The sequence below is a fragment of the Neisseria sp. P0017.S009 genome (genome assembly GCF_051957375.1).
GTDB classification, from domain to species: domain Bacteria; phylum Pseudomonadota; class Gammaproteobacteria; order Burkholderiales; family Neisseriaceae; genus Neisseria; species Neisseria perflava.
In genome coordinates this window covers 1-56,484 of sequence record NZ_JBQCWL010000002.1, presented here as the reverse complement: position 1 = coordinate 56,484, position 56,484 = coordinate 1, and the positions used below count along the sequence as shown (strand labels likewise).

Below are 56,484 nucleotides of genomic sequence, written 5' to 3'. Positions count from 1 at the left end.
GCGGTCGGTTTTGGCATCTGCCAATACTTTGACCGTACCTTTGGCTTTGCCCATTGCCAATGCGCGACCGTTTGCGCCGAAACCTGAAGTACCTTTTTTGTACTCCACGCCTTCGGCTTTGAGTTGCTCTTCGGTTTTACCCACCCAAGCGATTTCAGGGTCGGTGTAAATCACGAACGGTACGTTGTTGAAGTCGATATGCGGTTTTTGACCGGCAATGCGCTCTGCAACGGCAACACCTTCGTCACTGGCTTTGTGTGCCAACATCGGGCCGCGAACCACGTCGCCGATTGCCCATACGTTAGGCAGATTGGTACGGCATTCGCCATCTACTTTGATAAAGCCGCGTTCGTCTTTTTCCAAGCCTACGGCTTCGGCGTTCAGGCCTTTGGTGTTTGGAATACGGCCGATGGCAACAATCAGTTTGTCGAATACTTCGGTTTTGGCTTCGCCGGCAGCAGTTTCGTAAGCAACGGAAACGCCTTTGCCTTCAGATTTGATGTCGCCGATTTTCACGCCCAATTCGATGCTCAGACCTTGCTCTTTGGTGAAGTATTTGAAGGCTTCCTTGGCGATTTGTTGGTCGGCGGCAGCCAGGAAGGTCGGCGCGGCTTCAAGAATGGTAACTTCTGCACCCACGCGGTTCCATACGGAACCCATTTCCAAACCAATCACACCGGAACCGATCACGCCGAGTTTGGCAGGTACTTCGGTCAGATTCAATGCGCCTTCGTTGTCTAATACGTTCACGTTGTCTATAGCAACTTGTGGCAGCGGACGCGGTACGGAACCGGTCGCTACGATGACGTGTTTGGCTTCGATAACGGTTTTCTCGCCTTTGTTATCGACTTCGATTTGATAAGCATCGCCATTTTTACCAGCAAAAGAAGCAGTACCGAACAGGCTGGTTACTTTGTTTTTTTGGAACAGGAATTTCACGCCGCCGGTCAGCTTGGTTACGATGGCATCTTTGCGCTCAATCATTTTGGCTGCGTCGAATTTTACGTCGCCGACAGTGATACCGTGTTCTGCAAAATCGTGTTGCGCAGCGTGGAAATGTTCGCTGGATTGCAACAGGGCTTTAGAAGGGATACAGCCTACGTTCAAGCAAGTACCGCCCAATGCTGGGGCGTTGCCTGCTTTGTTAACGCCTGCGTCAACGCAAGCGGTTTTGAAACCCAGTTGCGCAGCACGAATGGCGGCAACGTATCCGCCCGGGCCTGCACCAATCACTACTACATCATATTGAGACATCGTGTCATCCTTTGCTTTTGCAGTATCTCAAAATAAAAACGATACTTTTTGTTTCTTTTTTATTTTGAATGACTGCGTTTTGATGGTTTTAAGAAAAGGCCGTCTGAAAGTCTATATCTGCCGATTCATTCGAATCAAATGTTTCAGACGGCCTCAATCGTTCGTTGAGCCTATTGTAGCACGATACTACATTACGCTACATCTAAATAAAAATTCAGACGGCCTTTTCATTAACAAATAAAAGGCCGTCTGAAACGATTACAGATCCAACAACAGGCGTGCTGGGTCTTCCAACGCGTCTTTAATGGCTACCAAGGTCAATACAGCTTCGCGGCCGTCAATGATACGGTGGTCGTAAGACAGAGCCAGATACATCATTGGACGGACAACAACTTGACCGTTTTCAACCACAGCGCGCTCTTTAGTGGCGTGCATACCCAAAATCGCAGATTGAGGCGGGTTGATGATCGGGGTAGACATCATAGAACCGAAAGTACCGCCGTTGGTAATACTGAATGTACCGCCGGTCAGATCTTCGATAGCGATTTTGCCGTCTTTTGCTTTTTTCGCGTAATCAACAATTGCTTGTTCGATGTCGGCAATGCTCATTTGGTCGGCATCGCGCAGGATTGGCACAACCAAACCGCGTGGGCTGCCAATTGCGATACCGATGTCGAAGTAGCCGTGGTAAACGATGTCTTTGCCGTCAACAGAAGCATTCACAACCGGGTATTTTTTCAGGGCGGCAACAGCGGATTTAACGAAGAAGGACATAAAGCCCAATTTCACGCCGTGTTCTTTCTCGAATTTATCTTTGTACTTCGCACGCAAGTCCATGATTGGTTTCATGTTGACTTCGTTGAATGTAGTCAAAATGGCGTTTTCTTGTTGAGAAGCCAAGAGGCGTTCTGCAACACGGGCACGCAGGCGGCTCATTGGTACGCGTTCTTCAGGACGTGCGCCGGCAGGAAGTGCAACGGCAGGGGCTGCGGCTGCGGCAGGTTTGGCAGCGGCATTTTGTACGTCTTCTTTCAATACGCGACCGTCACGGCCGGAACCTTGCAATGCGTTCACGTCAACACCGGTCTCGGCAGCCAGTTTGGCGGCAGCAGGCATAGCGGCGTTGTTTTGTGCAGCAGCAGGAGCGGCGGCTGGGGTAGCTTCGGCAGGCGCGGCGGCTGGGGCTTCAGCAGCGGCAGTAGCAGCTGTATCGATGCGAGCCAAAACTTGGTCGGCAACAACGGTTTCACCGTCTTGAGCTACGATTTCAACCAATACGCCGGCTTGTGGAGAAGGGACTTCCAAAACCACTTTGTCAGTTTCGATATCGATCAGGATTTCGTCACGGGCAACTGCTTCGCCAACTTTTTTCTTCCATTCCAAGAGCGTGCCCTCAGATACGCTTTCAGACAGCATAGGTACTTTTACATCAATAATCATTTTGTGTCTCCAATGGCCCTTTCAGACGGCCTGTTGTGTGTTTTTAATTCTGCATATGGGCATTCCGCCTGAACAATTTCAAACGGAATGCCACTAGGTTTACAACGCCAAAGCGTCTTCAACCAATTGTTTCAATTGAGCAATGTGTTTGCTTGAGTAGCCCACTGCAGGCGATGCACTGCTTGGACGACCGGCATAAGACAGTTTTTGCTCTTCGCTGATAACGTCTTCGATACGGTGGCGGATTTGGTAGAACGCACCTTGGTTTTTCGGCTCTTCTTGCGCCCAAACCACAGATTTTGCGTTCGGGTATTTCGCCAGTTCAGCTTTAACCTCATCGTATGGGAACGGATACAGCTGCTCAACGCGGACGATAGCAACATCATTTTCCAGTTTACGCTCGGTACGGCCGGCTTCCAAGTCATAGTAAACCTGACCGGCACACAATACCACGCGTTTCACGCTGTCGTTGCTTGCACGTTCTGCGGTATCTCCGATAACTGGACGGAAAGTCGAACCTTCGGTGAAGTTTTCCAGCGGGCTCATTGCACCTTTGAAGCGCAACAGGCGTTTGGACATGAAAATCACCAGCGGTTTGCGGTATGAACCCAAGACTTGACGTTGCAAGAGGTGGAACATTTGCGACGCTTCAGACGGCATGATGACTTGCATATTGTTCTCAGAACACAGTTGCAACCAACGTTCTACACGTGCAGAAGAGTGCTCAGGGCCTTGACCGTCGTAACCGTGCGGCAGGATGGTGGTCAGACCGCACAAACGACCCCATTTGGTTTCGCCTGAAGACAGGAATTGGTCGATAGTTACTTGCGCGCCGTTAGCGAAGTCACCGAATTGCGCTTCCCAAATGGTCAGCTTGTCAGGAGCGGAGCAGGCAAAGCCGTACTCGAACGCCATTACGGCTTCTTCGTTCAAGATAGAGTCGATAACCAGGAACTCGCCCAAGCCTTCGCCCATGTTGCGCAGAGGAACATAAGTACCGTCGTCCCATTTTTCGCGTTTTTGATCGTGCAGAACGGCATGACGGTGTGAGAATGTACCGCGGCCGGAGTCCTCACCAGAGATACGCACGCCATGACCTTTGGTCAGCAGGCTTGCGTATGCGAGGGTTTCGGCCATACCCCAGTCGATGGCTTGTTTGCCGGATGCCATGGCTTTACGCGCTTCGATCACACGTTTTGCAGTCGGATGCAGAGCAAAGCCTTCCGGTACAGCGGTGAATTTCTCAGTAAGACGCTCAATGTCGGCGGCAGGCAAACCGGTTTCGATTTTTTCGCGCCAATCTTTGCCTTGGTATTTGCTCCAGTCGATTTGTGTGCGTTGGAAATTGCTCAACGTTGTTTGTTCAACATGTTCGCCTTTGTCCAAAGCATCACGGTAGGCTTGGATGTAACCGTCAGCCTCAGCTTGGGTTACCACGCCTTCGGCAATCAGTTGCTCGGTGTACAAAGCACGCGCACCTGGGTGTTGCGATACTTTTTTGTACATCATCGGTTGGGTCAAGGTCGGATCATCGCCCTCGTTGTGGCCCCATTTACGGTAGCAGACAACATCAACCACGATGTCTTTATGGAATTTTTTGCGGTAATCCAAGGCAGCTTGGATGGCAAAGCAAACGCGTTCAGGATCATCGCCATTCACATGGATAACCGGAGCGGAAACCATTTTCGCGATATCGGTACAGTGTACGGTTGAACGGGTATCGCGGGTATCGGAAGTCGTAAAGCCGATTTGGTTGTTGATCACGATGTGAACAGTACCGCCGGTGGTATAACCGCGTGTTTTAGACAGGTTGAATGTTGCTTGGTTAACACCCAAACCGATAAATGCGGAGTCACCATGAATCAATACCGGCAAGACTTTATCGCGGCCGTTTTCGCCCAAACGTTTTTGTTTGGCGCGTGCAGAACCTTCTACTACTGGATTAACGATTTCCAAGTGTGACGGGTTGAATGCCAAAGAAACGTGCATCGGGCCGTGTGGCGTAGCAATGTCGGAGCTGAAGCCCATGTGGTATTTCACGTCGCCGCTAGGCAATTTGATTTCGGCACGGCCTTCAAATTCGGCAAACAGATCAGCCGGTTTTTTGCCCAAAATGTTAACCAAAACATTCAGACGGCCACGGTGTGCCATACCGATGATGACTTCTTCCACGCCGTCTTTACCGGCGTTTTGAATCAAATAGTTCAAACCGGCAATGGCACTTTCGCCACCTTCGACACCGAAACGTTTTTGACCGACATATTTGGTATGCAGGTAGCGTTCCAGAGTTTCGGCAGCAGTCATTTCTTTCAAGATACGGCGTTTTTGTTCAACGTTGTAGCTTGGTGTAGACAGTACGCTTTCAAAATAATTACGAACCCAACGACGCTCTTCGGTATTTGGAATGTAGATGTACTCTACCGCGATATGGCCGCAGTAGGTTTGTTTGAGGTTACTGATGATTTGGGACAGAGGCAGTTTGCTCTGACCGGAAAAATCGCCCTCGCCCATATTGAACTGAAGTGCCATATCGGCATCTGACAGACCGTGGAATTTAGGATCGAGAGCTTCAATATTTTGAGGAGGAATACGTTTGAGCGGATCAAGTTGGGCTGCACCCACGCCTTGGATACGATAGGCAGAAATCAGTCGCAAAACGCTGACTTGCTTTTTCATCATTGCCTCATCCACACCGCCTGCGACGGCTGCGGCAATTTTCTTTTTAGCCAAAGTGGCAAATGATTCACGAATCGGTGTATGGGCAACATCGACAGCGACTGCGCCCGGCTGTTTACTCAAATCGGTAAAGTACTGTTTCCATTTTTCATCGACAGATTCCGGATTATCCAGAAACTTTTCATACAACTCCTCGATGTATGGCGCATTAGAACCAAACAGATAAGAGAAATTGAGTTTTTCGTCCATCATGGCGTGAGCTCTTTTCTTTAAAATATAAACAAAGGGTAGAATCCCGTGTTCTCCGAACGGAATTCAGGCCGTCTGAAATGACACTTTATTCTACCCTATTTCAAATCAAATTACCTGCTATCAACTTAATTAATTACGACCAACCTCATTGAAAACGGCAATTCGATTTTTTCAAACGACTTTTCAACAATATATTAATGTATTGTTTATTAGCGTTTATCTACCGGAACGTAATCGCGACGTTCTGCACCGGTATAAAGTTGACGTGGGCGACCGATTTTCAGTGCCGGATCGCTAATCATTTCATGCCAATGAGAAATCCAACCTACACTGCGCGACAATGCGAAGATAACGGTAAACATTTCAGTTGGAATGCCCAATGCAGACAAGACGATACCGGAGTAGAAGTCGACGTTTGGATACAGCTTGCGTTCAACAAAGAATGGGTCTTTCAGTGCAATTTGTTCCAATTCCATCGCCAGCTTGAATTTAGGACTGTCTTCCAAGCCCAATTCTTTCAAGACTTCATAACAGGTTTCGCGCATGATGTTGGCTCGTGGGTCCATATTGCGATATACGCGGTGACCGAAGCCCATCAGACGGTATTTGCGTTGTTTCACACCTTCCATGTATGCAGCAACATTAGACACATCGCCGATTTCGTCCAGCATCTTCAACACAGCTTCGTTTGCACCGCCGTGTGAAGCACCCCACAGACAGGCGATACCGGCAGCGATACAGGCAAATGGGTTCGCCCCTGAAGAGCCGGCCAAACGTACAGTCGAAGTAGAGGCGTTTTGCTCGTGGTCAGCATGCAAAATAAAGATGCGGTCGAGCGCGCGAGCCAATACTGGATTAGGTTTGTATTCTTCACATGGTGTTGCGAACATCATGTGCAAGAAGTTTTCAGCATAGGAAAGGTTATTTTTTGGATAATTGAACGGCAGGCCGTTGGAATAACGGTAACACATTGCCGCAATTGTCGGGATTTTGGAGATTAAGCGGTAAATCGCAATTTTGCGGTGCTCAGGATTGGCAATATCCAAGCTGTCTTGGTAGAAAGCAGACAAAGCGCCAACCACGCCAACCATCATCGCCATCGGATGCGCATCGCGACGGAAACCGCGGAAGAACCAAGTCAGCTGTTCATGCAGCATAGTATGGCGACTGACTGTAGCATCAAATTCTTTTTTCTGTTCGGGCGTAGGCAGCTCGCCGTAGATCAACAGGTAGCAAACTTCCAAGTAATCAGATTTTTCGGCCAGCTGCTCGATAGGATAACCACGGTAATACAACAGACCTTCATCGCCATCAATATAAGTGATTTTGGATTCGCAACTTGCGGTTGACACGAATCCGGGGTCGAAGGAAAACAGACCTGTATTTTTAGTCAAAGTACGAATATCAACCACATCATGGCCGATACTTGCTTCCAATACTGGCAGTTCCAAGGTCTCTTGATTTGGGGTGGTGAGCTTGACTGATTTAGACATTCTTAAACTCCTTTGTAAGTTGGGGCTTTCGTTGCCGCCCAAGCGGCACGGTCCTTTTTTTCAGACGGCCTCCGTATAGAAAGAGCTTGTTCGGATTGGCATCGCAAACAAGCTCTATAACACGTCATGCCTGTCTGATTTTTTCAAGCATGGGAATCAGGTGTTTCTTGTCCGTCGCCGAATGTCCGTTAATCAAGGCAAGCAATTCTTGGTCTTGAAATTCAAGGATTTCGGAAAATTCGGACAACTCCTGATCACTCAGGTGCTCGAATTCTTTTTCCATAAACCTACCGAAGATTAAGTCTAATTCCAACAATCCCCGGCGGGTTTGAAAACGGATTTTCCGTTTGGCAATATCGTCAAAAACCATCATTTCTTAAACGGCTCGTTTCAACATAATCTCTTTAATCTTACCGATGGCTCGGGTCGGATTCAAGTGTTTAGGACATACGTCTACGCAGTTCATAATGGTGTGGCAACGGAATAAACGGTATGGGTCGTTCAGATTATCCAAACGCTCATTAGTGATGGTATCACGGCTATCCGCAATGAAACGGTAAGCATTCAGCAAGCCAGACGGACCAACGAATTTATCAGGGTTCCACCAGAATGACGGGCAGGCAGTCGAACAGCAGGCGCACAAAATACATTCGTACAAACCGTCCAACTCTTTACGCTCTTCCTGAGTTTGCAGACGCTCTTTGTCCGCATCGATAGGGTTGTCGTTGACAACGTAAGGTTTAATGGAGTGATATTGTTTGAAGAATTGGGTCATATCCACAATCAGGTCGCGGATAACAGGCAGACCTGGCAGAGGACGGATTTTAACCGGCTGTTTCAGGCTGCGCAGATCAGTCAGACATGCCAAGCCGTTTTTGCCGTTGATGTTCATACCGTCAGAACCGCAAATACCTTCGCGGCAAGAACGGCGGAAAGACAATGTATCGTCTTGTGCTTTCAGGCGCACCAAAGCGTCCAAAAGTTTAACGTCGGTTGGTTCCAATTCCAACTCGTAACGTTGCATATAAGGTTTGGCATCAACGTCCGGGTTGTAACGGTAAATTTCAAAACTCATTTTTTCCATGAGAAGTGTTCCTTTTCTCATAAACTGCCCAATGATTTTGTATTATGGATTCAGGCAGTTCAATGTGGGTATGGTTAGGTTTCAGACGGCCTCCAAGATAAAGGCCGTCTGAAAACTCATCAATAAACGCGTTTGGCCGGTTTGATGTATTCCACGCTCAAAGGCTTGGTATGTACCGGTTTGTAAGACAAAGTATTGGTATCTGAATGATACAGGGTATGTTTCATCCAGTTTTCGTCATCACGCTCAGGATGGTCGTCTGAAGCGTGCGCGCCGCGCGATTCTTTACGTGCTTCGGCGGACACCAAAGTCGCTTTTGCTACTTCAATCAGATTATCCAATTCCAAGGCTTCGATACGCGCGGTATTCCACACTTTGCTCTTATCTTTGATTTCAGTACGTTTCACACGCTCGGCAATCGCCATGATTTCTCGAACGCCTTTGCTCAGAATCTCATCGGTACGGAACACGCCGGCGTGCAACTGAACAGAACGTTGCAGCTCACGACGCAAGGCATCAACGTTTTCACCGCCGGTTTGGTTGTCCAAACGCTCGATACGTTGACGGGTCAATTCGCCGGCATTAGCAGGCAGAGGTTTCCAGTCGCTTTGCTCTTTGATGAATTTAATCATACTGTCGCCGGCAGCTTTACCGAATACCACCAAGTCAAGCAGGGAGTTGGTACCCAAGCGGTTCGCGCCGTGTACGGAAGCACAAGCGCACTCACCTGCTGCATACAGGCCTTTTACAGGCACTTCGTAATCTTCACCTTGCGGAACAACAACTTCGCCGTGGTAGTTGGTCGGAATACCGCCCATCATGTAGTGGGTAGTCGGCACAACAGGAATCGGGTCTTTAATCGGGTCAATACCGGCAAACTGAATGGAAATCTCGCGGATGCCCGGCAGTTTTTCCATAATTTTTTCTGCACCGATATGGTCGATTTTCAGCAATACATGGTCTTTATTTTTACCACAGCCACGACCTTCGTAAATTTCCATCGCCATCGCACGGGAAACCACGTCACGGGAAGCCAAGTCTTTTACGGTTGGAGCATAGCGTTCCATAAAGCGTTCGCCATCGGCATTCAGCAGAATACCGCCCTCACCGCGTACACCCTCGGTAATCAATACACCGGCACCGGCTACACCGGTCGGGTGGAATTGCCAGAATTCCATGTCTTCCAACGGAATACCTGCACGGGCACAAATACCCAAACCATCACCGGTATTCATATAGGCATTGGTAGAAGAAGCATAAATACGGCCGCCGCCACCGGTAGCAAACATCACGGCTTTAGCGTGGAAAATATAAACTTCGCCGGTTTCCATTTCCATGGCGGTTACACCGACGACGTCGCCGTTTTCATCACGAATCAAATCTTGTGCCGTCCATTCCACAAAGAATTGTGTATTGGCACGGACGTTTTGTTGGTACAAAGTATGCAACATCGCATGACCGGTACGGTCGGCAACCGCACATGCACGTTCTACCGCACGTTTACCATGTTCGGCAGTATGACCACCGAAAGGACGTTGGTAGATTTTACCGCTTTCCACACGGTCAAAAGGCATACCCATGTGCTCCAACTCAATTACGGCTTCAGGCGCAGCGCGACACATAAACTCAATCGCATCTTGGTCGCCCAGCCAGTCGGAACCTTTTACGGTATCGTACATGTGCCAATCCCAACGGTCTTCCTGCACATTACCCAATGAAGCAGAAATACCACCTTGAGCCGCTACAGTATGCGAACGGGTTGGGAACACTTTAGACAAAACAGCACAATTCAGGCCGGATTTAGATAATTGGAGGGCTGCGCGTAAACCTGCACCACCACCGCCAACAATCACGGCATCAAACTTGCGAACAGGAAAACCCATATTTACCCCCAAATTACTTTAACTGAATACACCAAGCAGCCTACCAACCAAACGATGGTGGCAACTTGTAAAAACAAACGCAGGCCGAAAGGCTTAATGTAGTCCATCCACAAATCACGGATACCTACCCATGCATGCAGGAATACGGCCAAGAAGCTCACTTGGGTAAATACTTTCACCCAAGTTTGATCAAAAAATGCCTGCCATGCCGAATACTCTTTAGGCAACGTAAACAAAACAAACAAAAGAACCACTGTGTACACCAACATGATAACTGCAGTTGCACGTTGCATTGCCCAATCGCGCAAACCGTAATGCGCACCTGTCAATTTACGTTCTACCATAACAAAGCTCCCAAAACGACGGTCAGAATCAAAGCAGAAGCAAATACAACTTTAGCAGTAGCACGGGCAGTATTTAATTCCAAGCCTTTGTGTACATCCAAAAACAGAAAGCGGATACCGGCGAAAAAGTGGTGCAGATATGCCCACAACAGACCGATAAGGATCAGCTTCACAAACGGATTGGAGATAGCAGAACGATATGCTTCAAACGACGCTTCGCGATCCAGCGTTCCAGAGAAGAAATACAAGAGAACAGGCAGCATCACAAACAAGCCGACGCCGCTGATACGGTGAAGAATAGATACAATCCCCGGTATGGGCAATCGGATATTCGGAATTTCCAAAAATACCGGGCGTGATTTGGCGGACATGGTCAGTTCCTCTAGATTTATTATCAGCTCAAAACCTATAGCTCAGCACTACAATAAGCTACATAAACCATAATTTACCTGTTTTATCTCATTTTGAACAGTGCAATTTATGAATGCTCTAATGATTTTTACCAAAAGACTAATAAAATCAAACAATCATTCTTAGATTTTTTTTTGTGTGGCTAGCCTTTTTTGTTACTTTCCTGCAATTAAGCCATCTCCCCATCAAAGCACTTACGATAACATCATTATTGTTTGAGAATTGTATCTATTGTGAGATAAATTCTCACTCTTGATACCTAATCTTTACAAAGGCATAAGCCATTCTTAACTTATTACCATTGCATTATCATCACTACTCTTACATAGTTATACATTCAAAGACATTTCATCCGCCCAAAATAGACTAAAATACGACGTAACACCAACCATGTTTCCATACCTAAAAAGGAAGCTGCATCATGACACACTCCCCTCATCAAAACACACCCGATCCGGAAGACTACATCCCCTCCTTCCGCCGTCGAAACTTAGACACATCCGGCTTCATGAAAAAACTCGGACGCTTTGCCGGTCGCTTGGGTAAACCTGTCGTCCGCCAGCTTTATGCGCTTTATTATCTCTGGGAATCCGAACATACACCCAAACGTGCAAAAATGATTATTGTCGGTGCACTGGTTTACTTCCTCAGTCCTATTGACAGCATTCCCGACCTTCTGATTCCATTTGGCTTCAGCGATGACATTGCCGTCATTGCGCTGGTTTATTCTCAGATGAAAAACTATCTGACCGAAGATATTCAAGAAAAAGCCCGTCAAGCGGCTGACAAGCTGTTTGGTTCTTAATTGGATAAAGTCCGACTACACATATATAAATACAAAAAGAAGGTCGTCTGAATATTCAGACGGCCTTCTCAGTTTATGACTTTTTATTTCAAAGGCTGCATACCCATAACTTCCATCAGGAAGTTGGTAAACGCAGGATTGCTTGGTTTGGTATCCATGTTTTTCCAACGCTGTTGCCAACCGCGCAAAGCACCTTGGATGTACTGTTTGGATTGCTCGGTAGTAATTTCACCACGTTGGCTGTCAACGGCAGAACGCAGATAAACTTCGTACATACTGTCATCGACAGAGTTGCGTCCCACTTGTTGGATACGGAAGCGGTTCAAATATTGTGCAGCCTGAACTTTGGTCAGACTACCTTGGCTCACTTGGGTACTCAAGCGACGTGCTTCATCATGAATCTTGGAAACATCTGCCCAATGCGAAGGAGCTAAATGATAACCGGTAGCTGAAACTTGTGAATCAGCCTTAGGTTTCTTAACGTTGGTTGGTCGAACTGGCACTTCTTTCAATGTTGGAACATAAATCGATTCACAACCGGCAAGTGCCGCCACAGCAAAGATAGGAAGAATGTATTTTTTCATAATGCGCATTATAAGCATGATTCGTTGAAGAAACCAACTTTTGAATAATGGTATTCAAAGCTCATTAACTGAATTACAACAGATTTCATACGATATCTCAAGCCCATACGCAAAAAAGGCCGTCTGAAAACGGCCTTTTAACAACAATCCTATATTATGCCAAATCGGCAAACAGAGGCGTAGAAAGATAGCGTTCGCCATATGATGGCAACAAGACAACGATCAACTTACCTTCGTTTTCAGGTTTTTTAGCCAGTTGCAATGCGCTCCATACTGCGGCACCTGAAGAAATACCTACCAAAATGCCTTCTTTTTCAGCCATAGCGCGCGCAGTTTCAAACGCTGCCTCGTTAGGTACTTTGGAAATGCTGTCGTAAACAGTCGTATTCAAAACGCTGGGGATAAAGCCTGCACCCAAACCTTGAATCGGATGCGGACCTTTCTCGCCACCGCTCAATACTGGGGAAGCTTCAGGCTCGACAGCCACGATTTGAACTTCGGGTTTGTATTTTTTCAATACTTCGCCCACACCGGTAATCGTACCGCCTGTACCTACACCGGCCACGAAAATATCTACTTTACCGTCTGTATCGCGCCAAATTTCTTCGGCAGTGGTTTTGCGGTGAACTTCAGGATTAGCCTCGTTATCAAATTGGCGCGGCATAAAGTAAGTATCTGGATGTTCGTCCACCAAAGACTGGGCTTTAGCAATAGCGCCCGCCATACCTTCGGCAGCAGGTGTCAAAATTAGCTCTGCACCGAATGCACGCAGCAGCATTTTGCGTTCTTTACTCATGCTTTCAGGCATAGTAATCGCCAATTTATAACCGCGGGCCGCACACACCATGGCCAAACCGATACCGGTATTGCCACTGGTTGCCTCGACGATAACGGTATCTTTATTGATTTTACCGGCTTGCTCGGCCGCTTCAATCATAGATTCGGCAATACGGTCTTTCACGCTGCTGCCTGGATTAAAGAATTCAAGTTTAACGGCGATTTGCGCTTTTAAACCTTCGGTCAGGCGGTTCAGTTTCACCAGAGGTGTGTTGCCGATCAGCTCGGTAATATTATTTGCAATTTTCATTTCCTGCTCCTGATTTAGATGTAATACAGCCTGCATATTAAACTCAGGCCGTCTGAAAAACCAATATCGAAAATTTCTTTCTTTATAACTTTTGGTTCAAGCGCGGTCAATATCCACTGCGCTCAAAAATCAATGTAACGGCAACTACAGCCTGCATCACGACGGCAACCATCCAACCTGCCCACATCTGCCGCATACTGAAAAGAGAGGCAGACTGCTTGCAAACAACCACTCTGTGCAGATAAAACACCAGCATCAGGACGCCCTGCAATGCAAACCAATAAATGGGTTTCAAAGCATAAATTTTCAGCAAGGCCGCCCACGCAAAAACCGCGCCCGCCAGCGGCAAGATGAAATAAACCACGCCTACCAAGAAAACAAAAGCCAAAGTCATGACGACATTGGAAACCGCAAATAAGGTCAAACCGGCATATTCGCCTGCCGACCAAAACTTTTTGTCTTCCGTTTTACTGCAGTCATCAATAAAGAAGAAAATACTGGCGATTGTCAGATAAAAATGAGGGATGAACAAAGGGCCTGTATGCGTAAAGCCCCATATTCCGGGCAACAAGCGTGCGCCCAGTGCCGAAATCCCCAGCCACAACAACACCGTAGCCCAAAGCCATTGAAACCGCTGCGCGCGAAAAATAAATGCCAACGATACCGCAGCATACGCGACGGCAAACCAAAAATCCAAAGAAACCATCATGAATACTGCAACTCGCCTTCAAAAACAGTTTCCGCAGGGCCGGTCATTTGCACATCGCCACCTTCTTCCCAACTGATAAACAATTCACCTCCAGGCAGAGTAACACGCACAGGCGCACCCGCTTTCAGCAAGCCATTGCGCACGCCTGCCACCACGGCCGCACACGCTCCAGTGCCGCAAGCCTGAGTTTCCCCCACCCCGCGTTCAAACACTCGCAGGCGGACTGACAATTCATCTTCAACCTGCAAAAAGCCGACATTGACCCGTTCAGGAAACTGCTCGTGCGATTCAATAGCGCCGCCCCAATATTCCACCGGCGCAGTCTCAACATCATCAACCAAAATCACCGCATGCGGATTACCCATATTCACACAGCTTACCGGTACAGACTCCAAACCGACCAAGACAATATGTGTCAGCGCATCTTCATTTTCACCATGTGCAGGCACAAACGGAATTTCAGACGGCATGAAACGCGGTTTACCCATATTGACGGTAACCAAACCGTTATCCAACAGCTTCGGTACAATAATCCCTTTGGCCGTTTCGACCAAAATTTCCGTTTTATCCGTCAAACCCTTATCCGCGACAAAACGCGCAAAACAACGCGCTCCATTGCCGCACTGCTCTACTTCCCGACCATCGGCATTGAAAATGCGGTACCGAAAATCGACCGCATCAGAAGAAGGCTTCTCCACTACCAAAAACTGATCAAAACCCACGCCGCGATAGCGGTCTGCCCATTGGGCAAGCGGCGCAGTCAACGGATCAAAGTCCTGATCGATGGCATTAACCACCATAAAATCATTGCCCAAGCCGTGCATCTTCGTAAATTTCAAAGTTTTCATTATTTATTCACATTCTTATTAAATCATTATTTCGGCACATTCTACACCAGAATGATATATTCGTTTCTATCTTGTTTCTCAGACGGCCTTGCGCCCTTTTACCAATACTAACACCAGCCACCCCGCAAAAATACTATACTTCCCACATTACAAATATTTCTTATTACAAGGATACACATTATGAAAAAAATTCTCTTACCTGCCCTTTTGGCCGCTTCACTCAGCGCATGTACAGTCGGCACGCCCGGTGTTTCCGTCGGCTTAGGCGTCGGCACCAGCATCGGCCGCCATGTCGGCCTGGGTACATCCATCAACATCCCTGTCGGCTTGGACAAAACCAAAACCACCAAAGGCACGGATTCAGACGGCATCCGTATCTCAGAAGAACAAATCGTGACCTATTTTGATGCACACGGCACACCCAGCAACAGCGCAGTCAAAGGTGGCTTCCATCGCCAACTGATCAGCAAACGTAACAACGAATACGTCGTCCAAGACTTTTACAGCGACAACAGTCAAAAACGCACGGACCCCTACGTTCTCAGCCGTAACCAACTGATGCAGTTCCGCGCCACGCCAAGCAATGGCTCGTTAACCACTTACGCCTACAACGGCACGGTGATGCAGCAACAAGTATTCCAAAACGGCAAATTGGTTAACGCCAAATACTAAAGGCCGTCTGAAACGGCTGAGGAGCATGTGAAACTTGATTACAAAATATTTTTAACATTCAAACATTTGAAATATTTTGCACCATTTCCTTAAAAATATTGATTGACACATTTTTTCCAGCCATTATAATACGCCCCATTCCCCGATAGCTCAGTCGGTAGAGCGACGGACTGTTAATCCGCAGGTCCCTGGTTCGAGCCCAGGTCGGGGAGCCAAATTTAAAAGCCTGAACTTCTGTTCAGGCTTTTTTACATCAATAAGGAACGCTTGTTCTTTCCCAAAGAAAGCCCATGAATCCTCATAATAAAAAAGGCCGTCTGAAACCCAAATCTGGCTTCAGACGGCCTTTTATTTATTTTTAAATCAACGGAAGAAGTCGCCCATGCCTGCCGGCAGGCCTTGGGTAAATGCACCCATGGTTTTGTTGGTCGTTTCTTCGGCTTTTTCAGAAGCGGCATTGATAGCGGCCAATACCAAATCTTCCAGCATTTCTTTGTCGTCTGCGGCTTCTTGAATCAAATCAGGGCTGATTTCAAGTTTGCGAACAACGTGCGAACACGTCATCACAACTTTCACCAAACCATTGCCTGCTTCACCTTCAACTTCGGTTTCAGCCAGCTTGGCTTGTGCCTTTTTCATGTTTTCTTGCATTTGTTGAGCCTGTTTCATCAGGCCGCCTAATCCGGCTTTTCCGAACATGTTTTACTCCTATGGGTTTGAATAAATGGGTTTCACTCATGCCGTCTGAAAAACGCTATTGCCTTTCAGACGGCCTTGTATGTCAGTATTTTAAGAATGCCCTACTAACTCTAAAGAATCCGGCAGCCATTGCGCTTCAAAGATTTGCAAAATTTTCTGCGCCGTTGTATCCGCTTCCAGCAAATCTTGCGCCTGCTGCCGTCCTTCTTCTTGAATACGTTTGCGGCGCATCACCGGCGTTTCCCAGCCTTTATCATCCTGCCAAGGCTCGGTTTGCAGCCTTAAATTGCCAAGATGGTAAGCCTCGCTCAACGTCTGGCAGATTTTGTCCAAGCGCTCTTTATTGGCAGTAGCTTTGGCCTCATCCGTCAACGACAGCATGATTAATCCTGCTTCCGTATCATAACTCGTCCATGCCGCATTTTGTGCCAACATCTGCGCCGCGCCTAATTTACGGGCAAATCGTTCGATAATGCTGTGCCAATTCTCAGTTTTAAACTCAGGCAAAGGAGCGAACTGAAGCTCTTCTTCATCTCCCTCCTCTTCTTCAGACACAACCGGCTGCAGTACTTCCATCACATCAGCACGGTGTGAATCTTCATATGCATATGCTTCATCAAAATACGGAGGTGGAATTTCCTCATCTATGTGCGGATATTCTTCCGGTTCAGGGGCCGTCTGAACTTTTGCAACAGGCAATGGCTCCGCAGTTTCTTGCATCTGCGCCGTTTGTGTTTGAGGCGGCTCAGCCGATACTTGGCTCGGCATGTCTTCCCAAGGCGGGACATCCCCCTGTTGTTGAGCAGACTGAATAGTTTCTTCAGACGGCCTTTCAACGATATCCTGTTTAGTCGGAACAGCCTCTTTCTCAACCGCCGGTGCTGCTATCGGCTCAGATTTCGGCAGCTGAAAAGGCTTTTTTTCGGCCTCAGCTTTCTGATGGTCGGAATGCAAATCCGTGTGTTCAATCTGACTTTGCGTATCGCAACCCGAAGCGGCCAACGGCGCAAATGCAAGCATGCGCAAAAGCGTCATGACAAAACCGGCATACTCGTCTGGAGCCAGCGGTAAATCCTGTTTACCATGAATAGCGCATTGATAATAAAGCTGAATCTGCTCGCCACTCAAAGCCTGACTTAATCGCTGCAAAGTTTCACGTTCAGGATCGTCATTTGCCAAGGCGGAAGGAATGGTTTGAATCAAAGCCAAACGTTGCAACAACATGGCCAATTCTGCCAACGCGCTGTCAAAACCAATCGCTCTGGCGGACATTTCCTGAGCCTTTTCCAGCAAGGCTTCCCCGTTTTGATTGATGATTCCTTCAAGCAATTCAAACAAGTATTGTTTATCGACCGCTCCGATCATCTGGCGGACATCTTGTTCGGCCACTTTACCCGAACCCATGGCAATCGCCTGATCTAAAAGGCTCAACGCATCGCGCATCGAGCCGGCGGCGGCACGGCCTAAAAGTTGCAAAGCCTGTGGCTGATAAGGAACGTTTTCACGATCCAAGACATGCGCCAAATGCTCGGCAACCTGCTGGGTTGTCATGTTGCGCAACACAAATTGCAAACAGCGGCTCAATACAGTAATGGGGACTTTATGCGGATCGGTGGTCGCCAAAATAAATTTAACGTGTTCAGGCGGTTCTTCCAAAGTCTTCAGCATGGCATTGAACGCGCTTTTGGAAAGCATATGCACTTCGTCGATGATATAGACTTTGTATTTACCCGCAGTCGGCGCGTATTGCGCGTTTTCCAACACTTCGCGGATATTGTCGATACCGGTATTCGATGCCGCGTCGATTTCCAATAGATCCACATAACGGCCGCTGTCGATTTGCGTACAGCTTTCACACTGACCGCACGGCTCACCATGCACGGCATTTTCGCAGTTCAGGCTCTTGGCCAAAATCCTGGCAATCGTGGTCTTACCCACACCGCGTGTCCCTGTCAGCAGATAGGCATGGTGCAGACGGCCTTCGTCCAGCGCGTTACGCAGGGCTTTGACGACGTGTTCCTGACCGACCAAATCGGCAAAGGTTTTCGGACGCCATTTTCGTGCAAGAACTTGATAAGCCATGTTGTTTCTCTACGGGAAATAAATCGGAAGGCCGTCTGAAAAGAATTCTCCGCTTTTCAGACGGCCTCAGAAAATGGCATATATTCTAGCATTTTTTTGATTTTTATTAAGGATTTTCTATCAAACCGACAGCGACAGCATGTCATTGCAATGTTAGAATGCTACATAAATGATAAGTAATTTGAAGTTTGAAACATCATGTCCGAAATCATACTACGCAACCAATCAGCCACTATGCAAGTAAATACAATGGGCGGATATATTGATTCCCTGATTCTAAAAGGATGGGAAGTCTTATTTCCGAAAACCAGCGTTCAAGTAGGCGATGACACAAAATTACGCGGCGGCATGCACGTCTGCCTACCTCAATTCGGACCTGACAGCAAAAATCATCTGGCCCAACATGGTTTCGGCAGAACTTCAGACTGGGAAATCCGCCATCAAAATGAATCAGATATCGGCTTAAAATTAATCAGCACAGAAAAAGGCTATGAACACGTCGAATGGTTGCTCGATTACAGTCTGCCTAACGAAAATGAAGCCATCGCCATCCTAACTGTCTGCAATTACGGCGAATCACCCATCCGCACGTCCCCAGGATTCCACCCCTACTTTACCGCCGCCGGCACACAATTTGATTTCAACGGCGCCCCATACGATGCCGACTATATCTCCCATACCGAATTTGTTTCCTCCGACCAGGATGCACACGTTGCATTTGACGGCTTGAAACTGGATATCCGTACCCACAATCTGCCTGTGTATGCCCTTTGGAGCGATCGAAACGGTCAATATACTTGTGCAGAGCCAACCGCAGAAGGCAATGCGTTTTTATCCCCTGCCCGAGGAGGACAGTTTGTTTCAGGACACAGCAAAAAACGTTACGCCATGAAAATCAGACTGATAGCTTAACCCCCTTTACAAATCCTCGATATTTAAAAACCACCCCAAAGGGTGGTTTTCTTATGGCTTACAGGCCATTGTTATTGATTGCATTCGCAATATCGCGTACCGCTGTTACATACATACGGCTGTGGTTGTATTGCCATACCGTGTAGAAGTTATTCAGACCCAAATAGTATTCAAATACGCCCGGGCTGGTCTCCAAAGCATACAGCACAGCTTTTTCATTATCGGCAATAGCAGCTTGAGGCACGACACCCAAAGCTTTGAAATCTGCGACAGTGCGCGTCAAGGCAGTTTTCTCATCGATAATCGCCTGCAAGTGCGGAGTAATCGTCAGACTTACCGGCACAACCATCTTACCGCCGGTCTGCCAGCCATGCTGTTTCATATAATTGGCGACAGAAGTCGCCACATCGCCAACATTATTCCAAATATCGCGATGACCATCACCATCATAGTCCACCGCCCATTTACGGTAGCTTGAAGGCATAAATTGCGGCATGCCCATCGCGCCGGCATAGCTGCCTTTGAAGTCAAAGATATTTTCTTTTTCTTCTTTTGCCATCTGCAAAAGTTCACTCAATTCATTTTGGAAAAACTCGGCACGGCGAGGATAATCAAAGGCCAATGTACTCAAGGCATCGGCAACGCGGAAGCTGCCTGTATTTTTACCATAATTGGTTTCAATCCCGAGAATCGCCACAATCAATTCGGCAGGTACGCCGTATTTGCGTGCCACATCATCAATTACGGCACGGTTTGCCGCATAGAATTGTCTGCCGCCATTAAATTTGGCTGCACCAGAGTTACCGGTGCGGAATTCATACCAAGGACGCGAAGTGCTTGGGCGGTACATAATGGTAATAATGTTGCCTTTATACACCACGCCATTAAAGAAATTGCGCAACTCTTCCGCACTGAAACGGCGATTTTTCACTTCATATTGGATAAACTGCTGAACATTGACGTTCTCATTAAAACCGCTGCTGGCAACAGATTCAGCCGCAGCATCAAATACAGGGCGTTTTGCAGAGGAAACAGGCTCGACAGGTTTTGCCGTATCAACAGCAGGCTTTTGCGGAGTGCCGCATGAAGCTAAAGCCAAAGCAGTCAAACCTATCCCAAAGATTTTGATTTTATTCATAAATAATCTCTTTACTAAATAATACGACAAACCCGAACACGAATGAATATTCGGCCAATACATCATCTCTTCCGCTATATTTCTAGACAGACTTAAAAATATAGACAAATCAATATTTACTTACTTCGGCTCAAGCAGATAAACAAGGCCGTCTGAAATTCAAGGAAACCCTTGATTTTCAGACGGCCTTGAATGAATCAATTACTCAGCGGCTGCAACAACAGCAACGGTAATTTTAGCAACAGCGTCAGTGTGCAGAGCTACTTCAACTTCGTATTCGCCAACAGCTTTCAACGGACCGTTAGGCAGACGTACGTTTGCTTTAGCAGCTTGGATACCGGCAGCAACAATCGCTTCAGCGATGTCAGCATTGGTAACAGAACCGAACAGACGACCATCAACACCGGCTTTTTGAGCAACAGTAATGGTTTGGCCTTCCAGTTTTTCTTGACGGGCTTTAGCATCAGCCAAGATTTCAGCTTGTTTGGCTTCCAATTCAGCGCGGCGTGCTTCGAATTCTTTCATGTTGGCTTCGGTTGCACGTTTTGCTTTACCGGCAGGGATCAGGAAGTTGCGTGCGTAACCGTTTTTAACGGTAACGATGTCACCCAAGTTACCCAGACCGCCGATTTTTTCTAACAGAATAATTTGCATGATTTAAACTCCAAAATTATTTGTGTTGATCGGTGTAAGGCAACAGAGCCAGGAAACGGGCACGTTTCACAGCAGTAGCCAACTGACGTTGGTAGTGTGCTTTAGTACCAGTAATGCGGGCAGGGATGATTTTGCCGTTTTCAGAGATGAAGTCTTTCAACAAATCAACTTGTTTGTAATCAACTTCTTGGATTTTTTCAGCCGTAAAGCGGCAGAATTTTCTACGTTTGAATGATTGACGAGCCATTGTCGTTTAACCTTTATATTCTTTAATGTTCTGTATGCGTAGTACCGGCTTGGGGAAGCGTTGGCTACGTTGCGCCAAAAAACCTTCCGACTCGATGATAGCATCTTGCCGATACTGCCATTCCTCAGCCTGCTTACCTAAAATCCGCGCGGGAATTTCAAATTTGACCAGACATTTCTGTCCGTTTTCTTCCTGCCAAGATTCATGTTGCAACACAATATCTAAAACAGGAATTCCTGCCGGCGTATATCTCAAAGGCTGAACCTGCAAGATACGGGCGGTAAGCTTAATCAGATTGTTCAATCTTATTCGGCTGCTGCAACTTCTTCAGCTGCACCGTTCAGCAAGTTTTTTGCTTTTTCGCCGCCCAGCATTGGGGAAGCTTCAGTTACAGCGTGTTTTGTTTTGATGGTCAGGTGACGCAGTACGGCATCATTGAAGCGGAAAGCAGTTTCCAGCTCTTCAACCACTTCAGGAGTAGTTTCGATATTCATCAAAACATAGTGTGCTTTGTGGATTTTATTGATTGGGTAAGCCAATTGACGACGGCCCCAGTCTTCCAAACGGTGGATTTTACCGTTGGCTTCAGTAATCATGGTTTTGTAACGCTCAACCATAGCAGGCACTTGCTCGCTTTGATCAGGATGAACGATAAACACGATCTCGTAATGACGCATGTTATCTCCTTATGGATGATTAAAAACAGCCTTTCACCATGCGAAGTAAAAGGCAAGGCAAAGAGGCTGAATTCTATCCGCATTTCTTAAAAAAGACAAGTCTGGATTCAAAATCCACTTTCTTTTCAATCAAAAAACAACATTAGGCCTTATGGTTATTTCCTAGCAAACTACTCAACTATCTGCCAAAAATCTGCTAAAATCTGCCCCATCCTAATAAATACAGCATCAGAAGGCACACAATCATGGCTCTTTTGCAGATTTCCGAACCCGGCATGTCCGCCGCCCCCCATCAACACCGCCTCGCCGTAGGCATTGATTTAGGTACAACCAACAGCTTGGTGGCCACCGTACGCAGCGGCAGCGCAGTCTGCCTGCCCGATTCAGACGGCCGCACCACCCTACCTTCGGTTGTCCGTTATTTGGATGGCGAAGTTGAAGTCGGCAAAAACGCCCTTTCCGCCCAAAAAACCGATCCGCTAAATACCGTCAGCTCCGCCAAACGCTTAATCGGCCGCACTCTTACCGACCTCGCACAAGAGACGCAATACCTGCCCTATCGATTTACACCCAATGAGCGCGTGGTCGAGTTAAACACACGTCAAGGTGCGAAAACGCCTATCGAAGTATCGGCAGAAATCCTCAAAGCCCTCAAATTGCGCGCCGAAGAAACATTAGGCGGAGATTTGGTTGGTGCTGTCATTACCGTACCTGCCTATTTTGATGATGCCCAACGTCAAGCCACCAAAGATGCCGCACGTTTGGCAGGCTTGAATGTCTTGCGCCTCCTCAACGAGCCGACTGCCGCCGCAATCGCCTACGGACTGGACAACGCCTCAGAAGGCACGTTTGTCGTTTATGACTTGGGTGGCGGCACATTCGACGTATCCGTATTGCAACTGACTAAAGGCCTGTTTGAAGTTAAAGCCACCGGCGGCAACAGCGCATTGGGCGGCGACGACTTCGATCATCGTTTGTTCTGCTACTTGCTCGAACAAAACGACCTTTCCAAACTCAACGAACAAGACAGCCAACTTCTGCTTTCCCTTGTCCGTACTGCCAAAGAAAAACTGACCACTCAAACCGAAGCCGTCATCGAGACCACGCTTTCAGACGGCCATAAAATTCATACCGTCATTACCCGCCAAGAGTTTCACAATCTGACCCAAAATCTGGTACAAAAAACCATCGAGCCCGTCAAACAGGCTTTGAAAGACGCAGGCGTGACCAAGGCAGATGTCAAAGGCGTGATTATGGTTGGCGGCTCTACCCGTATGCTGCACGTTCAACAAGCAGTTGCCACCTTCTTCGGACAAACCCCACTGAACAACCTCAATCCTGACGAAGTGGTCGCACTCGGTGCCGCCATACAGGCAAACGTCCTTGCAGGCAACAAAACCGACGGCGAATGGCTGCTGCTGGACGTTACCCCCTTATCGCTTGGTCTGGAAACCTACGGCGGCCTTGCCGAAAAAATCATCCCGCGCAACTCCACCATTCCTACCGCGCGCGCGCAGGACTTCACCACTTTCAAAGACGGTCAAACCGCCATGACAATACACGTCGTACAAGGCGAGCGCGAACTCGTTTCCGACTGCCGCAGCCTTGCCAAATTTACCCTGCGCGGCATTCCGCCCATGGCAGCAGGCGCAGCACGTATCCGCGTGACCTTCCAAGTTGATGCCGACGGTTTACTGTCCGTTTCCGCACAAGAACAAAGCACCGGTGTACAGGCACAAATCGAAGTCAAACCTTCCTACGGCTTGAACGACAGCACCATCACCCAAATGCTCAAAGACAGCATGAGCAACGCTGCCGAAGACATGGCAGCCCGCGCCCGAGCCGAAGCCGTAGTCGAAGCCGAAAGCCTGACCGACGCCGTCAACGCTGCTCTTGAATTGGATAGCGATTTATTGGAAGCTGAAGAATTGCAACAGATTCAACAAGACATCGCCAACTTGCAAGGCCATCTGAAAGACGGCAAAGCCGAAGACATCCGTGCCGCCGTTGCCAAACTCAGCCACAGCACCGACAACTTCGCCGCCAAGCGCATGAACCGCAACATCCAACGCGCGTTAACAGGGCAAAGCGTTGATAATATTTGATGCCTAAACAGTTTCAGACGGCCTCGGAAGATACAAAGGTCGTTTATCTAAATATCCAAAAACTGAAACGATTTCTTTTATGCGACTCTGGCACCAAACCCTTATCCCCCTACTCCCCCGCGCCCAGCTTTTGGGGCAACACCGCGAATGCGCTGCTTTACGCGGAGCGGGCTGGGGCAGGCCGCATGCGACGGTTAATTACGTTTTTACCCACTCACCCTACAAACTCTACCTGTATCACGTATTGATTATGGAAGAGATGGAAAAGCGCGGTTACAAACCGGATGTTTTATGGAAAGACCCACTATATCGCGGCAAAGCCGTTGCCCCATACCATTCACACGCGATTGAAGCATCTACTTCGCCGATTTATGCCGAACATGATGATGCTTATCTAGACGAATGTCTGGAAAATTTAAGAAGTAAAGGCATCATGTTATAAACCCATTTTTCAGACGGCCTGAATATTGAATACCCAAGGCCGCCTGAAGCCGCTTTAACCACAACCACTCTTAAACAACCGAGACAATAAAAATGCCAAAAATTACCGTACTCCCACACGCGACATTATGCCCCGAAGGCGCGGTTATCGAAAACGCACCGGAAGGCCAAACCGTCCTTGACGTACTGCTCGACCACGATATCGAAGTCGATCATGCCTGCGAAAAATCCTGCGCCTGCACAACCTGCCACGTGATTATCCGCAAAGGTTTTGACAGCCTGGAAGAGCCGACCGAATTGGAAGAAGACCTGCTCGACCAAGCATGGGGTTTGGAAGCCGATTCACGCTTGAGCTGTCAGGCAGTCGTTGTCGATGAAGATTTGGTCGTAGAAATTCCTAAATATACAATCAACCACGCTCGCGAAGACCATTAAAACGAGGTTTAATGAAAAGGCCGTCTGAAACCATAAATTCATGGTTTTCAGACGGCCTTTTGGTTATGCAGCAAACTATTTGATATGAGGAAAAATAAAACGCATACGCGAAATCTGCATGGAGGCCACCTTCTGCGTAGCTGAATAATTTTCAATTTTTTCTTGCATTCTGATTTGATGCATATTGCCGTTATAACGGGGAGCAGCATTCTGAGATTTGTTTACTGTCGGTAGTTCAGCCTCAGCCTTCAACGCTTCCTCCGCCTCAATGGCCGAAAGTGCAGCCTCATCTCTTACCAAACCGAAACGCTCGATAATGGCATTGGCTTCATCTATATAATGAGATTTGTCCGCGCCATTTTCCAACACCGCATCTTCAAGCACGACCGACAAATGCTTGCCGCAATTTTCGATACGCTCTGCGATACGCGAATAAACCATCCAACGTTTCAACCTCAATGCGCCTGCATCGTCATTGGGTGAAGCGGCATCCAGTTTAATCAAACCATAATGCTTGCCGTAATACAGACGGAACACCAGCTGCTTCAAACCTTCTGTTTCGTCCAGCATCCGATAAAGTTCACGAACCAACAACAGCAAACGGTCGAATGCACCTGCTTGGGACAGATACTCCGGATCATCGGAAGCGAGCGCGTAAATCAGCTTGGACAGCTTGGCGTTGAGTGCGTTATTCATCTTTTTTCCTTTTATTTTTAAGCGATGGATTGTCTTAAGAGCCGTTCCAAAAAATTTGGTTGCATAACAAAGTGTAAATTTTGTATGAAAACCAAATCATACAAAGCGGAATAGAAAGTATAAAACGGCAGATTGCCGTGAATTTTAAGTGTCTTGCCGTATTTTAACGCAACTATGCTATTTTGTTAAAAAATAGCGCCATCATTTATCTGCCAATCTTCCGTAAAACAATCTGGCAGTCCAACTTCTTCTTGATTAAAATAATTACTAATAGCCCAAACCCAATAAAGGAACACATCATGAAATGGACAGATACCCAACGCATCGCCGAAGAACTCTACGACTTACACGGCGACAGCATCGATCCGAAAACCGTACGCTTTACCCAACTGCGTGATTTAATTATGGCTTTGCCTGAATTTGACGATGACCCGACGCGTTGCGGCGAGCGTATTCTCGAAGCCGTGCAACAAGCGTGGATAGATGAAGCAGAATAATCTTTCCCCACTTCCCTATCAAACAAGACCTCAGACAGTTTTTCAGACGGCCTGAGGTCTTTATTAAATTTATTCATACAATTTCGGAAAATTTCGAAATTGACTCATACCAACCTCAAATTTATTATGCAACCTGACAACAAATAAAAGATATGCAGAAGGTGCATAGCCATGAATCACGCTCGAGAAATCGCCGCTTTAAACAACAGCCTTTCTGATTTAAAAGGCGACATCAATGTTTCATTCGAATTTTTCCCGCCGAAAAACGAACAAATGGAAACCATGCTGTGGGATTCCATCCATCGCCTGCAAACCCTGCATCCGAAATTCGTTTCCGTAACCTACGGTGCAAACTCCGGCGAACGCGACCGCACACACAGCATCGTCAAACGCATCAAACAAGAAACCGGCCTTGACGCTGCCCCCCACCTGACAGGTATCGACGCCAGCCCTGACGAGTTGCGCCAAATCGCCAAAGATTATTGGGATAGCGGTATCCGCCGCATTGTCGCCCTGCGTGGCGACGAGCCGCCCGGCTACGAGAAAAAACCTTTCTATGCCGAAGATTTGGTCAAACTGTTGCGCTCCGTTGCCGACTTTGATATTTCCGTAGCAGCCTATCCAGAAGTGCACCCGGAAGCCAAATCCGCACAAGCCGACTTAATCAATCTGAAACGCAAAATTGATGCGGGTGCAAACCACGTTATTACCCAATTTTTCTTTGACGTGGAAAGCTATCTGCGCTTCCGCGACCGTTGCGTGATGATGGGCATTGACGTTGAAATTGTTCCCGGCATCCTGCCCGTAACCAATTTCAAACAATTGACCAAAATGGCCCAAGTGACCAATGTCAAAATCCCAAGCTGGCTGTCTAAAATGTACGAAGGTTTGGATGACGACCAAGGCACGCGCAACCTTGTTGCCGCCAGCATCGCCATCGACATGGTCAAAGTCCTCTCGCGCGAAGGTGTCAAAGACTTCCACTTCTACACCCTCAACCGCAGCGAACTGACTTACGCCATCTGCCATATTTTGGGTGTACGCCCCCGTTAATAAAACAGACGGCCTCCCCATTCTGATTTACAATATCGAACATTCAGGCCATACTGGCCTGATTCAAAATTCCAACTAGGAGAGTTAACATGACAACATTGCATTTTTCAGGCTTCCCGCGCGTCGGTGCCTTCCGCGAATTGAAATTCGCACAAGAAAAATACTGGCGCAAAGAAATCAGCGAGCAAGAATTGCTGGCTGTTGCTAAAGACTTGCGCGAGAAAAACTGGAAACACCAAGCTGCTGCCAACGCTGATTACGTTGCTGTAGGCGATTTCACTTTCTACGACCATATCCTCGACCTGCAAGTTGCTACCGGTGCCATCCCTGCCCGTTTCGGCTTCGACAACCAAAACCTGTCTTTGGAACAATTCTTCCAACTGGCCCGCGGTAACAAAGACCAATTCGCTATCGAAATGACCAAATGGTTCGACACCAACTACCACTACTTGGTGCCTGAATTCCACGCCGATACCGAATTCAAAGCCAACGCCAAACACTACGTTCAACAACTGCAAGAAGCCCAAGCTTTGGGTCTGAAAGCCAAACCGACCGTTGTTGGTCCGTTGACTTTCCTGTGGGTTGGTAAAGAAAAAGGCGCTGTTGAATTCGACCGTCTGAGCCTGTTGCCTAAACTGTTGCCTGTTTACGTTGAAATCCTGACTGCTTTGGTTGAAGCCGGTGCCGAGTGGATTCAAATCGACGAGCCTGCTTTGACTGTTGACCTGCCTAAAGAATGGGTAGAAGCATACAAAGACGTTTACGCTACTTTGAGCAAAGTAAGCGCCAAAATCCTGTTGAGCACTTACTTCGGTTCTGTTGCCGAACACGCTACTTTGCTGAAATCCCTGCCTGTTGACGGCCTGCACATCGACTTGGTACGCGCTCCTGAACAGCTGGACGCATTTGCCGACTACGACAAAGTTCTGTCTGCCGGCGTTATCGACGGCCGCAACATTTGGCGCGCCAACCTGAACAAAGTTTTGGAAACTGTCGAGCCTCTGCAAGCCAAACTGGGCGACCGTTTGTGGATCTCCAGCTCTTGCTCTCTGCTGCACACTCCATTTGACTTGTCAGTTGAAGAAAAACTGAAAGCCAACAAACCTGACCTGTACTCTTGGTTGGCATTCACCCTGCAAAAAACCCAAGAATTGCGCGTTCTGAAAGCCGCATTGAACGAAGGTCGTGATTCTGTTGCCGAAGAACTGGCCGCTAGCCAAGCTGCCGCCGACTCCCGTGCCAACAGCAGCGAAATCCACCGTGCAGACGTTGCCAAACGCCTGGCCGATTTGCCTGCCAACGCAGACCAACGCAAATCTCCATTTGCCGACCGTATCAAAGCGCAACAAGCATGGTTGAACCTGCCTTTACTGCCGACTACCAACATCGGTTCTTTCCCACAAACTACCGAAATCCGCCAAGCACGTGCAGCCTTCAAAAAAGGCGAACTGTCTGCCGCAGATTACGAAGCCGCGATGAAAAAAGAAATCGCCTTGGTGGTTGAAGAGCAAGAAAAACTGGACTTGGACGTACTGGTACACGGCGAAGCCGAGCGTAACGACATGGTTGAATACTTCGGCGAATTGTTGAGCGGTTTTGCATTCACCCAATACGGCTGGGTACAAAGCTACGGCTCACGTTGCGTTAAACCACCTATCATCTTTGGTGACGTAAGTCGTCCTGAAGCCATGACTGTGGCTTGGTCTACTTACGCTCAAAGCCTGACCAAACGCCCGATGAAAGGTATGTTGACCGGCCCTGTAACCATTCTGCAATGGTCTTTTGTCCGCAATGATATTCCTCGCTCTACCGTGTGCAAACAAATCGCACTGGCTCTGAACGACGAAGTATTGGATCTGGAAAAAGCCGGCATCAAAGTCATCCAAATTGACGAACCTGCCATCCGCGAAGGTCTGCCTTTGAAACGTGCCGATTGGGATGCCTACCTGAACTGGGCCGGCGAATCTTTCCGCCTGTCCTCTACCGGTTGCGAAGACAGCACCCAAATCCACACTCATATGTGCTATTCTGAGTTCAACGACATCCTGCCTGCCATCGCTGCTATGGACGCTGACGTCATCACCATTGAAACTTCACGTTCCGATATGGAGCTCTTGACCGCGTTCGGCGAATTCAAATACCCGAACGACATTGGCCCAGGTGTTTACGACATCCACAGCCCACGCGTACCGACTGAAGCTGAAGTTGAGCATCTGTTGCGCAAAGCCATCGAGGTTGTACCGGTTGAACGTCTGTGGGTTAACCCGGACTGCGGCCTGAAAACCCGTGGCTGGAAAGAAACTCTGGAACAACTCCAAGTGATGATGAACGTAACCCACAAACTGCGTGCCGAACTGGCTAAATAATGTGAGTTAGATGAAAAGGCCGTCTGAAAATTTTCAGACGGCCTTTTTTTATTTATCAATATTTAAAACATAAAGATTACGACTTCAACAACTTACAAAATCCCTGTCGTTGTATGATGTTCTTCCACTCCTGATGTATACACGTTCTGAGTATGGTGATACACAGTCTCTTTAGTCGTTTCAACAATATGGTTAGCTTCTGACAAGATATCGCTCAATGCCACTTTACTGCCGGTCGTATTCACCTTTTTCAGTGCTGCGCCGTTATGGCTATTGCCTTCAGAATACGTCTTGATGTCGTTTTCAAAGCGCAGCCATGAATCATACAGTTTGCCTTTAATGTCCGTCATGATTTTGTTGTTGGCTACATTTAAAGATGCTTTGCCTTTAGGGTTGGTACTGTGTACGTCTACCAAAGCATCATTCAGGGCACCACCAAGTTTCAATGTGTTATTGGTGATGTTGTACTCTTTGGCATTGCTCTTTAAATAGGCAAATTCAACATAGCCTTCAGATTCTTCGCGCACGGAAATTTTGTTGTTGTGAATTGTCACCGCACCATGCATAGCGACATTGCCATGGTGTTCTTCCACATAAACCGGTACTGCGCCTTTCATAATCTTACCAATATCGGCATCATTGCCGCTGATGGTAATGGTACCGCTACCAATGCCGTTTTTAGATAAAACGCGGTCGTAGGTATCGTTGATGACGGCAATCAGATATTTGGTAGATTCGCCGCTGATCTTGTTGTTTGCCATATTGAGCGTGTAATCCATTTTGCTTTCATGGTTACGGAACTCAATCGCGTAGGTCTGAATATTGTTTTGATAAACCGTCAGATTTTTAATGACATTATCGCTAATATCGAAATAACCTTTATCAGCCGAGTGCAAATCTTTGTATTGGGTATTGGTTTGTACCTGAATCCCTGAATACATGTGGTAGTACTTACCCAAGTCATCATCAACATTCAAACGGAAGCTCGGGTCTTGGATAATGGTATTGCCCGTAATTTTGACTTTATCCATAGAAAACTGGCGGTTGTAGGCAACAATACCATACAGCCGGTCACCCGTTAACACATTGTCTTCAATGACAATGCCTGTACCATCATGCACATCCAAGCCTTTGCGGTAGTTGTGGTCAGTCGTGTTTTTACGGTATGTGATGCCGTAATTGTAACTACCCGCAGCCACAGCCATACCATAGCCGGTACCGCCGTCTGCTTCGTGGCCGTTCCAATCCAAACGGTTGCCCTCGCCGATAAAGTTTTGTTGGAAACCGATCAGCGCACCGGCAACGCGGTTGTGGTGCAGATACGAATCAACAATACGGTTGTTTTCACCCAAAGGCAGCGCTTCGTATTTTTCATCAATTTCGCCGCTTTGTACGCGCGCTTTAAAGGTCAGTTTTTGACCTTTTTCCGTTTCCAAAGAAGCGGTTGACGTAAACATCACACCAGCACGATTGGCACCGGAAACCTCTACTTTGCTGATTAAAGTATTGTCCGCATCGTTCACTAAAATGCCGTTTACCTTGCCAAAATAGCTTAAGCCTTTGCGGTAAAAATCAGGGTTGGTATATTGAACCGACAAGTCGGCAATGGTTTTATTGTTTTGCCCATCAACCAAAATACCGGCAAATTCGCGGATATCGTCATGGTTGGTGTCCGGATTGAACACGCCCGTCTGCGCTTTATCAAACGTTACTTTGGTTTTGCCCATACCCGAACCAAACAAACCGCGTGCGCCGGAAACGGTTTTATCCATCACAATCTGGTTGGAAATATAGTAAGTACCATCCAAGAAGACCATGGCTTTTTCTTTATGAGCCGCTTCTAAAGCTGCTTTAAATGCCTGAAGACTGTCTTTTTTACCCTGCGCATCGGCACCAAAATCATTCACACGAACGTAATTACCGTACTCTTTAGATTCATACACGCGGTATTTTCCGGATAGGCCTACCCTGCTTTCAGCATGGTCGTCAATTTTGTTTGCTTTACCCGAACTGAGGTGGCCGTCGTGGCTATTGATTGCTTTTTTACCGGAAGAAACGCCCGCTATTTTGTCATGGCCGTCTGAATCCTTCAGATTCTTTTTATGAACAATCTCAACGGTTTCTTTTTCTTCGGCAATTCTGTCTTCCTCCTCTTTCTCTTTGCGGGCGGCTTCTTGTTTGGCTTTACGCTCTGCAATCGCTTTTTCGACTGCCGCTTTATGCGCTTCTTTTGCGCGTTCGACCGCCTTTGCTTTGGCAGCGGCAGCCTCGGCTATTTTTTTTGCTTTAGCCTCTTCGTAAATTTTTTGCTTTTCAGCCAGAATTTTTTCCATCGATTTATTGACTGGTTTAGCTGCCGTTGCTTTATCGGTAGCGGCAGGTTTATTTGTTACTTTAGGCGCAATGATATGTTTACTGGAAACGCTGCTTACAGAAGCAACACTGGCCCGTGCAACATGCATTTTTGTCACAAGGCCGTCTGAAGATGATGATGAACTGTCAAATCTTGCTGCCTCCGCCACATGCACTACTTCTCTCGTTACCGTATTTTTACCGCTTAATTGCTTAAGCTCAGGAGAAACCGACGGCATATCCCCCCAATTGTGGGTGTGTATCCATTCTTTTAGAGGAGAAGATGATTTGGAATTTGCTTCAGGTGTGGATGAGCCGTGACGAATGTGGGTACGGCCAAGAGGAGCAAGTTTATGTGACATAATCAGCGTATTTCCTTGTATCGAATATCGCCTTTCCCACCGCACAAGCGTGCAACAAAAAAGCCGATTGATTAAAGAGGTAAGACGGATTCTGTCGTAACAACAATTGCCTGTATAAAGGCCAAACTGAAGTTGGCCGCTTTGAGAAACTCGGCAGCGTTTCCCCTTCTGCCGGTTTTCTGATTGGAAACGGTCATGGTGTCAGACAGAACCCTTGGATGACTTTATATAGGCGATCTGTCCGCGTACCATGTATCCGGTTATTTTTGACGGAAATGTATCAGAGTCCCTTTTTAATTGATTAGTTCATCCAGAGTTAAGTTATTTTTGATTTTTATAGCAAAATAAAAATGGTTTTATCTTGCACTGGTTTCCTTTTTGACTTGACAGAGTGAATCCCGCGAAGCCAAAAAGGAGGGAAATTCTAACACGATATGTTTTTAGCATTCCCTATTTAACTAAATTTACAAAATATACAGAATAAATATCTATAACTGTTTTTAACTTCTTCTAAAAATCAATAAAATTCGATATTTCCAATATGTATTTTTACAACATGACTGCGCATTATATACCGATTATCTAAAAATACTACCGTTTGTTTAAAAAATTTAGCATTTTATTATCGCTTTTTCCTTCTAAATGCCAATAAAAAAAGCCGTCTGAAAAAATATTTCAGACGGCCTTTTATATTAACGTTCTACTTAACAAACTTCGACCAACCAGCCGTGTTTGTCTTCTGTCAAACCGTATTGAATGTCGGTAATCGCCTTACGGATTGCGTAACCGCGCTCTTGGCTCTTCACTTCAATTTCTTTGCCATCAATCACGAAAGAAGTTACTGGAGAAATAACCGCAGCCGTACCAGTCAGAATCGCTTCCGCACCATTCTCAATCGCAGTTTTCAGCTCGTCGACAGTAAAGTTGCGCTCGGTAACAGTGTAACCCAAATCTTTGGCAACAGTCAGCACGGAATCACGGGTAACGCCGTGCAGGAATTCATCTGTCAACGGTTTGGTAATGATTTCATCGCCGTTAATCAGGATAAAGTTGGACGCGCCGGTTTCCTGAACGTCGCCATTCGGGCAGAACAATACTTGGTTTGCACCATGCTCTGCTTTGGCTTTCAATACCCAAGGCATGGCGGAAGCGTAGTTGCCGCCGCATTTCACACGACCCATATGTGGGGCGCAACGGATATGTTCGGTTTCCACCAAGATTTTAACGGGCGAACCGGCTTTGAAATAGTCACCGACAGGAGAAGCCAGAATGTACAGCAAGGCTGTTTCGGAAGGAGAACCGGCTTTGCCGATCACAGGGTCGGTACCGATCAAAGTCGGACGCAGGTACAAAGCGGCAGGCGCATCAGGGATTTCCTCGGCGGAACGTTTGACCAATTCGATCAAAGCATTCAAATAAGCCTCTGTCTCAGGACACGGTAGGTGCAGAATATCTGCGCTTTGCTGCATACGCGCGATGTTAGCGGTCGGGCGGAACATCACGATTTTGCCGTTTGTCTGACGGAATGCCTTCAAACCTTCAAAACATTCGCTGCCGTAATGCAGGGCGTGTGCACCGGGGGCGAGTGTCAGGTCTTTGGAAGATTGCCATTCTACCGGCTGCCATTTACCTTCACGATAAGCGATAACGGGCATTTCAGCGTGAAAAACGCTGCCGAATACGGCTGGAACTGGTCTGCTCATGATGATTGCCTTTCTTATTCTGATTTGTAAGATAATAACTAAAGACTGAACAATACGCCTTTCAATATGGGTTTGACAAGTACCCGTCAGCATTAAAGATACCCTTCCCATGCCGTCTGAAACATACCGTCCTATCCGAAATCCGGCAAATCGTTTAAACTGATACCATTTTTCAGACGGCCTGCACCAACCGCGGCCCACCCGGAGCAACCCATGAAACTCATCTCTACCATCATCAAAATCCTGATTCTTCTTGTTTTCCTCCTGCTGGCCATCACCAATACCCACACCGTATCCTTCTTCTACCTGCCCGGCCAAAACGTCAATCTGCCGCTGATTGTCGTGCTTTTCGGTGCATTTATTATCGGTATCGTGTTCGGTATGTTTGCCCTCTTCGGCCGTCTGCTGACCCTGCGCAGCGAAAACAACCGCCTGCGTGCCGAAGTGAAAAAATACGCCCACCTTTCCGAAAAAGACCTGACCCCAGTCAAAACCGAAACACCGGCAACGACTTCCGAAGCCACTCCCAAAGCGTAACGTCACCAATCAATAAAGGAATACCATGGACAACGAATTGTGGGTCATCTTACTGCCCATCGTCCTCCTCCCCGTTTTCTTCGCTATGGGCTGGTTTGCCGCGCGCGTCGATATGAAGACCGTCCTGAAACAGGCCAAAAGCATACCGGCCGGCTTTTACAAAAGCCTTGACGCCCTCGTTGACCGCAACAGCGGCCGCGCCGCGCGCGAATTGGCGGAAGTCATCGACCAGCAGCCGCAGTCATACGATTTGAACCTGACCTTAGGCAAGCTCTACCGCCAACGCGGCGAAAACGACAAAGCCATCAATATGCACCGCGCCCTGCTCGATTCGCCCGACACCGTCAACGAAAAACGCGCGCGCGTGCTTTTTGAATTGGCGCAAAACTACCAAAGCGCAGGCTTGGTGGACCGTGCCGAACAAATCTTCCTCGGTTTGCAGGAAGGCGATATGGCACGCGAAGCCCGCCAACACCTTTTGAGCATCTACCAGCAAGACCGCGACTGGGAAAAAGCCATCGAAATGGCGCAGCTCTTGAGCCATGACGAACAGACCTACCAGTTTGAAATCGCCCAGTTCTATTGCGAAATCGCCCAAGCCGCGCTGTTCAAATCCAACTTCGACGCCGCCCGCTACAATATCGGCAAAGCACTCGAAGCCAACAAAAAATGTACGCGCGCCAACATCATCCTTGGCGACATCGAATACCGTCAGGGCAATTTCCCTGCCGCAGTAGAAGCGTATTCCGCCATCGAGCAGCAAAACCATGCCTATTTGAGCATGGTCGGCGAGAAACTCTATGAAGCCTATGCCGCACAAGGCAAACAGGAAGAAGGCCTCAACCGCCTCATCGGCTATATGCAAACCTTCCCCGATCTTGACCTAATCAACGTCATCTACGAGAAGGCCCTGCTGCTTAAAGGCGAAACCGAAGCGGCGCAAATCGCTGTCGAACTCGTCCGTCAAAAACCTGATCTCAACGGCGTGTACCGCCTGCTTGGTTTGAAACTCAGCAATATGAATCCGGAGTGGAAAGCCGATGCCGATATGATTCGTTCGATTATCGGCCGCCAGCTGCAAAAAAGCGTCATGTACCGCTGCCGCAACTGCCACTTCAAATCCCAAGTCTTCTTCTGGCACTGCCCTGCATGTAACAAATGGCAAACCTTTACGCCGAATAAAATCGAGATTTGATAAAGCGTTAAGCATCAAAAAAGGCCGTCTGAAATCTTTTCAGACGGCCTTTTTATTACAAAGCAAAATATCAAAACAGCTCAAAACATAGGCGCACACACCAGCAATATTTGCTCAACAACGCTGCTCTGCCCATGCCAACGCCGCTACAATCTGAGCCTCGATATCAGCATTAAATTCGCCGGCACGGTACGCATCGCGCAATTCTGTGCGACGGGTTTCATCTGCCGCAATTTGGTTTAACACCACTTGCGGAAACTCGTTAAACACAGGCCCGGCCTCTTCATGCCCCATCAGGAACAGTGCAGGAATTTTTTGGTTGGTACGGACGATTTCCTGTTGGCGAGGATTATCGAAACGGCTGCTGTCGTCAAAATCGTTACGGGCAATATAGTTGACGCGGATATTGGGGTTCAACTCCGCCATTTTCTGAATAAACGGCACAAACACGCGACAATCAGGACAATATGGCGCAGCGGCAAGCAACCAGTTTTGCGGACGACTGATCTTTTTAACCTCTGCTACCGTTTGCGCCGACAACTCGGTCGCCTGATAGAGTTGCTGCTGTTTCAATTTGTCTTCTTCAGTATCAAAATCCAAATATTCTGCATAAGTGGCCATGCTTTACTCCTGTTCTGTTGCATTGGTTTTCCCTGCTACGCCGGTCAAAAGTGGAACAAGTAGATTGACGACGAGGTTTTCAAATAGTGGCTCATCAAGCGGCGATTCTTCCGAATGACCAAACACCAGCTTCACTTCGGTATATTCTTTCTGCCCTTTGCTCATTTTATTGCCATTAAAAACATCATGGGCTTTTCTCAAGGCAGCATCCCAATCCTCTTTCTTGTTGTACTCCTCCGCAGCGGCAAGGCTGGTTTTGGCAAAAAACGGCAAGGGGGTATTTTGTCCGATTCGGAAATATACCAACCATTCTTTCAAAAGTGCCCTCGCCACCTCTTGCCCGATGGCGGCATAGGTTTCGGTCTGTCCCAGGCTGACAATATAGGTTTGTCGGCTTTCAACGGATTTAGGGGCGATGGCGCAAAAAATCAAATGCTCCAATAAACGGGCAATGCGGTTGGGTGCATTGTCTTTTTGATTTAGGAACACAATGCGGCCGCACTCATAAAGATTGCCGATGGTGCCTTGTAAAACCAAATCGTCAAAGGATTCTTCATAAGGTTCAGACGGCCTTTTGTTACTGTGTATCAACTCGGTATCCACGTTTTTCGCAGATATCTGATACTGCTTCTGCCATAAGCCGCCCAACTCGCCTACCGGCATCAGACTTTCTGCATTCAGCCGAATGGCCGTATCTTCAAAATCTTCACCTTTGCGCCGCGCATCCAAATAGGCATCGGCAATCCGACCTTCATGTTGCGGCTCAAACGGTTCGGCAGATTCCCATGCGCCGTCCAGATACGGCTGATCCCAGCTTAAATTTTTCTTCAGCCAAACTTTGACAGGATTGCGCCAAAAACTGATGAGTTCGCCTTGATGAATGGTTTTGCCCGGCTCTTCCTGACTTAAAGCCTCAAGGAAAAACGGCTGCGCTTCCGCTTGCGGTTGGTTCAATGCATCGGCATAATCTTGGCGCGTACTGAAGAGGCCGTCTGAAAGCGCGTCCTTTTGGAAATAACGGCGCGAAAACGCCTGCAAAGGATGATGTTTCACCCATTTCTCCGACAACTCACGCCCGCTTTTCCCCGTCATGGCGGCGATGGTATCCAGCAGCTCGCTGATTAATGAAGACGGCGCAAACTCGGCATCATTGCGTATATCGCGGCCGATATAAGACAAATACAACATTTCGCGCGCGCTGATTAAGGCTTCGAGGAAGAGATAACGGTCGTCGTCACGGCGGGCGCGGTCGCCTTTTTTCGGATGTTTGGCAATCAGGTCGAACACCGCCGCTTTGGTATTGCGAGGAAAATCGCCGTCATTCAAACCCAGTAGGCAAACCATTTTAAACGGCAGGCTGCGCATCGGCACCATACTGCAAAAAGTGATGCCGCCGCTCAAAAATCCGGCTTGGCTTTCGCTGTCCAAAAAGCGGCGGATATGGCGGATAACGGTTTTACACGGCAACAATCCGTCAAATTCGGCCAACTGCGCCTCTTCCTGCCATTTCGCCAAAGACTGCTCAAACTGCTGCTTGGCGTATTGGTCGTCCGTATCCGGAGCAAACAGTTTCTCCAGCAAATCACGGCAACGCTGCACCCAGCTCTCCACATTGGCAGGCTCTTGCCATTGCGCCGCCATATCGGCTAAAGTACGGATAAATTCGGCAAAACCGCTGAACACGTCCAGCTGATTGACATTGCTATGCCACGCGCTCACGCCCTGCCACATGCCGTTGCCGCCTTCAGGCAGCATCCAGCCCAAGGCCAAACGCTCTACCGCCTGCTGCCAAGTAAAGAGGTTGTCTTTACCCTCGCGCATGGTTTGGTCCAACCCCCAATGCACATTCAATCCGGCAACAGTCTCATGCAGCAGCGGCACATCCTCTTCGCTCAAACCGAAGCGTTGCAGCACCAACCAACTCTCCAGTAAAGGCAAAACCTTGTCCACTTCAAACCGGCTCTCCAGCAAGTCCAAAGTTTGCGCCAAAGCATACAGCAAGGGCTGACGGCGGCTGAGTTTCACATCCGAAATCGAATACGGCAAAGCCTGGCTGCCTACATGCTCCTGTCCAAAAACGGCTTCGATAAACGGACTGTACGGCTCGATGTTCGGCGTCAAAACGGCAATATCGTGCGGCTGCCAGTCGGGATTTTTTTGCAACACCAGCGACAGCTCTTCTTTCAAAATCTGCAATTCGCGCAAAGGGCTGTGTGCCGCAACGATTTTGACTGAGCCGTCGTTCAGCAGCTTGTCCGGCTCGACACACACTGGATTGCCGTCCGCATCGTGAACCTGAACCAAAGCCTGCTGCGCGCCTGCTTCGCCTTCTTCCTGTTGATATAAGCGTTCAGACGGCATGATCAAGTTTTGGATATCGTTTTGCAGGCAATGCAACAAGGTATCGTCTCTTCCCTCTTCATAAACCTGAATATCCTGCTCGGTTTCCACTTCCGACAGAAAATCAAAGAAATCGCGTCCCTGCTTGCCCAAAGAAGCCAACAGCGGATGCCCTGCCTGCGACAAATCCGCCTCATCGCCCCTTTTCAAAATTTGCGCCTCGTCGATGACCTCGCCCCAATATTGGCTGCTCGGGTTGAGCGCGAACACAAACACATCGCAATGCTTGGAAATTTGGTGCAGCAGTTGCAGATACATCGGTGCCATTGTCGAAATGCCGAATACAAACAACCTTTGCGGCAAAACCGATTTATCCAACTGCGCCAACAGCTTTTCCCACAAGGCCACGCGGTGCGGCGCCGATTGGCTGCCATCATCCAAATAACGCCACAGCCGCGCCTGCCAATCCTCATCATCGCCCAAACCCAGCAGCTTCCCAGCCTGCCACGCATCAATCCAATCCGGGCGGTACACCAAATATTGGTCGAAAATATCTGCCATCTGTCCGGCAAGCTGATAATCCGCCGATGCCGAGCTGTGCAAATAACTTTCCAGCTTCAGGCGCACGTTTTCGTACTCCGGGGCCGTCTGAAACGCTTCGCTGCGGAACAAATCCAGCAAACGCCAGCGCATAACTTCAGGCGAAAACGGACTGAGCGGCGGCACATCGGGAACCAATTTGCGCATCAGCTGCCACGCCAAACCGGCAGGCAGGCTGAACTTCAAATTCGCCGCCACGCCGAGTTTGCGCGCGAAAAACACATTCAGATAACGCCGCATCCCCTGGCTCTGCACCACCACTTCTTCCTGTGCCAATACCACATCCAAAGGCAAGGCCTGATGAATATGCGCGCACATTTCGGCAAGCGCTTCCAAACGGTCGGACTGATAAAGATAAAACATAGCAGACAATCTAAAAAACAATTGCCCACATTATAATGCCATTAGGACAAATGCTTCAGCAGAAGCGGCAAACAAAAACACAGGCCGTCTGAAACACATCGCTTCAGACGGCCTAAAACAAACCCATCGACAGCCAATTATTAATTATTTATCGACCCCTGTACAAACCGGCTTCTCCTATCCTATAATTTCCCACATTCGGAATGTAGCGCAGCCCGGTAGCGCACTTCGTTCGGGACGAAGGGGTCGGAGGTTCGAATCCTCTCATTCCGACCAAATACAAAACCTGCTTGAGTCCAAGCAGGTTTTTTACATTCGGCAAGCCTATATTTCCGGCGGGAAAGGCGCGCCTTCGGGATGTTTGTAGCGGTTGTACATAAACAAATATTGTTCCGGAAAACGGCGTATCCAATACTCGGTATTTTCATTGATCACGCGCGCGTCGTTCTCCTTATCGCCGTTCAACTCGCCGCGCAAAGGCTCTATATGCAAGACAAAGCCTTTACCGTCGGGCAAACGCTCGCCGCAGAAAAACAAAGCCTTCACGCCTTTGACTTGCGCCAGCTTGCCTGCCAACGTCATGGTGTAGGCAGGTTTGCCGAAAAAGTCCACCCACACGCCGTCGCCTCCTTCTTCCGGAGACGGTACATGGTCCGGCAACACAATGGTCGCTTCGCCGCCGCGCAGCGCTTTGATGATTTGTTTGACGCCCTGAATGCTGGTCGGTGCAGTCTTGCCTTTACCGCGCACGCGCCCTGCCTGCATCACCGCATCAAATGCCTTGATTTTCGGCGGCTTGTACATCGCCGTCAGCGGAAACGGCAGTTGCTGGCTGATGTAACGACCCGCCAAATCATAGCTGCCGATGTGCGGCGTGATAAACAGCAAACCTTCGCCCGCGCTCAAGGCCGTCTGAACATGTTCCCAACCGTTGACACTGACAAACAGGTTTTCAATTTCCTCAGGTCGTCTGAAAAACGCCACCGGCAATTCCAAGCCGCCTTTTGCTGTTTCACGGAAAATTTTTTTCACCGCCTCGTCCGTCGGGTTCAATCCGGCAAGTTTCATGTTTTCGAAAACACGCCGGCGATCTTTCGACAGCAAGCGGAAACCCAAACTGCCGAGCAGGTTGCCTAATTTGTGCAACCAAACCAAAGGCAGCGCGGCCAAAAATTTAAAAACAAAGGTAACAAGCGTTTGCATAAGGTTTTACCAAAATGAAGTGGACAGATTGTAAACGAAACAGGCCGTCTGAACAAAACAGACTTCGGGCAAATATATTGCGACACACCTGCTTTTCTGCTACTATCCGCGCTGCATTAAGAGTTGGGAATTCCATGCCAACCTGCTTTTCAAACGGAAAGGTAAGGTGGACGGTTGAAAAACCGATGTGGCTCGCCAGAGCAATCCAAACCCGCTTAATGCGGGAATTTTTTTGCCTGTAAGAAACGTGCAACAGGATTCCGAAACAGCAGACAAGTGCGAATGTTTCTCACTTGTATAGAGAAAAAGCGGAGTTTTTGTTATGATTTCCGCTGTCCGAAATAAAAGGCTGTCTGAAAACACAGCAGCCTGTTTTTAATGAAAGAATAGCAATGAGCGAATATCTGTTTACTTCCGAATCGGTATCCGAAGGCCATCCGGATAAAGTTGCCGACCAAGTATCCGATGCGATTTTGGATGCCATCTTGGCGCAAGACCCCAAAGCGCGTGTCGCAGCAGAAACCTTGGTCAACACAGGCTTGTGCGTATTGGCAGGCGAAATCACTACCACCGCCCAAGTGGACTACATCAAAGTTGCACGCGAAACCATCAAACGCATCGGCTACAACTCCTCCGAGCTGGGCTTTGATGCCAACGGCTGCGCAGTCGGCGTGTACTACGACCAACAATCTCCGGACATCGCCCAAGGCGTGAACGAAGGCGAAGGCATCGACCTGAACCAAGGCGCGGGCGATCAAGGTTTGATGTTCGGCTATGCCTGCGACGAAACCCCTACCCTGATGCCGTTTGCCATCTATTACAGCCACCGCCTGATGCAACGCCAAAGCGAATTGCGCAAAGACGGCCGCCTGCCTTGGCTGCGTCCTGATGCCAAAGCCCAACTGACCGTGGTTTACGACAGCGAAACCGGCAAAGTAAAACGCATCGACACAGTCGTCCTGTCTACCCAGCACGATCCGTCTATCGGTTACGAAGAGCTGAAAAACGCCGTGATCGAACACATCATCAAACCGGTTCTGCCGTCTGAACTGCTGACCGACGAAACCAAATACCTGATCAACCCGACCGGCCGCTTCGTTATCGGCGGCCCGCAAGGCGACTGCGGTTTGACCGGCCGCAAAATCATCGTCGATACCTACGGCGGCGCAGCTCCGCACGGTGGCGGTGCATTCTCCGGCAAAGATCCGTCCAAAGTGGACCGTTCCGCCGCTTACGCCTGCCGCTACGTTGCGAAAAACATCGTCGCCGCCGGTTTGGCAACCCAATGCCAAATCCAAGTTTCCTACGCCATCGGCGTTGCCGAACCGACTTCGATTTCCATCGATACTTTCGGCACCGGCAAAATCAGCGAAGAAAAACTGATTGCCCTGGTTCGCGAACATTTCGACCTGCGCCCTAAAGGCATCGTCCAAATGCTCGACCTGCTGCGCCCGATTTACGGAAAATCCGCCGCCTACGGCCACTTCGGTCGCGAAGAGCCTGAATTTACTTGGGAGTGCACCGACAAATCAGCCGCATTGAAAGCAGCCGCAGGCGTGTAAAAAAATAATAAAGGTCGTCTGAACGGGAGTTTCAGACGGCCTTTTTACATCTAAATATTCAAAACCTTTTTACGAACGACACATCGTATTTTCACAAAAACAGCGCAACGAAACCTTGGATTGCTATGCTGTCTTTGTGAATCTACATAAATAAAATTGAAAGCATACATCATGAAGAAATGGCTGCTGGCTGTTTTGCCTGCCACCGCACTGGCTGCTCCGCCTCAAGGCTTTTATCAAAATTACAAAGACTGGGACATTGCTTGCGACAATACCGGCACCTGCCGTCTTGCCGGATACCAAGCAGATGAAATAGAACCACCGGTTTCTATCCTGTTTACCCGACAAGCAGGGGCGAATGCCGCAGTAATTGGCGAAGTTTCCCTACTGCCATTTAATGACGATGAAGCACAACTCGCCAGCATTGCAACCCGCAACGAATTGGTATTGAACGGTAAATCACTGGGCAAATTGGCGTTCAATAAAAAAGGCCAAGGCAAATTGAGCAGCGCGCAAACCAGTGCCTTACTCGAAGCATTGAAAAAAGAGAGCAAAATCAGCATCCGCTCTGGAAAATATGAATGGCATTTGTCCGACAAAGGCGCAGCGGCGGCGATGTTGAAAACGGACGAATTCCAAGGCCGTCTGAACACACCTTCCGCACTGATACGCAAAGGCAACAGCAGTCAGGCAGTCCTCAATCCTCAACCCAAACCCGTTATCCGCGCCGTTGCCGTGCCGAAAAATGCAGGCGATACGCTGGAGCAAAACACGCCGCGCCACAATGCCGTCATGAAACTGCTGCGAGACAGCAACAACTATGCTCCCACTGACGATGACAATTACTGCCCCGCCCTGCATGATAAAGAGCACATGGATTGGAATCGCAGCCTAAGTATTTATCCGCTCAACAAACAACAAGTATTGGTAGAGGCCATCTGTATCGGCGGAGCCTATCAAACCGGCGGCTACTATGCCATTGCCAACAAAGAATTAACCAAAATCGAACAAGTGCTACCGCCAATGACATACGGCGGTCACGGTGGATTCGATGAGAAAACAGCCACCCTTAGCGGCAGCTTCAAAGGCCGAGGGATCGGCGACTGCTGGTCTGGTAATGCAGCGGTGTGGGACGGTAAAACGTTTGTCCGCAGTGAGGAACACACCACCGGTTCATGCAAAGGCTTCACAGGCGGCGCGTGGCTGATGCCTATTTTTGAAGCCCGTGTTGAACGTTAAAATACACGGAATATTTACGATAGAAAGCAAAGATAGTGTATTGAATAGTCAAATAACTTTACATTTCTTAAAGTTGAAACAATACGCACCCTGATTTGTTCAGGGTGTTTTGTTTGACATTAAATGGTTTTGCGTTTTATTTTTTTATTTATTTTTCAGTAAATTAAAAATCGCCGGCGAAAGCCCGGTTTAATTTTTCATTTATATCTTTCCGGCTCAAAATCTTGACCGTTTTTTAATAGGTTGAAAGCTATCACGGCAAGTTTGCGCATGATGGCTATCAGTATAAGTTTTATGGGCTTTCCTTTGGCTTTTAATCTTTTTACGAAATTGGAAAAGGCGTTACAGCGATAAGCAACTAAGGCGGGCATATACAGGCTTTTTCTGATGTTGACATTGCCGATTTTCGATATTCGGCTTTTGCCGTTTACGCTGCTTCCTGATTGGTTTTTGCGTGGGTCTAAACCGAGATAGGCAGTAAACTGCTTTTGGTTGGAGAAAGGGTGTCTTTTGTAGGCGGAAAGCAATACTGCTGCGCTTTGTTCCCCTATGCCCGTAATGGTCTTTAGGCGTTTGCGTTGCGTATTGTAATCTGGATGAGACTTGTAGAACTGGAGCAGTTGCTTTTTGATGGCACGAATTTGGCTGCTTAGATTTTCAATGGTGGTTTTGATATGCGGGGCGATGTAGTCGGGTGCTTCGTGCAGTTTGGTGGTTTCGATCGCACGTTGTTTTTTAAGATGGTCTAAATATCGGGCTAGTTCTTGGAGCTGTTTTTGTTCTTGTGACGGCGGTATCCATGCTTTCAATTTGTGTTTCCGATCTTGGCAGTATTGTGCGATTAGTCTTGCATCTTGCTTGTCGGTTTTACTGCGTTGAAGTTCGGCTATGGCATAACCTTTTATTCTTCGCGGATTCTCGACCGTAACGGTGTAATGCTTATGTAAATAATGGGCTAGCGGTTCGTAATATGTTCCGGTGGCTTCGCAGCAGCAATGCAGCTCTGAAGTCATTTGATGAAATTTTAGCCAGTCTGTAAGTAGTTGGAATCCTTTCATGTTGTTGCTGAATCTTTTTTCATGGTTTTGGCCGTCTGAAATGAGACAGCAATCTATTGTAAGTTTTGATACGTCTATGCCTAAGTACATATGTTTTACCTTATGAATTCGGGTTGCGCCCTAGATAGTGTTCAAACTTCAGATGTACGAAAGCCCACGCTTCTATCTTTGCTTCAAGCTTATGCTTTGGCCGTGCTTTCGAAGTCGTGGGCTTTGCTTAGTGTTTCGTCAAACGCTAAGCCCTGAATAAGCAGAATTGCTCATTCAGGGATTAACGCTAAACTTTCGGGGTGTTCCCCGAACCCCCATGGCTACTTTTTACCGTGTTGATTACGCCTTTGGGCTTTATCAACACGGTAAAAAGCAGCTCAATTAATTAGTGCCAACAATACCGCCGCGCTGTTGGAATTGCTCTCCTGATTCAACATAACCGTCATACATCAGGTTTTGAGGGCTTTTACCGCCCATTGTAAGCACTTGCCCTTTTTCAGGCTCATAGGCGGTCTGTTGCTGTTGTGCTTCCTGTTGTTCGTCCTTGTATGGGTTAAATGGCAAGCCGTTTTTGACGTAGTCTTTGCACATGGCTTTTGTGATTTCTTTCAGCTGTGTGCCCTGGCTTGAGTAACAGGTACATCCGCTTTTGCCGCCATCGACACAGCCAACAGGGTACTCAAATGTTTTGACCTGTCGGACGTTGTTATAAATGGGCTTGCTTTCAGGTTTTTCAGCTAAAACAGGTACAAAATCTTCAGGCTTTAAACTACTATTCGTAGTCTGTTGAGGCAGTGTACTATTTTCCGGTGTTGTGACTTCATCCGTTGTATCTGATGTAGTCAATGCCGCTGTCTGTTGTTTTTCCTCTTGGTTAAATCGTTTACTCATTCCATTGATGGTATAAACGGCAAAACCAATTAATAAAGGTAAAAACAAAGCTACGAATATCAGGCTTTTGGGAATGCGTCTTTTAGGCTTGGTGTGTACTTCGGCAGATTTGTACATTCCGAAAGACTTTTTAGGAACTACAAACGTTCTTTCTATTGCCTTAGCAATATTCACACTACTGTCAGGCTGATCTACACATTCATTCCATTCATAGAGTTTTCGTCCTACAGGCTTAATCGATACATGCATATGCCTTTGAACAAGCTTTCTTACGAAACTATCAAGAAAACTTGGATGTTGCGTGATTAAGACGATATCTAAGCCATGATGTCGATGTAATGCTAAAGCTTCTATAAAAGTAGGTACTTTTGAAGCGGCGGAACGTGTACCCATCAGCCTTTGCGCTTCGTCTATGATGACAAGCGAGCCATAAGGAAGGAAGTCTTGAAACGGTTTCTCTTTAATTTGTTCATCTGTAAGTTCTTCATGTTCTATCTTCAATTCAGGGATACCGTTTACAAAGAGAGGGCGTTTTTTCTTTACGCCGTCTTTATCAGTAAAATGTGTGTAGCTTTCGTCTGTCATCAGCATATTGACGACAGAGCTAGTTTTTCCGCTACCTGGTACACCAGTTTGTAAAATAATCATTTAGCTTTTCCCCCTGGAATAAAGGATAGTTTGCTGATACTTTGCATAGCAACGTTAAAAGCAAATGCACCGAATATCAGACCTAATGCATGGCCGAAACCTGCCATCATGACAATTTGAAGAATGTCTGATGGCATTGAGTTGAACTGGTTTTTTACGTAGTCTTTTATAAAACCTAATCCAACTGTAAAGCCTGTATAAGTTACAAAACTAATGCCAAGGGCAATAAATACTTTTGCAACAATATAGGTTAATAGTCTTTGTAATATGGCGAAAAACGCAGCTTTCATGCTTTAGTCCTTTCTACTTGAAAACATGATATATGCTGCTGCTACCGCAGCGATACCAATCACAAGGAATCGGATCATTTCGGCAAAATTACAAATCATGTCATATTTAAATTCCATGGTTATGCCCAAATAGGTTGCAGTTCGAGGCGCAGGGCAAACACCATTATCGGGTAGGAAGAAATCAGGGCTAAATGTTGTTTCGTTATTTGTATGAGGAATTTTGAAAGGTTCTTCTTGTTCCTCTACATCGCCTTTTTCTGAACAAGCTAATATGTCAGGGAAAACATTACAAAGTAATCCTTTTGATTCTTCTTTCTTGTCATCTTTTTTATCTTCTTTTCTTTTATCTTTATCAGATGGATCGTCATCCGGATCAGGTTTATCATCTGGACGTTTATCAGGATTACCATCTGGATCGGGTTTATCATCCGGCTTTTTATCAGGCTTTCCGTCAGGATTAGGCGCAGGGTCTGGATCAGGCTTTGTATTGGGTGCTTCAGATCCGCCCGGTGTCAAATCAGGACGTTGAGTAGTTGCGACTTCTGCCGTTGTGTTGCCGTTGGAGTCTTTGCCGAAAGTAATGGTAATTTGAACCGGTTTGCCGTTTTCGGGAGTGACAGGGCCAATGGTTACAACAGTACCGGCAGGGACTGATACTTTTTCGTTATATTCTGGTTTGCCTGTGCCTTCTACAAAAGGGGTAGGGTTTGCGTCAATTGAAGGGGTAGAGATTTGTAGGAATTTATCTTGTGTCAGAACTTCTGTATCTCTCATGTATAAAGTAAATGAAAATGGACTTCTGGTGTCGCTACCTCTTTTAACTGTACAATTGCCACCATTCAAATTAAATTGACATCCGTCTAAAAAAAAGTATTGCCAAAATTTTGATTTTTCTCTGTTATCTAGTTCATGCTTTTCTTTTTCCCAAAAAGGTTCCGCAAGTTTTTCCATTTGCATTACCATTAATTGTTCCGCTTCTCTTCTGCTTGTACCACCTTTTTTATAAGCACTTAAAACAGAACTATCAACGCCATAACATGCGGTTTTTTGCAATCTTCCTTCTCTATCTTGGGTAACAATACAGTTTCTCGCAGGCCATTCTTTTAGAAATTCTTCGCTGACTTCATTCCATTTGTAGCCTTCAAATTCAAGATCAGATTTAACAGCTTGATAGGCTTCGTAGGCGAAATAGGCAGCCGTACCCCAACCGTATAAACGTGTACCTAATGCAGCGCCTCTTTTTACCAGTCCAAATGCGCCTGAAAGTACGGCTTTTCGGGATACTTGTGCTTCTAAAGTTACGGGTACAGTTGAAGTAGATCTAAAGCCTGTTGAAGCGTCACGTACAGCTAGGGATTTACTGGAATTTTCATGATAAAACATGTTCCCACCCATGCCACCACGACCATTATCTAAATACCGCCAAGTTCTAACGCCATTTTGATTAAAACCGCCAGTCGAAACACGTACTCTTCCATTTGGTTCAACAACTAATTCAGCATGAGCTTTAAAATTAAATCCTAATAGAATAACGGCCATAATAATAAGCCGTAGAAATTTGACCATCATAGAACTCTTTGCATTCAAAGCCATGTTCTAAAAACTGAAATTTTAAAAACGAGCCATCTTCAAAAAAAACTAACATATCATCAAGATATGTTCGATTTAGGAAATATTGAGCTGCACTTTTTACCATGTTCTTAAAATCAGAAATTTGATAAATTTCTTTAAGTCTGAACATTTCAGCTATAAACACATGACACAATTTTTCATTTAAATAATTGGGATTCGTATCTTTTTTAAATCTCAATTCTTCTTCTGAAATGTAAAACATAATACTAACTTTCGTAATGGTTGCTGAAAGTTAGATTATATAGCCACGTCATTTAAAAATCATCCAGCCCACCACGACCGGAACAAACACACCAAGATAAAAATAAAAATCCATCATGGTGCTACCTCAATTTCTGCCATATCAACCTGATACCCCAAACCGCTGCCATGATGGCAACTACTGACCAGCCTATATACGAACCGTCTTTCATGCTGTCTATCGGGTTACATTCTGGCAATTCAGCTTTGACGACCTGACCGTTAAGTATCCAACCGAGCTTAGACGCCTGAAGCTGTATCAACTTGCCGTCTTCGCCAATCTTCGGAGGCACTAAACTGAAATAGACGTTTTCGGCATCCTGACGGGTTGCATAACAATTATTTCCGACTTGGTAGCCCATTATTAAATACTCATGTCAATTAGTATTCAGACGACCTTTAAGGGGTCGTCTGAAACATGCTTCAAATTAGCGCAATACGCGACGGATCAGCTGGATAGCGAAGATTGAAGCGATAATACCCAGTACGATGGCCGCAACGGATAACGCATCAGTTTTGGCAGTAGCAAGGTCGGTTTTAACGCTTTCAGGTACTTCGGCCCATGCTTGAGTAGCGAAAGCCAGAGGAGCTGCGGCAACAACGGCCAGTTTTGCGCCGTATTTACGGCAAGTGTTCATCAATTTCATGATGTTTTCCTTAACGAAATGTTTAAAAAAAATGTGTTTGCGGGCTATGTGAAGGTTTTAGAGACCGCCCGCCGAGCCTCTTAAACTTAATCTTCTTTTGTATAAAAACTGAAAATTAAAAATTCGCCGCCGATTTCTTCAATCGCCGAACTGAAAGCGTCTTCATAGCTTTCATACTGACCGGCAGATTTAATATTGGGCGTAAAGCCAATATCGCCGAATGGATCGGGATAGATGAATTCATGATTTTCAAGTTCTTGAACAATAAATTTTTGCTGATACTTACTCATGATTCAGCCTTTCTTAGGCTTTGGGCGTTGCGCCTTTAACTTGGAAATCAAGCAATTTAGGAACGAGGCCTTTACCGGTTGATTCCATGGCGACGGTTACATCAACCGCACAAGGAAATTTAAGATTTTTCAGCTTGTCGAAATTATGGCTATCGCCAAACTTCATGCTTGCCGCGGTAAAGCCTACGGCATTGCCGTTTGAAGGCATGGGGCTGGCTACCAAAACTGTGCAAGAATCGATTTTGTTACCGTCGATTTCGCCTTTAAATTGTTTTGCGCCCAACAGGGTTGCTGAATACGTGGTTACTTGGCTTTGCTCAAACATTTTGAATTTCCTTTACTTGTTTAAAAAATTTGAAATAATTTTCTCTTCGAGTTCGATGTCTTTAATGTGTTGTTTTTCCCTGTCTTGTGGGAATGCGGTTTCTTTCTCATCAAGCAAATCATCAAGTAATGTTTGCATGTTCAAATCATCAATTGCTTTTTGCTCTTCGTGTATATACTGAATCTTTTGTGTCTGATCTCTACAATCGTATTGTTCAGGTTGTAACCCTTTGGGATAACCTTCAATGCCTTTTACAAGTTCATCGACGATTTTTGTATCATCCCAGCCTATATCGCGGAGGAAATTAACCATTTTTCCAACTTGATTACGCGCATGAAACAGTTTGTGATCGAAAGATAGATTTACTGTTTCTGTCTTGGCATCCATCCGCTTGGCTTCTGTTTTGAATATCGCCGTACATATCGGATAAGCACCACCAAGATACGAACCGGGATAAAGCAAAACATCTAAGGGAATTTCTATATCGCCCGCCCGAAATTCAGTTTCAAACCTGATCCATGGACTATTGACATCGCCAAATTGTTTTCCTTTCTCATAAACACGGGTAAATTTAGAATTTCCGCGTTTACCTACATAAAAGGTTTTGCCGCTACCGTCATCATTGCGCCATGCAGTACCGCGGCATTCGCTTTTTGGCCTCATGTTATGAACGTCAAAATGACCGTTATCATGATCAAGTAATGCTTGATCGGGTGTGTATTCGCCGTTAAAAAAATCATGGGCCACATCAACACGGGTAATTTTTGGACGAATGCACTTACTTAAAAACTCATACAGTCGGTTTTCCCAACCGGGTATAGCAGCCTGACAACCTGTACCATTCAATTCAACCAGCATTGTTTCACGCTGGCCGCCATAATGAACTTTTCCATATTCAACGTTATCCGGGCCTAGTTGGTAACAGCTTTTATAAAAAAACTTTCCTTTAAACGGTAGTTTTTGGGTAATGCCAAAACCTAAAATTTCTTCTAACAGCTCGCTATACTTCACAACAAATTCTGTATCTGAAACCAATCCTTTACCTGTTACTTTCGGCAAACTGTCTTCGTGAATTGTGAAAGTTATTTGGTCAATAAATGCGCCGTCATCCCTTCCTCTTCTTAACGGTATTTCAATGAATTTTCCTTTTCCATCCGATACGAAATGGCTGAAATATTCAAATTCGAAGTCTTGGTTCTCCGATTTTTCCGCACCCTTCGGATTAGGGGTTTTATTTTGCTCCCCCCCTATTAGCCTAGGGGGGCAGCCTTCGGCGGTTGTCGCAGCCTTGCCGTCCGCTGGCGCGGCCGCCATGTCTGCGCCTACCGCCACGGCTTTATCTTCCAAGGCTTTCACGGTTGCATTCCTTATCCATCAGTTCTTTTACAAACAATCTGCCGAATTCATACGCTTCGTTTTCGGTTTTTTGTTTCAAAGTCGGATTGCGGATAGGGAAACAAACTGTTTTGATGCATTGGGATTCGTTGTCTTTATCCCTGAACACTTTCAAGATGTATGCTTTCGGGAAAGATAAGGGTTCGGGATTGACGGTATAGAAAATAAACATGATTAAGCCCCTTCACTGGCTAGAGTTAAGGGGCTTTACAAGAATTAAGAATATGCGCCCCTGACGGAACGCAATATATAAGGCCGTCTCAAAATTCCCGTTTTCAGACGGCCTTTTTCCTTATACAATAGCCACTTGAATTTCTATATACATTCTGAATAAAGGATACGGATTATGTTCGGCAAACAACTTTTTGAAGAAGTCAGCTCCAAAATCAGCGAAACCATCGCCAACAGCCCTGCCAAAGACATGGAAAAAAACGTTAAAGCCATGCTCGGCAGCGCGTTCAACCGCATGGACTTGGTGACCCGCGAAGAATTCGACATCCAACAACAGGTTTTGATTAAAACCCGTACCAAACTGGCCGAATTGGAAGCCCGTTTGGTCAAACTCGAAGCCGCTCAAGAGCCTGAAGAAGCTGCTTTGAAAGCGGCCGAAGCTGCTGCGGAAGAAGCTGTTGCCGAAATCAAACAACAAACTGAAGCTGCCGAATAAGGCCGTCTGAAACATGTCGCTTGCTTTGGTTTACAGCCGCGCCTTAAGCGGCATGAATGCGCCGTTGGTCGAAGTGGAAGCCCACCTTGCCAACGGCTTGCCACATTTCAATATCGTCGGCTTGCCCGATACTGAAGTCAAAGAAAGCCGCGACCGTGTGCGTGCCGCCATCATCCAAAGCGGTTTCGACTTCCCCGCCAAGAAAATTACCGTCAACCTCGCACCGGCCGACCTCCCCAAAGAATCCGGCCGTTTCGATTTACCGATTGCCTTGGGCATTCTTGCCGCATCGGGACAAATTAATCCTGAAAAGCTCGCGCAATATGAGTTTGCCGGAGAATTGGCGCTGTCCGGGCTGCTGCGTCCCGTACGCGGCGCGCTGGCCATGGCATGGCAGGGAATGCAGGCAGGTCGTTCGTTCGTCTTGCCGCAAGAAAATGCCGAACAGGCTGCCGTTATGCGCGGTATCGCGGTTTATGGTGCGCGTTCTTTAGGCGAAGTGGCCGCACATTTAAACGGTATCGAACCGCTGACACAAACTGAATGCAAGCTGACGCAAAGGCCGTCTGAACAAAGTAAAATACCTGATTTAGCCGATGTTAAAGGCCAGCATACCGCTCGCCTTGCTTTAGAAATCGCAGCGGCAGGCGGACACAGCCTGTTGATGATGGGCCCGCCGGGTACGGGCAAATCCATGCTTTCGCAACGTTTGCCCGGCATCCTTCCGCCTTTGACCGAAGACGAATTGGTCGAAGTATGGGCTTTGCGTTCGCTCCTGCCCAACCATCAACAGCAACTCGACAGCAACCGTCCTTTCCGCAGCCCTCATCACAGTGCCAGCTCGGCTGCTATGGTGGGTGGCGGTTCAGACCCGCGTCCGGGCGAAATTTCATTGGCGCACCACGGAGTGTTGTTTTTAGACGAATTGCCCGAGTTTGACCGTAAAGTATTAGAAGTGTTGCGCGAACCTTTGGAAAACGGCGAAATCCATATTTCCCGCGCCGCACGCCAAGCAGTTTATCCGGCCAAGTTCCAACTTGTCGCCGCCATGAACCCCTGCCCTTGCGGCTATCTTGGTCATCCATCCAAACCTTGCTGCTGCACGCCTGAAAGCGTTGCCCGCTACCGCAACAAAATTTCAGGGCCATTGCTCGACCGTATTGATTTAACCATCGAAGTACCCAGCCTTTCCGCTGCCGAATTGATGCAACAAGAAGCAGGCGAATCCAGTGCCACAGTATTGGAACGCGTTACCGCCGCACGCAAAATCCAATACAACAGACAAGGCAAAGTCAATGCCGAACTGAGTGTCAGCGAGCTCGATGGTAAAGCCCGCATCCAAAAAGAAGCGCAAGAAGCCTTGGGAACCATGCTCGAAAAACTATCCCTTTCCGCTCGAAGCTTCCACCGCATCATGCGCGTTGCCCGTACGCTGGCTGATTTGGCAGGCGACGAAGAAGTCAGCAAAACCCATGTGATGAAAGCCATCGGCTTCCGTCGCGCCCTTTAACTTTTCAGACGGCCTGAATCTTTATGTTTAAGTAAAACTAGAGTAAACAAAGCATCAGGATTTTGCCGTCCATAACGGTTATTGATAAAATATCGAATCCAAACTCAGACAGTCTCCCTTCAGGCCGTCTGAACACATTATTACAAGGTAAGTCATGAAAAAATCTACACAATATGGCAAAGGCTTGGCCGGTTTCTTTTTCGGCCTGATACTGGCAACAGGTATTATTGCCGGTATTTTGTTCTTCTTGAACCAAGGCAACCAAAACGTTTTCAAAGAGCTGACTCAGCCTAAACAAAGCGAAGAACCTGAAATCCTGAAACCTCAGGACAAAGCAGAGAAACGCCCAACCACCGACACTTCATCTACCCAAGCAGATGAAGAAAAAGCCAAAGCAGAAAAAGAAGCTGCTGAGAAAGAAGCCAAAGCTAAAGAAGAGGCTGAAAAGGCTGCCAAAGAAGCTGAAGAAAAAGCTCAAGCGGAAAAAGAAGCTCAGGAAAAAGCCGAACAAGCAGAACGTGAAGCCAAAGAAAAAGCAGAGAAAGCCGCTACCGATAAAGCCGAACGTGAAGCCAAAGAAAAAGCTGAAAAAGCCGCCGCCGACAAAGCCGAACGTGAAGCCAAAGAAAAAGCCGCAAAAACGGAAGCAGAAAAAGAAGCCGCCAAGAAAAAACTGTCCGAGAAAAAAGCCGAATTAGAGAAAAAACGCGCAGAAAAAGCCAAAGCTGAAAAAGAAGCTACTGATAAAACTGCAAAAGATAAAAAAGCAGCCGACCAACTGACCGACAAACAAAAAGAGCGTGCCGAGCGCAAATTGGCTGAGAAAAAAGCAGCCGAAGCCAAAAAACAAAACAAGCCGACACCTGAGCAAATCCTCAACAGCGGCAGCATCGAAAAAGCACGTAAAGCAGCAAATGCCTCTGCAACAAAAGAAAGCAGCAACGCTGCAAATAAACAGTCAGCAGAAAAAGCCGAAGCAGCTGCCAACAGCGGTAAAAAAGCCTTCCTGCAACTTGGTTCATATGCAGACCGTTCCAGCGCAGATTCACAACGTGCAAAACTGGCTATTTTAGGTGTTTCTTCCAAAGTGGTTGAATCGCAAAACGGCGACAAAACCATTTACCGAGTTCAAAGTAACACTATGCAGCAGGAAGCCGCTGTGAAACTGCAAAAAAACCTGCAAGACCATAATATCAACAGCTTGATTCGTTCTACCAAATAATGGAATCACTGATGAAGCAGCGTATGAAACAAACCATTGCCGTACTCAGCCTGATCCTGCTCAGTCTGAGTGCGCAGGCTGCTACCGAAGGCGTGGACTATACCGTTCTTAGTCGCCCTATCCCGCAGCAGCAAGCCGGAAAAATTGAAGTGCTAGAATTTTTCGGCTACTTCTGCGTCCATTGTTACCATCTCGATCCAGTTTTGTTGCAACACAGCAAAACCTTTGCCAAAGATGTTTCCTTACGGACAGAACACGTCGTTTGGATGCCTGAAATGTTAGGCTTGGCCAAAGTAGCCGCTGCCGTCAATCTTTCAGGTTTAAAATATCAGGCCAATCCAGTCATCTTCAAAGCTGTTTACGAACAGAAGATTAACTTGGCTGATGCAAATGTATTCCGATCATGGGTCGGCAAACAGACAAGTTTTGACAGTCAAAAACTACTTCAAACCTACAATAGCCCTGCTGCCGCGTCGGCTGCTGCAAAAATGCAGCAATTGACGGAAACTTATCGAATTGAAAACACACCAACTGTCATCGTCGGTGGTAAATACAAAGTCAATTTCAATGGTAGCGACTGGAAAGTCGGTATGAAAACCATAGACGAGCTCATCGTCAAAGTCCGCCGCGAACAATCCTCAAAACCACTTTAACTATTCAACAAAAGAAAGACGGCCTCAAGGCCGTCTGAAAACTTATGGACATTTTGATTTTATTTAAAGCACTTATTCTCGGTATTATCGAAGGTTTAACCGAGTTCCTCCCTATTTCAAGTACCGGTCACTTGATTGTATTTGGCGACTTAATGAATTTCCAAAGCAACGGAAAAGTATTCGAAATTGCCATCCAGCTCGGTGCCGTATTAGCCGTCGTATTCGAATATCGCCAACGATTTACCCATATCATAAAAGGACTAGGCAAAGAGCGAACAGCCAATCGCTTTGTGCTGAATTTATTTATCGCGTTCATCCCCGCTGCGATTGTTGGCCTCTTATTCAGTAAACAAATTAAATTGCATCTTTTCAACCCCATTACTGTTGCTACTATGCTAGTACTCGGTGGTTTCTTCATTTTATGGGTTGAAAAACGCCAAACAACAGCCAAACCTAAAGTCAATCATGTAGACGATATGCGCCCAATCGACGCATTTGTTGTAGGATGCGCCCAAATTTGTGCCCTTATCCCTGGGACATCACGTTCAGGCAGCACCATCATGGGCGGTATGCTGTGGGGATTAGAACGTAAAACGGCTACCGAATTTTCATTCTTCCTTGCTGTACCAATGATGATTGCGGCAACAGGTTACGACATCTTAAAAAACTACAAACTCTTTACCTTACAAGATGTCGGACAAATTGCCATCGGTTTTATCGCAGCATTTATCGCCGGTCTATTGGCAGTAAAAGCTTTGCTGAAATTTATCTCCAGTAAAAACTATGTACCTTTTGCCTACTACCGTATTGTATTTGGTGGTCTGATTCTCCTTACTTGGATGCTGGGCTGGGTCAGCTGGAGCGAATAGCCCCTCTCCCTAAAGGACGTGCCTGAGCACGTCCTATTTCTTTATCCGCTTCCTCCCTTTAGATCAGGTTTCTACCCCGTAAAAGGCCGACACTCCGCATCATTGCCCCTAAATATCTCCTCACCGTCCGTACAGCTGCCCTTCCCCTTCATCTTCCCGCACACCACCGCCGTCAGCGACTCGTTCAAGCGCAGCACCCTCGGCTCCGCTTCCCTATCCAGCGCCACCGCCTTCAAGGTAAACTTACCCTCCAGGATGCCCTTAGCCTGACCGCTCATCCTGATACAGAAACCGCCCGCCTCCTTCACCGGCAGTTCCGGCCACTTCGTCGACGTCAGCTTAAAGCTGCCCTTTTTCGCGTAGAACTGCTCCATAAAGCGCGCATTTTCCAGCAGCGCTGCATGAGCCGCACGCAGGTTGGCCGAGCGGACCGATTCCCGATAGACCGTAAAGGCAGCCGTTGCCAAGATCGAAACCAGCAGCATCACCACCAGCAGCTGTATCAAGGAGTAGCCCCTCTGCACAGTTGCCCTAT

At 47.3% G+C, this 56,484-nt stretch carries 56 protein-coding genes, 2 tRNA genes and 1 riboswitch (1 of these 59 only partly in view); of the genes, 20 read left to right on the top strand and 38 right to left on the bottom strand.

Annotated features, from left to right (window positions below; translation table 11 throughout):
* From lpdA to sdhC, 9 genes are all read right to left on the bottom strand, one after another.
* Positions 1-1,254 carry the 5' portion of a dihydrolipoyl dehydrogenase gene (lpdA, locus tag ACTHTG_RS02545; RefSeq protein WP_002217382.1) on the bottom strand. 180 nt of this gene lie to the left of the window's left edge, so only the first 1,254 of its 1,434 coding nucleotides appear in the window; its start codon is at positions 1,252-1,254; its stop codon lies off the left edge, out of view.
* A 258-nt stretch (positions 1,255-1,512) separates the two neighbouring features.
* The gene (gene odhB, locus ACTHTG_RS02540; protein ID WP_004519270.1) at positions 1,513-2,694 is read right to left on the bottom strand and encodes a 2-oxoglutarate dehydrogenase complex dihydrolipoyllysine-residue succinyltransferase; all 1,182 of its coding nucleotides are present in this window, start codon (positions 2,692-2,694) and stop codon (positions 1,513-1,515) included.
* A gap of 99 nt (positions 2,695-2,793) precedes the next feature.
* Positions 2,794-5,622 carry a 2-oxoglutarate dehydrogenase E1 component gene (locus tag ACTHTG_RS02535; RefSeq protein ID WP_004519268.1) on the bottom strand — a complete coding sequence of 943 codons (2,829 nt, stop codon included), beginning with the start codon at positions 5,620-5,622 and terminating at the stop codon, positions 2,794-2,796.
* A 209-nt stretch (positions 5,623-5,831) separates the two neighbouring features.
* Entirely contained in the window at positions 5,832-7,115 is a 1,284-nt protein-coding gene (gltA, locus tag ACTHTG_RS02530; RefSeq protein ID WP_003686103.1) for a citrate synthase, read from the bottom strand.
* A 124-nt stretch (positions 7,116-7,239) separates the two neighbouring features.
* Positions 7,240-7,488: an FAD assembly factor SdhE gene (locus tag ACTHTG_RS02525; protein WP_003678830.1), complete on the bottom strand. Its 249-nt coding sequence runs from the start codon at positions 7,486-7,488 to the stop codon at positions 7,240-7,242.
* A gap of 3 nt (positions 7,489-7,491) precedes the next feature.
* Positions 7,492-8,199 (bottom strand): succinate dehydrogenase iron-sulfur subunit, encoded by a 708-nt coding sequence (locus ACTHTG_RS02520; protein WP_003678833.1) that lies wholly within the window; start codon positions 8,197-8,199, stop codon positions 7,492-7,494.
* 119 nt (positions 8,200-8,318) lie between these two features.
* Positions 8,319-10,082, bottom strand: coding sequence for a succinate dehydrogenase flavoprotein subunit (gene sdhA / locus ACTHTG_RS02515; protein WP_070632078.1), 1,764 nt, complete (start codon positions 10,080-10,082; stop codon positions 8,319-8,321).
* Between the two features lie 2 nt (positions 10,083-10,084).
* Positions 10,085-10,426, bottom strand: coding sequence for a succinate dehydrogenase, hydrophobic membrane anchor protein (gene sdhD / locus ACTHTG_RS02510; protein ID WP_308538386.1), 342 nt, complete (start codon positions 10,424-10,426; stop codon positions 10,085-10,087).
* A complete protein-coding gene (gene sdhC, locus ACTHTG_RS02505; RefSeq protein ID WP_003686156.1) occupies positions 10,420-10,797 on the bottom strand; it encodes a succinate dehydrogenase, cytochrome b556 subunit in 378 nt (125 codons plus the stop codon). Before sdhC ends, sdhD begins: the two co-directional genes overlap by 7 nt.
* A gap of 461 nt (positions 10,798-11,258) precedes the next feature.
* Here sdhC and ACTHTG_RS02500 point away from each other — a divergent pair, with 461 nt between their 5' ends.
* Positions 11,259-11,642: a YkvA family protein gene (locus tag ACTHTG_RS02500; protein ID WP_049329785.1), complete on the top strand. Its 384-nt coding sequence runs from the start codon at positions 11,259-11,261 to the stop codon at positions 11,640-11,642.
* An 83-nt stretch (positions 11,643-11,725) separates the two neighbouring features.
* On the opposite strand, the gene ACTHTG_RS02495 is transcribed toward ACTHTG_RS02500, so the two are convergent.
* The 4 genes from ACTHTG_RS02495 to dapF form a co-directional block, all read right to left on the bottom strand.
* Positions 11,726-12,226 carry a membrane lipoprotein lipid attachment site-containing protein gene (locus tag ACTHTG_RS02495; protein ID WP_371440888.1) on the bottom strand — a complete coding sequence of 167 codons (501 nt, stop codon included), beginning with the start codon at positions 12,224-12,226 and terminating at the stop codon, positions 11,726-11,728.
* A gap of 154 nt (positions 12,227-12,380) precedes the next feature.
* A complete protein-coding gene (gene cysK, locus ACTHTG_RS02490) occupies positions 12,381-13,313 on the bottom strand; it encodes a cysteine synthase A (RefSeq protein WP_107723629.1) in 933 nt (310 codons plus the stop codon).
* A 106-nt stretch (positions 13,314-13,419) separates the two neighbouring features.
* The gene (locus ACTHTG_RS02485; protein ID WP_049336767.1) at positions 13,420-14,022 is read right to left on the bottom strand and encodes a hypothetical protein; all 603 of its coding nucleotides are present in this window, start codon (positions 14,020-14,022) and stop codon (positions 13,420-13,422) included.
* Positions 14,019-14,870, bottom strand: a complete 852-nt coding sequence (gene dapF / locus ACTHTG_RS02480; RefSeq protein WP_049336770.1) for a diaminopimelate epimerase — start codon at positions 14,868-14,870, stop codon at positions 14,019-14,021. Before dapF ends, ACTHTG_RS02485 begins: the two co-directional genes overlap by 4 nt.
* Positions 14,871-15,050: 180 nt before the next feature.
* Between dapF and ACTHTG_RS02475 the strand changes: the two genes are divergently transcribed.
* Both ACTHTG_RS02475 and ACTHTG_RS02470 read left to right on the top strand, forming a co-directional pair.
* Positions 15,051-15,542 carry a hypothetical protein gene (locus ACTHTG_RS02475; RefSeq protein WP_049336771.1) on the top strand — a complete coding sequence of 164 codons (492 nt, stop codon included), beginning with the start codon at positions 15,051-15,053 and terminating at the stop codon, positions 15,540-15,542.
* Positions 15,543-15,681: 139 nt separating this feature from the next.
* A tRNA-Asn gene (locus ACTHTG_RS02470) sits at positions 15,682-15,757 on the top strand.
* Between the two features lie 148 nt (positions 15,758-15,905).
* On the opposite strand, the gene ACTHTG_RS02465 is transcribed toward ACTHTG_RS02470, so the two are convergent.
* A complete protein-coding gene (locus ACTHTG_RS02465; protein ID WP_003678854.1) occupies positions 15,906-16,241 on the bottom strand; it encodes a YbaB/EbfC family nucleoid-associated protein in 336 nt (111 codons plus the stop codon).
* Between the two features lie 90 nt (positions 16,242-16,331).
* The gene (gene dnaX / locus ACTHTG_RS02460) at positions 16,332-18,323 is read right to left on the bottom strand and encodes a DNA polymerase III subunit gamma/tau (RefSeq protein ID WP_049337069.1); all 1,992 of its coding nucleotides are present in this window, start codon (positions 18,321-18,323) and stop codon (positions 16,332-16,334) included.
* A gap of 198 nt (positions 18,324-18,521) precedes the next feature.
* On the opposite strand from dnaX, the gene ACTHTG_RS02455 reads away from it, so the two are divergent.
* On the top strand, positions 18,522-19,235 hold the full coding sequence (locus ACTHTG_RS02455; protein ID WP_004519255.1) for an aldose epimerase family protein: 714 nt from the start codon (positions 18,522-18,524) through the stop codon (positions 19,233-19,235).
* Between the two features lie 58 nt (positions 19,236-19,293).
* Here ACTHTG_RS02455 and mltB read toward each other — a convergent pair whose 3' ends face one another.
* The 5 genes from mltB to rpsF form a co-directional block, all read right to left on the bottom strand.
* On the bottom strand, positions 19,294-20,373 hold the full coding sequence (gene mltB / locus ACTHTG_RS02450) for a lytic murein transglycosylase B (protein WP_004519254.1): 1,080 nt from the start codon (positions 20,371-20,373) through the stop codon (positions 19,294-19,296).
* 201 nt (positions 20,374-20,574) lie between these two features.
* Positions 20,575-21,027, bottom strand: a complete 453-nt coding sequence (rplI, locus tag ACTHTG_RS02445; RefSeq protein WP_003678862.1) for a 50S ribosomal protein L9 — start codon at positions 21,025-21,027, stop codon at positions 20,575-20,577.
* Between the two features lie 16 nt (positions 21,028-21,043).
* Positions 21,044-21,274, bottom strand: a complete 231-nt coding sequence (gene rpsR, locus ACTHTG_RS02440) for a 30S ribosomal protein S18 (RefSeq protein WP_003678863.1) — start codon at positions 21,272-21,274, stop codon at positions 21,044-21,046.
* A gap of 6 nt (positions 21,275-21,280) precedes the next feature.
* Positions 21,281-21,583: a primosomal replication protein N gene (gene priB, locus ACTHTG_RS02435; protein ID WP_198341478.1), complete on the bottom strand. Its 303-nt coding sequence runs from the start codon at positions 21,581-21,583 to the stop codon at positions 21,281-21,283.
* Complete coding sequence (gene rpsF, locus ACTHTG_RS02430) at positions 21,580-21,951, bottom strand: 30S ribosomal protein S6 (RefSeq protein ID WP_004519252.1); 372 nt, start codon at positions 21,949-21,951, stop codon at positions 21,580-21,582. The genes priB and rpsF overlap by 4 nt, the downstream gene beginning before the upstream one ends.
* Positions 21,952-22,196: 245 nt before the next feature.
* Between rpsF and hscA the strand changes: the two genes are divergently transcribed.
* The 3 genes from hscA to fdx all read left to right on the top strand — a co-directional run bounded on the left by hscA (position 22,197) and on the right by fdx (position 24,932).
* Positions 22,197-24,056, top strand: coding sequence for a Fe-S protein assembly chaperone HscA (gene hscA, locus ACTHTG_RS02425; RefSeq protein ID WP_004519251.1), 1,860 nt, complete (start codon positions 22,197-22,199; stop codon positions 24,054-24,056).
* Between the two features lie 79 nt (positions 24,057-24,135).
* Positions 24,136-24,498, top strand: a complete 363-nt coding sequence (locus tag ACTHTG_RS02420; RefSeq protein WP_004519250.1) for a TIGR02328 family protein — start codon at positions 24,136-24,138, stop codon at positions 24,496-24,498.
* A 92-nt stretch (positions 24,499-24,590) separates the two neighbouring features.
* On the top strand, positions 24,591-24,932 hold the full coding sequence (fdx, locus tag ACTHTG_RS02415; RefSeq protein WP_440360536.1) for an ISC system 2Fe-2S type ferredoxin: 342 nt from the start codon (positions 24,591-24,593) through the stop codon (positions 24,930-24,932).
* 75 nt (positions 24,933-25,007) lie between these two features.
* Here the strand turns inward: fdx and ACTHTG_RS02410 are convergent, their stop codons facing one another.
* Positions 25,008-25,628: a hypothetical protein gene (locus ACTHTG_RS02410; RefSeq protein WP_004519248.1), complete on the bottom strand. Its 621-nt coding sequence runs from the start codon at positions 25,626-25,628 to the stop codon at positions 25,008-25,010.
* Positions 25,629-25,927: 299 nt separating this feature from the next.
* On the opposite strand from ACTHTG_RS02410, the gene iscX reads away from it, so the two are divergent.
* The 3 genes from iscX to metE all read left to right on the top strand — a co-directional run bounded on the left by iscX (position 25,928) and on the right by metE (position 29,544).
* Positions 25,928-26,125, top strand: a complete 198-nt coding sequence (iscX, locus tag ACTHTG_RS02405) for a Fe-S cluster assembly protein IscX (RefSeq protein WP_039861945.1) — start codon at positions 25,928-25,930, stop codon at positions 26,123-26,125.
* Between the two features lie 171 nt (positions 26,126-26,296).
* A complete protein-coding gene (gene metF, locus ACTHTG_RS02400) occupies positions 26,297-27,178 on the top strand; it encodes a methylenetetrahydrofolate reductase (protein WP_049323818.1) in 882 nt (293 codons plus the stop codon).
* 89 nt (positions 27,179-27,267) lie between these two features.
* The gene (metE, locus tag ACTHTG_RS02395) at positions 27,268-29,544 is read left to right on the top strand and encodes a 5-methyltetrahydropteroyltriglutamate--homocysteine S-methyltransferase (protein WP_004521067.1); all 2,277 of its coding nucleotides are present in this window, start codon (positions 27,268-27,270) and stop codon (positions 29,542-29,544) included.
* Positions 29,545-29,636: 92 nt separating this feature from the next.
* Here the strand turns inward: metE and ACTHTG_RS02390 are convergent, their stop codons facing one another.
* On the bottom strand, positions 29,637-31,877 hold the full coding sequence (locus tag ACTHTG_RS02390; RefSeq protein WP_070588515.1) for a right-handed parallel beta-helix repeat-containing protein: 2,241 nt from the start codon (positions 31,875-31,877) through the stop codon (positions 29,637-29,639).
* Between the two features lie 1,085 nt (positions 31,878-32,962).
* Positions 32,963-33,961, bottom strand: a complete 999-nt coding sequence (gene ilvE / locus ACTHTG_RS02385) for a branched-chain-amino-acid transaminase (RefSeq protein ID WP_308538389.1) — start codon at positions 33,959-33,961, stop codon at positions 32,963-32,965.
* Positions 33,962-34,174: 213 nt separating this feature from the next.
* Here ilvE and ACTHTG_RS02380 point away from each other — a divergent pair, with 213 nt between their 5' ends.
* On the top strand, positions 34,175-34,498 hold the full coding sequence (locus tag ACTHTG_RS02380; RefSeq protein WP_107768909.1) for a LapA family protein: 324 nt from the start codon (positions 34,175-34,177) through the stop codon (positions 34,496-34,498).
* Between the two features lie 25 nt (positions 34,499-34,523).
* Entirely contained in the window at positions 34,524-35,693 is a 1,170-nt protein-coding gene (gene lapB, locus ACTHTG_RS02375; RefSeq protein WP_063076142.1) for a lipopolysaccharide assembly protein LapB, read from the top strand.
* Positions 35,694-35,807: 114 nt separating this feature from the next.
* Here the strand turns inward: lapB and ACTHTG_RS02370 are convergent, their stop codons facing one another.
* Together ACTHTG_RS02370 and recC are read right to left on the bottom strand one after the other, a co-directional pair.
* Complete coding sequence (locus ACTHTG_RS02370; protein WP_308538390.1) at positions 35,808-36,314, bottom strand: thioredoxin family protein; 507 nt, start codon at positions 36,312-36,314, stop codon at positions 35,808-35,810.
* A 3-nt stretch (positions 36,315-36,317) separates the two neighbouring features.
* A complete protein-coding gene (gene recC / locus ACTHTG_RS02365) occupies positions 36,318-39,617 on the bottom strand; it encodes an exodeoxyribonuclease V subunit gamma (RefSeq protein ID WP_004521059.1) in 3,300 nt (1,099 codons plus the stop codon).
* Positions 39,618-39,816: 199 nt separating this feature from the next.
* On the opposite strand from recC, the gene ACTHTG_RS02360 reads away from it, so the two are divergent.
* A tRNA-Pro gene (locus ACTHTG_RS02360) sits at positions 39,817-39,893 on the top strand.
* A gap of 48 nt (positions 39,894-39,941) precedes the next feature.
* Here ACTHTG_RS02360 and ACTHTG_RS02355 read toward each other — a convergent pair.
* Positions 39,942-40,820, bottom strand: coding sequence for a lysophospholipid acyltransferase family protein (locus tag ACTHTG_RS02355; protein ID WP_004521058.1), 879 nt, complete (start codon positions 40,818-40,820; stop codon positions 39,942-39,944).
* Positions 40,821-40,928: 108 nt separating this feature from the next.
* Positions 40,929-41,039: riboswitch (SAM-I-IV-variant riboswitch) on the top strand.
* Positions 41,040-41,212: 173 nt separating this feature from the next.
* Here ACTHTG_RS02355 and metK point away from each other — a divergent pair.
* Together metK and ACTHTG_RS02345 are read left to right on the top strand one after the other, a co-directional pair.
* Positions 41,213-42,382, top strand: coding sequence for a methionine adenosyltransferase (gene metK / locus ACTHTG_RS02350; protein ID WP_004521057.1), 1,170 nt, complete (start codon positions 41,213-41,215; stop codon positions 42,380-42,382).
* A gap of 171 nt (positions 42,383-42,553) precedes the next feature.
* A complete protein-coding gene (locus ACTHTG_RS02345) occupies positions 42,554-43,621 on the top strand; it encodes a DUF1176 domain-containing protein (protein ID WP_004521055.1) in 1,068 nt (355 codons plus the stop codon).
* 197 nt (positions 43,622-43,818) lie between these two features.
* Here ACTHTG_RS02345 and ACTHTG_RS02340 read toward each other — a convergent pair whose 3' ends face one another.
* From ACTHTG_RS02340 to ACTHTG_RS02290, 11 genes are all read right to left on the bottom strand, one after another.
* Complete coding sequence (locus tag ACTHTG_RS02340; protein ID WP_440360537.1) at positions 43,819-44,769, bottom strand: IS110 family transposase; 951 nt, start codon at positions 44,767-44,769, stop codon at positions 43,819-43,821.
* A 282-nt stretch (positions 44,770-45,051) separates the two neighbouring features.
* On the bottom strand, positions 45,052-46,209 hold the full coding sequence (locus ACTHTG_RS02335; RefSeq protein ID WP_440360538.1) for a zonular occludens toxin family protein: 1,158 nt from the start codon (positions 46,207-46,209) through the stop codon (positions 45,052-45,054).
* On the bottom strand, positions 46,206-46,499 hold the full coding sequence (locus tag ACTHTG_RS02330) for a DUF2523 domain-containing protein (protein WP_049337051.1): 294 nt from the start codon (positions 46,497-46,499) through the stop codon (positions 46,206-46,208). Before ACTHTG_RS02330 ends, ACTHTG_RS02335 begins: the two co-directional genes overlap by 4 nt.
* A gap of 3 nt (positions 46,500-46,502) precedes the next feature.
* Positions 46,503-48,038, bottom strand: coding sequence for an IgG-binding virulence factor TspB family protein (locus ACTHTG_RS02325; protein ID WP_440360539.1), 1,536 nt, complete (start codon positions 48,036-48,038; stop codon positions 46,503-46,505).
* Positions 48,013-48,333 (bottom strand): hypothetical protein, encoded by a 321-nt coding sequence (locus ACTHTG_RS02320; protein ID WP_440360540.1) that lies wholly within the window; start codon positions 48,331-48,333, stop codon positions 48,013-48,015. Before ACTHTG_RS02320 ends, ACTHTG_RS02325 begins: the two co-directional genes overlap by 26 nt.
* Positions 48,334-48,454: 121 nt before the next feature.
* Positions 48,455-48,733, bottom strand: a complete 279-nt coding sequence (locus tag ACTHTG_RS02315) for a hypothetical protein (protein ID WP_440360541.1) — start codon at positions 48,731-48,733, stop codon at positions 48,455-48,457.
* 66 nt (positions 48,734-48,799) lie between these two features.
* A complete protein-coding gene (locus ACTHTG_RS02310; RefSeq protein ID WP_070836707.1) occupies positions 48,800-49,018 on the bottom strand; it encodes a major capsid protein in 219 nt (72 codons plus the stop codon).
* Between the two features lie 86 nt (positions 49,019-49,104).
* The gene (locus tag ACTHTG_RS02305) at positions 49,105-49,308 is read right to left on the bottom strand and encodes a hypothetical protein (RefSeq protein WP_049336678.1); all 204 of its coding nucleotides are present in this window, start codon (positions 49,306-49,308) and stop codon (positions 49,105-49,107) included.
* A gap of 13 nt (positions 49,309-49,321) precedes the next feature.
* Positions 49,322-49,633 carry a hypothetical protein gene (locus ACTHTG_RS02300; protein ID WP_070836706.1) on the bottom strand — a complete coding sequence of 104 codons (312 nt, stop codon included), beginning with the start codon at positions 49,631-49,633 and terminating at the stop codon, positions 49,322-49,324.
* Positions 49,634-49,645: 12 nt separating this feature from the next.
* A complete protein-coding gene (locus ACTHTG_RS02295; RefSeq protein WP_440360544.1) occupies positions 49,646-50,947 on the bottom strand; it encodes a replication initiation factor domain-containing protein in 1,302 nt (433 codons plus the stop codon).
* A 22-nt stretch (positions 50,948-50,969) separates the two neighbouring features.
* Entirely contained in the window at positions 50,970-51,200 is a 231-nt protein-coding gene (locus ACTHTG_RS02290) for a hypothetical protein (RefSeq protein WP_440360542.1), read from the bottom strand.
* A 174-nt stretch (positions 51,201-51,374) separates the two neighbouring features.
* Between ACTHTG_RS02290 and ACTHTG_RS02285 the strand changes: the two genes are divergently transcribed.
* The 5 genes from ACTHTG_RS02285 (at position 51,375) to ACTHTG_RS02265 (ending at position 55,949) form a co-directional block, all read left to right on the top strand.
* Positions 51,375-51,695, top strand: coding sequence for an accessory factor UbiK family protein (locus ACTHTG_RS02285; RefSeq protein ID WP_004521053.1), 321 nt, complete (start codon positions 51,375-51,377; stop codon positions 51,693-51,695).
* 13 nt (positions 51,696-51,708) lie between these two features.
* Positions 51,709-53,205 (top strand): YifB family Mg chelatase-like AAA ATPase, encoded by a 1,497-nt coding sequence (locus tag ACTHTG_RS02280; protein ID WP_049337086.1) that lies wholly within the window; start codon positions 51,709-51,711, stop codon positions 53,203-53,205.
* A gap of 154 nt (positions 53,206-53,359) precedes the next feature.
* Entirely contained in the window at positions 53,360-54,427 is a 1,068-nt protein-coding gene (locus tag ACTHTG_RS02275) for an SPOR domain-containing protein (protein ID WP_049337087.1), read from the top strand.
* Between the two features lie 11 nt (positions 54,428-54,438).
* Positions 54,439-55,080, top strand: a complete 642-nt coding sequence (locus tag ACTHTG_RS02270; protein ID WP_049344447.1) for a thiol:disulfide interchange protein DsbA/DsbL — start codon at positions 54,439-54,441, stop codon at positions 55,078-55,080.
* 44 nt (positions 55,081-55,124) lie between these two features.
* Positions 55,125-55,949 carry an undecaprenyl-diphosphate phosphatase gene (locus ACTHTG_RS02265; protein WP_049337089.1) on the top strand — a complete coding sequence of 275 codons (825 nt, stop codon included), beginning with the start codon at positions 55,125-55,127 and terminating at the stop codon, positions 55,947-55,949.
* A gap of 71 nt (positions 55,950-56,020) precedes the next feature.
* Here ACTHTG_RS02265 and ACTHTG_RS02260 read toward each other — a convergent pair whose 3' ends face one another.
* Complete coding sequence (locus tag ACTHTG_RS02260) at positions 56,021-56,473, bottom strand: type IV pilin protein (RefSeq protein ID WP_039862299.1); 453 nt, start codon at positions 56,471-56,473, stop codon at positions 56,021-56,023.
* Positions 56,474-56,484: the final 11 nt, after the last annotated feature.

Bases quoted from the DNA above. Each gene is read 5' to 3' on its own strand.
- odhB (WP_004519270.1), bottom strand. From the start codon at position 2,694: ATGATTATTGATGTAAAAGTACCTATGCTGTCTGAAAGCGTATCTGAG.
- ACTHTG_RS02270 (WP_049344447.1), top strand. From the start codon at position 54,439: ATGAAGCAGCGTATGAAACAAACCATTGCCGTACTCAGCCTGATCCTG.
- sdhC (WP_003686156.1), bottom strand. From the start codon at position 10,797: ATGTCCGCCAAATCACGCCCGGTATTTTTGGAAATTCCGAATATCCGA.
- dapF (WP_049336770.1), bottom strand. From the start codon at position 14,870: ATGAAAACTTTGAAATTTACGAAGATGCACGGCTTGGGCAATGATTTT.
- sdhA (WP_070632078.1), bottom strand. From the start codon at position 10,082: ATGGGTTTTCCTGTTCGCAAGTTTGATGCCGTGATTGTTGGCGGTGGT.
- metK (WP_004521057.1), top strand. From the start codon at position 41,213: ATGAGCGAATATCTGTTTACTTCCGAATCGGTATCCGAAGGCCATCCG.
- metF (WP_049323818.1), top strand. From the start codon at position 26,297: ATGAATCACGCTCGAGAAATCGCCGCTTTAAACAACAGCCTTTCTGAT.
- ACTHTG_RS02315 (WP_440360541.1), bottom strand. From the start codon at position 48,733: ATGGGCTACCAAGTCGGAAATAATTGTTATGCAACCCGTCAGGATGCC.
- cysK (WP_107723629.1), bottom strand. From the start codon at position 13,313: ATGAAAATTGCAAATAATATTACCGAGCTGATCGGCAACACACCTCTG.
- ilvE (WP_308538389.1), bottom strand. From the start codon at position 33,961: ATGAGCAGACCAGTTCCAGCCGTATTCGGCAGCGTTTTTCACGCTGAA.
- recC (WP_004521059.1), bottom strand. From the start codon at position 39,617: ATGTTTTATCTTTATCAGTCCGACCGTTTGGAAGCGCTTGCCGAAATG.
- fdx (WP_440360536.1), top strand. From the start codon at position 24,591: ATGCCAAAAATTACCGTACTCCCACACGCGACATTATGCCCCGAAGGC.
- ACTHTG_RS02275 (WP_049337087.1), top strand. From the start codon at position 53,360: ATGAAAAAATCTACACAATATGGCAAAGGCTTGGCCGGTTTCTTTTTC.
- ACTHTG_RS02285 (WP_004521053.1), top strand. From the start codon at position 51,375: ATGTTCGGCAAACAACTTTTTGAAGAAGTCAGCTCCAAAATCAGCGAA.
- ACTHTG_RS02535 (WP_004519268.1), bottom strand. From the start codon at position 5,622: ATGATGGACGAAAAACTCAATTTCTCTTATCTGTTTGGTTCTAATGCG.
- ACTHTG_RS02420 (WP_004519250.1), top strand. From the start codon at position 24,136: ATGCGACTCTGGCACCAAACCCTTATCCCCCTACTCCCCCGCGCCCAG.
- ACTHTG_RS02320 (WP_440360540.1), bottom strand. From the start codon at position 48,333: ATGTTTTACATTTCAGAAGAAGAATTGAGATTTAAAAAAGATACGAAT.
- ACTHTG_RS02485 (WP_049336767.1), bottom strand. From the start codon at position 14,022: ATGATGGTTTCTTTGGATTTTTGGTTTGCCGTCGCGTATGCTGCGGTA.
- ACTHTG_RS02325 (WP_440360539.1), bottom strand. From the start codon at position 48,038: ATGGCCGTTATTCTATTAGGATTTAATTTTAAAGCTCATGCTGAATTA.
- ACTHTG_RS02410 (WP_004519248.1), bottom strand. From the start codon at position 25,628: ATGAATAACGCACTCAACGCCAAGCTGTCCAAGCTGATTTACGCGCTC.
- ACTHTG_RS02290 (WP_440360542.1), bottom strand. From the start codon at position 51,200: ATGTTTATTTTCTATACCGTCAATCCCGAACCCTTATCTTTCCCGAAA.
- ACTHTG_RS02345 (WP_004521055.1), top strand. From the start codon at position 42,554: ATGAAGAAATGGCTGCTGGCTGTTTTGCCTGCCACCGCACTGGCTGCT.
- iscX (WP_039861945.1), top strand. From the start codon at position 25,928: ATGAAATGGACAGATACCCAACGCATCGCCGAAGAACTCTACGACTTA.
- ACTHTG_RS02495 (WP_371440888.1), bottom strand. From the start codon at position 12,226: ATGAAAAAATACATTCTTCCTATCTTTGCTGTGGCGGCACTTGCCGGT.
- ACTHTG_RS02335 (WP_440360538.1), bottom strand. From the start codon at position 46,209: ATGATTATTTTACAAACTGGTGTACCAGGTAGCGGAAAAACTAGCTCT.
- rpsR (WP_003678863.1), bottom strand. From the start codon at position 21,274: ATGGCTCGTCAATCATTCAAACGTAGAAAATTCTGCCGCTTTACGGCT.
- sdhD (WP_308538386.1), bottom strand. From the start codon at position 10,426: ATGGTAGAACGTAAATTGACAGGTGCGCATTACGGTTTGCGCGATTGG.
- ACTHTG_RS02370 (WP_308538390.1), bottom strand. From the start codon at position 36,314: ATGGCCACTTATGCAGAATATTTGGATTTTGATACTGAAGAAGACAAA.
- ACTHTG_RS02340 (WP_440360537.1), bottom strand. From the start codon at position 44,769: ATGTACTTAGGCATAGACGTATCAAAACTTACAATAGATTGCTGTCTC.
- ACTHTG_RS02295 (WP_440360544.1), bottom strand. From the start codon at position 50,947: ATGGCGGCCGCGCCAGCGGACGGCAAGGCTGCGACAACCGCCGAAGGC.
- lapB (WP_063076142.1), top strand. From the start codon at position 34,524: ATGGACAACGAATTGTGGGTCATCTTACTGCCCATCGTCCTCCTCCCC.
- mltB (WP_004519254.1), bottom strand. From the start codon at position 20,373: ATGAATAAAATCAAAATCTTTGGGATAGGTTTGACTGCTTTGGCTTTA.
- ACTHTG_RS02455 (WP_004519255.1), top strand. From the start codon at position 18,522: ATGTCCGAAATCATACTACGCAACCAATCAGCCACTATGCAAGTAAAT.
- metE (WP_004521067.1), top strand. From the start codon at position 27,268: ATGACAACATTGCATTTTTCAGGCTTCCCGCGCGTCGGTGCCTTCCGC.
- ACTHTG_RS02520 (WP_003678833.1), bottom strand. From the start codon at position 8,199: ATGGAAAAAATGAGTTTTGAAATTTACCGTTACAACCCGGACGTTGAT.
- ACTHTG_RS02500 (WP_049329785.1), top strand. From the start codon at position 11,259: ATGACACACTCCCCTCATCAAAACACACCCGATCCGGAAGACTACATC.
- ACTHTG_RS02300 (WP_070836706.1), bottom strand. From the start codon at position 49,633: ATGTTTGAGCAAAGCCAAGTAACCACGTATTCAGCAACCCTGTTGGGC.
- rplI (WP_003678862.1), bottom strand. From the start codon at position 21,027: ATGCAAATTATTCTGTTAGAAAAAATCGGCGGTCTGGGTAACTTGGGT.
- hscA (WP_004519251.1), top strand. From the start codon at position 22,197: ATGGCTCTTTTGCAGATTTCCGAACCCGGCATGTCCGCCGCCCCCCAT.
- ACTHTG_RS02355 (WP_004521058.1), bottom strand. From the start codon at position 40,820: ATGCAAACGCTTGTTACCTTTGTTTTTAAATTTTTGGCCGCGCTGCCT.
- ACTHTG_RS02305 (WP_049336678.1), bottom strand. From the start codon at position 49,308: ATGAGTAAGTATCAGCAAAAATTTATTGTTCAAGAACTTGAAAATCAT.
- dnaX (WP_049337069.1), bottom strand. From the start codon at position 18,323: ATGGCTTATCAAGTTCTTGCACGAAAATGGCGTCCGAAAACCTTTGCC.
- ACTHTG_RS02390 (WP_070588515.1), bottom strand. From the start codon at position 31,877: ATGGAAAAAATTCTGGCTGAAAAGCAAAAAATTTACGAAGAGGCTAAA.
- ACTHTG_RS02310 (WP_070836707.1), bottom strand. From the start codon at position 49,018: ATGAAATTGATGAACACTTGCCGTAAATACGGCGCAAAACTGGCCGTT.
- ACTHTG_RS02465 (WP_003678854.1), bottom strand. From the start codon at position 16,241: ATGTTCGGAAAAGCCGGATTAGGCGGCCTGATGAAACAGGCTCAACAA.
- rpsF (WP_004519252.1), bottom strand. From the start codon at position 21,951: ATGCGTCATTACGAGATCGTGTTTATCGTTCATCCTGATCAAAGCGAG.
- ACTHTG_RS02330 (WP_049337051.1), bottom strand. From the start codon at position 46,499: ATGAAAGCTGCGTTTTTCGCCATATTACAAAGACTATTAACCTATATT.
- ACTHTG_RS02265 (WP_049337089.1), top strand. From the start codon at position 55,125: ATGGACATTTTGATTTTATTTAAAGCACTTATTCTCGGTATTATCGAA.
- gltA (WP_003686103.1), bottom strand. From the start codon at position 7,115: ATGTCTAAATCAGTCAAGCTCACCACCCCAAATCAAGAGACCTTGGAA.
- ACTHTG_RS02475 (WP_049336771.1), top strand. From the start codon at position 15,051: ATGAAAAAAATTCTCTTACCTGCCCTTTTGGCCGCTTCACTCAGCGCA.
- ACTHTG_RS02380 (WP_107768909.1), top strand. From the start codon at position 34,175: ATGAAACTCATCTCTACCATCATCAAAATCCTGATTCTTCTTGTTTTC.
- ACTHTG_RS02280 (WP_049337086.1), top strand. From the start codon at position 51,709: ATGTCGCTTGCTTTGGTTTACAGCCGCGCCTTAAGCGGCATGAATGCG.
- ACTHTG_RS02525 (WP_003678830.1), bottom strand. From the start codon at position 7,488: ATGATGGTTTTTGACGATATTGCCAAACGGAAAATCCGTTTTCAAACC.